Source organism: Streptomyces sp. T028, from assembly GCF_048159505.1.
Taxonomy (GTDB): Bacteria; Actinomycetota; Actinomycetes; order Streptomycetales; family Streptomycetaceae; genus Streptomyces.
Genome location: NZ_JBLRVZ010000022.1, coordinates 2,501 through 60,171, shown reverse-complemented (window position 1 = coordinate 60,171; position 57,671 = coordinate 2,501). Strand labels below are relative to the sequence as shown.

Below are 57,671 nucleotides of genomic sequence, written 5' to 3'. Positions count from 1 at the left end.
TTCGCGACCCCGTCCTTCGCGGGCTTCGCCAACGAGCTGATGCCGCTGCAGATCGGCTCCCCGGACGTGGCCTTCCCCCGGCTGAACATGTTCTCGTACTGGCTGTTCCTGTTCGGCGGACTGATCGTGCTCGGCTCGCTGCTCACCCCGGACGGGGCGGCCGCCTTCGGCTGGTTCGCCTACGCACCGCTCAACAGCGGCCGGTTCTCCCCCGGCGTCGGCCCCGACCTGTGGATCATGGGACTGGCGCTGGCCGGCTTCGGCACGATCCTCGGCGCGGTCAACTTCATCACGACGATCATCTGCATGCGCGCCCCCGGCATGACGATGTTCCGGATGCCGGTCTTCACCTGGAACACGCTCTTCACGTCGGTCCTGATCCTGATGGCGTTCCCCGTGCTCGCGGCGGCCCTGCTGGTGCTGGAGGCGGACCGGCGGTTCGGCTCACAGGTGTTCGAGGCGGCCAACGGCGGGGCGCTGCTGTGGCAGCACCTGTTCTGGTTCTTCGGGCATCCCGAGGTCTACATCATCGCGCTGCCGTTCTTCGGGATCATCACCGAGATCATCCCGGTCTTCAGCCGCAAGCCGATCTTCGGCTACCTCACCCTGGTCGGCGCGACCATGACGATCACCGGTCTGTCGATCGTCGTCTGGGCGCACCACATGTTCGTCACCGGCGCGGTGCTGCTGCCGTACTTCTCCTTCATGAGCTTCCTGATCGCCGTCCCGACAGGCGTGAAGTTCTTCAACTGGACCGGGACCATGCTCAGGGGCTCGCTGTCCTTCGAGACACCGATGCTGTGGGCGACGGGCTTCCTCGTGACGTTCCTGTTCGGCGGGCTCACCGGGGTGATCCTGGCCTCGCCGCCGATGGACTTCCAGGTCAGCGACTCGTACTTCGTCGTCGCGCACTTCCACTACGTCGTCTTCGGCACGGTGGCGTTCGCGGTGTTCGCCGGGTTCTCCTTCTGGTGGCCGAAGTTCACCGGGAAGATGCTGGACGAGCGGCTCGGGAAGATGCACTTCTGGACGCTGTTCGTCGGTTTCCACGTGACGTTCCTGGTGCAGCACTGGCTGGGCGCGGAGGGCATGCCCCGCCGGTACGCCGACTATCTCGCCGCCGACGGCTTCACCGCCCTCAACACCATCTCGACGATCGGCGCGTTCCTGCTCGGCGCGTCCACGCTGCCGTTCCTCTACAACGTCTGGAAGACCACCAAGTACGGCACGAAGGTCGAGGTCGACGACCCCTGGGGCTACGGCCGCTCCCTGGAGTGGGCGACCTCCTGCCCGCCGCCGCGGCACAACTTCACGACGCTGCCGAAGGTCCGCTCGGAGTCCCCGGCGTTCGATCTGCACCACCCGGAGTACGCGGCCCTGGAGACGGCGGATCAGGGGGTGTAGGGGAGCTGGGGGACGTCGAAGCAGGTGTGGTTCATGTCCCCCTGGGTGAGCCAGCCCTGCCCGTCCCGCCAGCGGGCGACCGACAGACAGGTCCGCCGGGTCCTCGGCGGTTCGGTGAGCCGTTCGAAGCGGACGGGGATCAGCAGGCCGTCTGCGTCGAAGCCCTCGCTGCGGTCCAGGAAGTCGTCCAGGCACGCGCGCGTGATCCCGCTCGCGGCGCAGGACCGCGCCGCCTGCGTGAACCACATGGCCGCGGCCCAGCCCTCCAGCTGCCACTGGGAGTGCGTCCGCAGGCCCTTCGTCGCCTCCCGGAACTCCCGTACGGCCGGGTCGGAGGTGTCGTCGAAGTTCCGGCCGGCCCCGGTCACCCACAGGGCGTTGCGGCAGGCCGGGGAGTCCTTGTAGTCCTCGGGGACGGCGGACGTCCAGTTCTGCACGTTGGTGACCTTGGCGGTGACCCGGGCCCCGACCTCGTCCATCGCCTCGCACAACCGTGCGTTGCCGTGGGTGTCGAGGGCGTCGAAGACCAGGTCGGCGCCCTCCGCCTTGAGGTCGGCCGCGGCGGCGCGGAAGTTCGGCAGCGCGAAGTCGACCTGCTCGCTCACCACCTTGTAGCCCTCGGCCCTCAGCCCCCGCTCGACGAGCTGGGCGTAGGACGCGGACGCCGGCTGGTTGTAGGAGACGACGGCGGCGGTACGGGCGCCGTGCTCGCGCCGGAAGTAGCGGTAGACCTCGGTGCCGCCGTACAGCCTGCCGTCCCAGCCGGGGGTGCCGTCGCGGGGCGCGAGGCTGCCGTAGATGCCGTAGAGGTGCGGCCAGGTGTCGTAGGCGGGACCGATGGGCTGGCCGCCGATGTCGGGCACGCGCGCGTGGGAGACACGGGAGGCGCCCGCGTAGTCGAGGGAGGTGGTGGCGACGAGGGCGACGACCTTGTCCTCGTCGAGGAGCCTGTGCACGCAGGTGTTGTTCCCGACGCCGCTGCCGCCGTCGTCGCACAGCCGTACCTCGACGCGGCGGCCGTCGATGCCGCCGCGCGCGTTGAGCCGGTCGAAGTAGGCCACCGCCCCGTCGCGCGGCCCGGTGAAGGCGGCGCCGCCGACGGGGCTGGTCGTGCTGGTGATCACGCCGACGCGAAGGGGGGCGGCCCGCGGGGTCGTGGTGGTGTGCTCGAAGTCGCTCTCCGGGAGCCGGCTGCCGCAGGCCGTGCTCAGCAGGAACAGCAGGAGCACCAGCGAGACGGCAGCGGTCTCAGCAGCCCGGTACCGCCGACGCCGACGCATCGCCGCTCAGCTCGACCAGCGCGCAGAGGGTCGTGACGGAGACCTTCCAGGTGCCGTCCTGGAGGACGGCCTTCCCGGTGGCGTTGGGCAGGGCTGTCGCGCCGTTGAGCGTGAGGGTGTACGTCACGGTCGCCTCGGTCGGGGAGGTGAACTCGACCTTCTGGACCTCGGCCGCCACCTGTCCGCCGCGCTGGTCGCCGCCGAAGGCCTGGAGTATCGGGCCCATCATCCGGCCGTTCTCGAGCAGGGCCTGCTTGTCCTCGGTGGAGGTGGCCGGGTCGAAGAACTTCTGCCAGTTCTGCCGGACCTGCTGCTCGGCCGCCGCCGTGTCGGAGGGCGCGGTGGCCGGCCTGGTGACCGTCGCGGTGGCCGTCGCGGTCGGGCTGCCGCCCCCGCCCCCGTCGTTGTCGTTGTCGCCGCACGCCGCGAGGACCGGGGCCAGCACGAGGACGACCGCCGCCGCCAGTGCCGTACCCCTCGATCGTCTCGATCGTCCGAGGTCGCTCCCGAGAACCATCTGGCTCACCACCGGGTGTCGGTCCGGGCGTGCGCGCCCGGTCCTTTCAGGGTCAGCTTGCAGAAGGCATAGTGCAAGCCATCGGCGGACTGCGGCGGGAGCGTGGGATGCGGACAGGACGACTGCGGACCGTGCCCTCCGTCCTGTGGGCCGGCTGGGTCGCCCTGTCCGCCGGTGCGGTGCTGTGCGTGGCGGGCTGGTACGGCGTCTCCGGCGAGCGCTTCACCGCACGGCAGCTGCCCTACCTCGCGTCCTGCACGGTCCCGGGCGCCGCGCTGATCGTCGCCGGGGCGGTGCTGCTGGCGTCCGGGCGGGAGCGGTCCGCCACCGCGCGCGTGGAGGAGCTGTACGGCCTTCTGGTCGCCGCCGGCGAGGAGCCCGAGGCACCGGAGCCGGCGGCCTCCACCCCCGTCGCGGTCAGCGGTGAGCTGCGGATGGTGCCCGGGGGCACGCTGTGGCACCGGGCGGACTGTCCGCTGGTCGCCGGGAAACCGGAGGCGGTGCCGGTCGACGGCGGGCTGCTCGCGCGCGGCGACCTCGACCCGTGTCCGATCTGCGAGCCGGACGCGGCGGACTCCTGATGTCGTCCCTGACCTACGACCTCACGCTCGCCGGTCTCGCGGTCGGCAGCGCGGCCGCCCTCACGGGCGTCGGCCTGATCGTCACCTACCGGGCGACCGGCGTGCTCAACTTCGCGCACGGGGCGATCGCGATGGTCTGCGCGTACGCGCTGCGGAGTTGCGTGGTGGAGTGGGGGTGGCCGCTGTGGCTCGGGGCCGTGGTGACCCTGCTGTTCCTCGCGCCCGCGATCGGGGTGGTGCTGGAACGGTTCGTCTTCCGTCCGCTCGCGGTCCTGGGCGGGGATCCGGCGCGGACGCTGGTGGCGTCGATCGGCGTGTTCGTGCTGCTGGTGGGCGGGGCGGCGCTGGTGTGGGGGCAGGGGGCGCGCGACGACACGCCGGAGCTGGTGCCGGAGGATCCGTGGGGGCAGCTGGCGGTGGTGCTGGTCCTGGCGGCCGGGGTCGGCGCGGTGATCCGCTGGACGCGCTTCGGGCGCGAGCTGCGGGCGGTGGTCGACGACCGGGAGCTGGCCGTGCTCGGCGGGGTCGACGCGGACCGGGTGGCGGCGGCGGGCTGGGCGTTCGGCTCCTTCACGGCCGGGGTGACGGGCGTGCTGCTGGCGCCGTACGTGCGGCTCGACCCGTACGGTCTGCCACTCCTCGTGATGGAGGTGCTCGCGGTCGCGGTGGCGGCCCGGATGCGCGGTCTGCCGGTGGCGGTGGTCGTGGCGCTGGGCATCGGGATCGCGCAGAGCCAGCTGACCCGGCTGCATCCGTCGGGCTGGGCGGCCCCGCTGGTGCAGGCGGTCGGCGCGAACCTGTTCGTGGTCGCCCTGCTGGTCGCCGCGCTCGTGCTGCCCGGCGTGGGCGCGCGCGACGCGCCGCCGGCCCCGGTGGGGGCACGCGTGCGTACCCCGCCGGGGGCGTGGGTGGTGGCCGCGGTGCTGTTCCTGCTGCCGCTCGGCTTCGCGGGGTCCGACCTGCACACCGCGGTCCAGGTGCCCGCCCTCGGGGTGATCCTGCTGTCGCTGGTGGTGGTGACCGGCCGCGGCGGCCAGATCTCCCTCGGGCAGGCCGCGTACGCCGGTCTGGGCGCCCTGTTCACGGCGCTGCTGGCCGCGGGCCGCTTCCCCGGACTCCCCCGCCTTCCCGAGCCGGCGGCGCTGCCCGTGGCGGTGCTGCTGGTGGCGCCGCTGGGCCTGCTGACGGGGTGGCCGGCCATCCGTCGCCACGGCCTCGCCCTGGCCATCGCCACCTTCGCGGTCGGCGTCGGCGTGAGCCGTTTCGTCTTCGCCCAGCCGTACGCCACGGCGGACCTGTCCCTCGGCCGCCCCGGGGGCTTCGACGGGGACCGCGCCTACTACGTCCTGGAACTGGCCCTGCTCGCCCTGGCCCTGCTGGCGACCCGGGCACTGCGCCGGGGCCGTACCGGGCGGGCCCTGGCGGCGATGCGGGACCACGAGCCGGGCGCCTCGGCGGCGGGCGTGCGCGTGCCGTCCCTGAAACTCCTGGCCTTCGTCACGGGGGCGGCGCTGGCCGCGCTCGGCGGCGCGCTGCTCGGCATGGGCCTGCGCGCCTTCGACGCCACGGCCTACGACCCCGTACGGAGCCTGCTCTGGTTCGCGGCCGTGGTGGTCCTGGGCGCCGACAACACCCTGGGCGCCCTGACGGCGGCGGCCCTGCTCGTGGGCCTGGACGCGGGTGCCCGGGGCGGGGTGGCGGCGGCCCTGGTCGGCGTCCTGGCGGCCCTGATTGGACGCTTCCCGGACGGGCCGGTCGAGGCCCTGCGGGCGGCATGGGCGCGGACAGAGGCCGGACGGAAGGCGGTGCTGACGCCGTTGGGGGTACGGGTACGGCGACGGCTGGTACCGCACCCCGCCCCGCCCCCCGTCACGCAGGGCGGCGCCCCGCAACCCGCCCCCACACCGGCCCCACCGGGCGGCGCCCCGCACCCCTCACCCGCACCTGCCGCGCGAGGCACCGTCCCGCCCCGGACCCACGGCACCGCCCGCACGGCGATCCCGCCGGACCGCACCCCGCCCCGGCCCTCCGGGGCCGCCCCCGCAGCGGCCCCGCCGGACCGGCCCCCGCGCCGCGCGCCCCGAGCGGTCCGTGTGGCGGCCCCGGCCCTCCTCACCGCCCGCGGTCTGCGGGCCCGTTACGGCGGGTTCACCGCTCTCGACGGGGTCGGGCTGGACGTGTTCGGCGGGCGGGTCACCGCCGTCGTCGGGCCCAACGGTGCCGGGAAGAGCACGCTGTTCCACTGTCTCGCCGGCACCCTGCGTCCGGTCCACGGGCGGGTGCGGTTCGGCGGGCGGGACATCACGCGGCTGCCCGCACACGCCCGGACCCGGCTCGGTGTCGCGCGGACCTTCCAGCAGCTGGCCGTGTTCCCGTCGCTGACGGTGGCGGAGAACGTGCGGGTGGGCGCCGAGCAGGGGCGGCTCGGTGGGCCGGAGGCGGTGGAGCGGGCGATGGCGCTGTTCGGGCTGGACGGGCCGGTCCGTGCGCGGCCCGCCGCCGGGCTGCCCACCGGCACCCTGCGCCGGGTCGAGCTGGCCCGGGCGTACGCGGGAAGCCCGCGCGTGCTGCTGCTGGACGAGCCCGCCGCCGGGCTCGACACGGCCGAGGTGAGCGCGCTGTCCAGGGTCCTGCGTGCCCTGGCCGCCGAGGGCACCGCCCTGCTGGTCGTCGAGCACGACCTCGACCTGGTCGCCGGTCTCGCGGACACCGTGCACGTCATGGCGGCGGGCCGGATCGTCGCCTCGGGCCCGCCCGACCGTGTCCTCGACGCGCTGGAGGGAGCGGCCTGGTGATCTCGCTGCGGCACGCGCGCGTGCGCTACGGCCCTTTGGAGGCCCTGCACGGCGTCACCCTCACGGCCCCCGCCCCGGGCCTCACCGTCCTGCTGGGCCGCAACGGCTCCGGCCGTACGACGGTGCTGCGGGCGCTGGCCGGGACCGTACCGCTGTCGGGCGGCGCGGTGGTGTGGGACGGGGCGGACGTGACCCGGATGCCCGCGTTCGAGCGGGCGCGGCGCGGGCTCTGCCTGGTGCCGGAACGGCGGGCGGTGTTCGGCTCGCTGACGGTCCGGGAGAACCTGGAGCTGACGGGGTCCGACCCCGGCCTCTACCCGCAGCTGGAGCCGTTGCTCGGGCGCAGGGCCGGGACCCTGTCCGGGGGTGAGCAGCGGATGGTGGCCCTGTGCCGGGCCCTGTCGGACCACGCGCGCGTGGTCCTCGTCGACGAGCCGACCCAGGGGATGTCCCCGGCGGTCGCGGCCCGGACGTACGCCCTGCTGGCCTCGCTCGACGCGTGTGTGGTGCTCGCCGAGCAGCGGCTCCCGCCCGCGCTGCGCGGCCACCGGGCCTTCGTGTACGAACTGCGGCGCGGGACCGTGGTGTTCGGCGGGGAGGCGGGCGAATGGGCGCGGCGTGTCCCCTGAGCGGGCCCGGACCTTGGGCGAGTCCGAGCCCGGATCCTGAACGAACCCGGTCGCCACGCACCGCGGCCCCACCCGGCGGATGAACCGGGTGGGGCCGCGGGGTACAGCGGGGTGCCCGGCTCAGAACGCGAGGCGCTGGCCCGGCAGGATCAGGTCGGGGTCGCCGCCGATGACGCCCTTGTTGGCGGCGTAGAGGCGCTGCCAGGTGGTGTTGTGCGCGGCGGCGATGGTGCTGAGGGTGTCACCGACGCGGACGGTGTAGTCGCCGCGGCTGCTGCCGCGCGAGGTGCCGGTCGGCGTGCGCTCGGGCGCCTTGGACGAACTGCTCTGCGACGAGCCGGACTTCGTCGTGTTCGCCGACTTGCTCGAATTCGACTTGCTGGAACCCGACTTGCTGGAACTCGACTTGGTGGAGGAGGACCCGGAGGTCGACGGAGCGCTGCCGGTGGCTCCGGCGCGGGCCGAGCAGACCGGCCAGGCACCCCAGCCCTGGGACTTCTGGACCTTGGTGGCGACGGCTATCTGCTGCTCCCGGCTGGCCCGGTCGGCGGTGGCCGCGTAGGCCGAACCGCCGTAGGCGCGCCAGGTGGAGGCGGAGAACTGCAGTCCGCCGTAGTAGCCGTTGCCGGTGTTGATGTGCCAGTTGCCTCCGCTCTCGCACTGGGCGATGCGGTCCCACACCCCGCTGTCCGCCGCCGCGGCGTTGCCGCTCGCGGCCAGCAGTCCCAGGGGGGCGAGCAGAGCCGCCCCGGCGAGGACCGCCGTCTTGCGCGTCTTGCGGGTGTAGTGATCGGCACACTCGGACATGAAGTTCCCTCTCTGCAAACCCGGGCTTCCCCCCGGGCGGGGCGCTTCCCACGTGTCGACGCGGGTGTCGCGCTCCGCCCCCGTCCACCGGCGGTGTCACTGCGCCGGTCCTGCTCTGCGCGGCTGGTGGACGTACCCGAGCGGTGCTCGCTGCACACGGCGGAGCAATCTAGGGAGCCTGACGAGCCGTTATCAACCAAATGCCTGTTGTCGCAGGCCAGTTGAGGGTTACCGTAGGTAGCGGCCAATTTCGGCCACCCACTACATACCGCCATTTCACGATTTACCGGACAGCTGTTGAGGCGTGCTGTGAGTCAGTTCACGAAGCCAACCCTCGTAACCTTCCCGTTACTTGACAGAGGGTGCCAGATTCCGCACGCAACGTGACCGACTGTGTTCGGCGATGGTAACGACTCAGTCGTCCAGCGTGACCCCCACCACAGCTCCCCCGTTGTCACCTCATGAGCCGGGGACCCACCCGGCCCGCCAACGCACCGCCTTCCGAGGGAGTCACCCGTGCCGCGCATGCTCGACGTCAGCAACGAGGTACGCGCCGAGATCGGCGACGAAGAAGCCAACCGGCTGCTCGCCGGAGACAACGCCCCGGGCAGTTACGACTGCACGTCCTGCCGCACCCCGGGCGACTCCGCGCACGAGCGCACCAGCACCGTCCTGTTCGTCGGGGACGAGACCGCCGTCCTCGCCTTCGCCCACGCCACCTGTCTGCCCTCGCAGGTCGTCCAGGTCACCGAGGAACAGCTCCAGGGCGCCGTCCGCTCCATCAGCGGCGACACCGTCGACCTGGACCCGCAGAAGGCCGTCCCCGAGCAGGCCGTCCTCGGCGTGACCAGCGGACTCGTGCTGCTCGCCGGGGAATTGCACCCCGCGCTGGTCGTCGAGCCCACCGCGCCCATCGTGCGCCCCGGCACCGTCGGCGCCGGCGACGACTTCCTGCCGCTCCTCATCGAGCAGGGCTTCATGCCACTGTCCGAGCTGTCCGAGGTGCCGCCGGTGCAGCACGGCTGGTCCGTGCTGCTGGCGATGGGTCAGCTGCACGCCGTACTGCAGCCCTCGGCGAACGGCGGGCAGCCGGTCGCCTGGTGGCAGGCGCATCAGCCGCTGCAGGTGACGGAGGGGTGGCGGGCCGCCGCCAACAAGCACCAGCAGGTGCTGATGTTCGCGGCGCCGGTGGGGTCGATCGGGCGGCAGCCCCGGGAGGATCTGCTGCGGGACGCGCTGGACAAGGCCGCGGCGAACGGGAAGCTGGTGGGGGCGGCGATGCCGCTTGCCGGGACCTGAGCGCCCACCGAGAAGGGGGTGCGGATGTACGGCGGCCGCGGCACCGTCGTGGCTCGTCGCGCCCACGCGGCGGAGCCGCAAATGAGTACAGCCCCGCGCCCCTTTCGGGGCGCTCCTCAACCGCATCTCTTGAAGTGCGCCGTCGTTTTCACTTACGTGCACAGCTATGACGTTCCCCGCCGCCTGGCCTATCCGTCGGTCCCCTCCGCGCGACCGGCCCCGGACCCTCAGGGCGGCCCATCGGCCACGCCGATCTACGACGCGCTCTACGCCGAGTACGTCAAGACGTTCCGCTCGCTGCCCGGTGACCGCAGCGGTGAGGACGATCTGGGGTTCACCGCCTTCGGGAACATCCCGACGACCACGGGCGCGCCGACGGCGTACCGGCCCGGTTCGTTCAGCCACTCCTACAGCGCCTACAGCGCGGGCGTGCAGAGCGCCCGGCAGCAGTCGCAGTGGCAGCGGGTCGGGCAGATCGGCCAGCAGCAGCCGGAGCGGCAGCCGACGTCCACCGCGATGGTGCCCGTCCCGGCGGCGCTTCCGCCGGGTTCCCGACAGGGCTTCTGAGCCGAGGGGAGCTCGTGACGACGTCAGGAACTCCCCTCGCTCACGCTTACTTCTTCTTGCCGCGCTTCTCGCGCACCCGCACCGAGATATGGATCGGGGTGCCCTCGAAGCCGAACTCCTCGCGCAGCCGGCGCTCGATGAAGCGGCGGTAGCCCGCCTCGATGAAGCCGGAGGCGAAGAGGACGAACCGCGGCGGCTTGGTGCCCGCCTGGGTGCCGAAGAGGATGCGCGGCTGCTTGCCGCCCCGGATCGGGTGCGGGTGGGCGGCGACCAGCTCGCCGAGGAAGGCGTTGAGGCGGCCCGTGGGGACCCGGGTCTCCCAGCCGGCCAGGGCGGTCTCGATCGCCGGGACCAGCTTCTCCATGTGCCGGCCGGTGCGCGCCGAGACGTTGACCCGGGGCGCCCAGGCGACCTGGCCGAACTCGGTCTCGATCTCCCGCTCCAGGTAGTAGCGGCGCTCCTCGTCGAGGGTGTCCCACTTGTTGTAGGCGATGACCATCGCACGGCCGGCCTCGACGGCCATCGTCACGATGCGCTGGTCCTGCACCGAGATGGACTCGGCGGCGTCGATCAGGATGACCGCCACCTCGGCCTTCTCGACCGCGGCCGCGGTGCGCAGCGAGGCGTAGTAGTCGGCGCCCTGCTGGAGGTGGACGCGCTTGCGGATACCGGCGGTGTCGACGAACTTCCAGGTCACGCCGCCGAGTTCGATGAGCTCGTCGACGGGGTCACGGGTGGTGCCGGCCAGTTCGTTGACGACGACGCGCTCCTCGCCCGCCACCTTGTTCAGCAGGGACGACTTGCCGACGTTCGGGCGGCCGATGAGGGCGATCCGGCGGGGACCGCCGATCCCGGCGCCGCCGAAGCTCTGCTCGGGGGCGTCCGGCAGCACGTCCAGGACGGCGTCCAGCATGTCGCCGGTGCCACGGCCGTGGAGTGCGGAGACGGGGTGCGGCTCGCCGAGGCCGAGGGACCAGAGGTACGCGGCATCCGCCTCGCCGCTCGGTCCGTCGACCTTGTTGGCGCAGAGCACGACCGGCTTCCCGGCCTTGCGCAGCAGCCGTACGACGGCCTCGTCGGTGTCGGTGGCGCCGACCTTGGCGTCCACCACGAAGACGACCGCGTCGGCGGCCTCGATGGCGTACTCGGCCTGCGCGGCCACGGAGGCGTCGATGCCGAGGACGTCCTGCTCCCAGCCCCCGGTGTCGACGACCTTGAAGCGGCGGCCCGCCCACTCGGCCTCGTACGTGACGCGGTCACGGGTGACGCCGGGCTTGTCCTCGACGACCGCCTCACGGCGGCCGATGATCCGGTTCACGAGGGTCGACTTGCCGACGTTCGGACGGCCGACGACCGCGAGCACCGGGAGGGGGCCGTGTCCGGCCTCCTCGATGGCGCCCTCGACGTCCTCGAGGTCGAAGCCCTCTTCCGCGGCGAGCTCCATGAACTCCGCGTACTCGGCGTCGCCGAGCGCCCCGTGATCGTGCTCGAAACCGTCCGAGCCGCCGGGCTGGATGTGGTCGTTCATGAAGTGCGTACCTCGTCGTTCCATCGTGGTGGTCGGTGGATCACCCCGGTGGTTCCGGTGGTTCCGGTGGTTCCGGTTGATCCACTACTCAGTGTTGCCCAGCGCCCGGTCGGGCGCCCTGCGTTTATTCGCCCGTGGGCGGGCGGCCGGTGAGCCGCCTCGCGTGGTCCAGGTGGGCGGCCAGGTGCTTCTGGATGCGCTCGGTCGCCTCGTCCAGCGCCTTCCGCGTACGCCGTCCGCTGCCGTCGCCCGCCTCGAACGGGTCGCCGAAGACGACGTCGACGCGGGAGCGCAGCGGGGGCAGCCCCTTTATCAACCGCCCGCGCCGCTCGGAACTTCCCAGCACCGCGACGGGCACGATCGGCGCCCCGCTGCGTACGGCGAAGTAGGCGAGCCCGGCGCGCAGGGAGGCGAAGTCGCCCTCGCCGCGGGTGCCCTCGGGGAAGATACCGAGGACGCCGCCGTTCTCCAGGACGCCGAGGGCGCGGGCGATCGCGGTGCGGTCGGTGCTCGCACGGTCGACCGCGATCTGGCCGGTGCGGACCATGAACGTGCCGACCGGGCCGACGAACGCCTCCTTCTTCACCAGGAAGTGCGACGCCCGGGGCGCCACGCCGATGACCATCGGGCCGTCGAGGTTGTGGGAGTGGTTGGGCGCGAAGATCACCGGACCGCTGGCGGGCACCTTCCAGGCACCCAGCACCCGCGGCCGCCACAGGCCGTACATCAGGCCGACGCCGATGCGCCGCCCGATCTCGGCACCCTTCTCGGAGGGCAGCTCCAGCTCGCTCACCGTCCGGCCCGCTTCTCCTCGACGAGGGTGACGACGCACTCGATGACCTGGGCGAGGGTCAGCTCGGTGGTGTCCACCTCGACGGCGTCGTCCGCCTTGGCGAGCGGGGAGGTCTTGCGGGAGGAGTCGGCCGCGTCCCGCTTGATCAGCGCCTCGCGGGTGGCGGCGACGTCGGAGCCCTTCAGCTCGCCGCTGCGGCGGGCGGCGCGCGCCTCCGGGGAGGCGGTGAGGAAGATCTTCAGGTCGGCGTCGGGCAGCACGGTCGTACCGATGTCCCGGCCCTCGACGACGATGCCCTTCTCCGCGCCGGTGGCCAGCGACCGCTGCAGCTCGGTGATCCGGGCCCGCACCTCGGGCACCGCGCTGACCGCGCTGACCCGGGAGGTGACCTCCTGGGTGCGGATCGGGCCGGCGACGTCGACGCCGTCGACAGTGATCGTCGGGTTCGCCGGGTCGGTACCGGAGAGGATCTCCGCCTTGCCCGCTACGGCGGCGATCGCCGTGGGGTCCTCGATGTCGATCCCGTTCGTCACCATCCACCAGGTGATCGCCCGGTACTGGGCGCCGGTGTCCAGGTAGCTCAGCCCGAGCTGGGCGGCCACGGCCTTGGACGTGCTCGACTTGCCCGTGCCCGAGGGGCCGTCGATGGCGACAATCACGGGCTGGGCGGCGCCGTTTTCCACGGGGGGACACCTTCCTGGTGCGAGGCGGTGGGTGTACGGGGCGCGACTGTGCCCCGCACAAGGTTACCGGCCACGCGTCACCCTTCTGGCCGAGGTCTTCCGGCCGAGGTCCTCGGAACCTGGTGCGTACCGTCTACTGCCGGATCGCCCAGCCCCGTTCCCGCAGCGCCGCCGAGAGAACCGTCGCCGACTTCGGTTCGACCATCAGCTGCACCAGCCCCGCCTGCTGCCCGGTCGCGTGTTCGATGCGTACGTCCTCGACGTTGACGCCCGCCTGCCCGGCGTCCGCGAAGATGCGCGCCAGCTGTCCCGGCTGGTCGTCGATGAGCACGGCGACGACCTCGTACGCGCGCGGGGCCGTACCGTGCTTGCCGGGGACGCGGACCTGTCCGGCGTTGCCGCGGCGCAGGACGTCCTCGATGCCGTCGACGCCCTCGCGGTGCTTGGCCGCGTCGGAGGACTGCAGCGCGCGCAGGGCCCGCACGGTCTCGTCCAGGTCGGCGGCGACGTCGGTGAGCAGGTCGGCGACGGGCCCCGGGTTCGCGGAGAGGATGTCGATCCACATCCGGGGGTCGGAGGCGGCGATGCGGGTGACGTCCCGGATGCCCTGCCCGCACAGCCGTACGGCGGCTTCCTCCGCGTTCTGCAGCCGGGCGGCGACCATGCTGGAGACCAGGTGGGGCATGTGGGAGACGAGCGCGACGGCGCGGTCGTGCGCGTCGGCGTCCATCACCACCGGGACGGCCCGGCAGTGCGAGACGAGTTCCAGGGCGAGGTTGAGGACCTCGGTGTCGGTGTCCCGGGTGGGGGTCAGCACCCAGGGCCGGCCCTCGAAGAGATCGCCGGTCGCGGCCAGCGGGCCGGACTTCTCCCGGCCGGACATGGGGTGCGTGCCGATGTACTTCGACATCACCGACGGGTCCAGGCCGAGCGCCTCCAGTTCCCGGCGCGGCCCGCCCTTGACGCTGGCCACGTCCAGGTAGCCGCGGGCCACGCCCCGGCGCATGGCGTCGGCGAGCACGGTGGCCACATGGGCGGGCGGGGCGGCGACCAGGGCGAGGTCGACGGGCCCGTCCGGCGCCTCGTCGGTGCCGGCGCCGAGCGCGGCGGCCGTACGGGCCTGTCCGGGGTCGTGGTCCTCCAGATGGACGACGACGCCCCGCTGGGCGAGGGCGAGCGCGGCGGAGGTGCCGATGAGCCCGGTGCCGATGACGAGCGCGGTCCTCACTGGGCGATGTCCTTGCGCAGGGCGGCGGCGGCGCCGAGGTAGACATGGCTGATCTCGGCGCGCGGCCGGTCGGACTCGACGTGCGCGAGCAGGCGTACGACACGGGGCATGGCGCCCGCGATGTCGAGTTCCTGGGCGCAGATCAGCGGGACGTCGACGATGCCCAGCTTGCGGGCGGCGGCGGCCGGGAAGTCGCTGTGCAGGTCGGGCGTGGCCGTGAACCAGATGCTGATCAGGTCGTCCGCGCTGAGGGAGTTCCGCTCCAGGACTGCGGTGAGCAGGGCCCCGACCTGCTCGTCCATGTGCCCGGCCTCGTCGCGTTCCAGTTGGACGGCTCCCCGGACCGCTCGTACCGCCACGGCGCTGCTCCTCGCTGATATCGCTGATGTACGGCTCTTGTGACATCCAGCCTAGTCAGCCCACGCCGACGCGAGTGCGCCCCGCCCGCCCCCTGAGACGCGGCGCGTCCGGTTGCGGGGCGCCGCCGGTACGGGCTTGGCTGGCCCCTGTACGTGCTTCCGCATCCTCGGAGTGACGACATGACCCTCTCCCCGACACGACGCACGGTGCTCATCGTGACGGGCGGCGCCGCGGCCGCCCTCGCCACGGGCTGCGGCAACGACGACGACGGCGGCGGTTCGTCGTCGGACGCGGCGGACTCGACGAAGTCCACCGCCGCCGGTGGCGCGCTGGCCAAGACCACCGACATCCCCGAAGGCGGCGGCAGGATCTTCACGGCCGAGAAGGTCGTCGTCACCCAGCCCGCGAAGGGCGACTTCAAGGCCTTCTCGGCGATCTGCACCCATCAGGGCTGCACGGTCAGCACTGTCGCCGACGGCACGATCAACTGCGCCTGTCACAAGAGCGAGTTCCGTATCGCCGACGGCTCGGTGGCCTCCGGTCCGGCGACGAAGCCGCTGCCACAGAAGCAGATCACGGTGCAGGGCGACAGCATCACGCTGACCTGATCACAGCCGACCTGATCACAGCTGTTCTGATCACAGGTCCCACAGCGCGCCGAGCGTCACCAGCTCCCCCTGGTACTCGATCCGGTCCGCCCAGGGCGTGGGCCAGGCGTCCGTGCCCGCGTACGCCCCCGCGAAGGCGCCCGTCAGACAGGCGATGGAGTCGGAGTCGCCGGAGGAGCAGGCGGCCCGGCGCAGCGCGGTCACCGGCTCGTCCGGGAAGAGCAGGAAGCACAGCAGCCCCGTGGCCATGGCCTCCTCGGCGATCCAGCCCGCCCCCGTGGCCAGGCACGGGTCGCTCTCGGGTGCCGGGTCGCGCAGCGCCTCGGCGAGGCGGTCCAGGACGTCCAGGCACTCGTCCCAGCCGCGCGCGATGAAGTGCTCGGCGGACGGGTCCTGGCCGCGGGTCCACAGGTCGCCGAGCCAGCGGTGGTGGTAGCGGGTGCGGTTGGCGACGGCGTACGACCGCAGCTGCCCGACCAGGCCGGCCGGCGGGACGCCCTGCGCGAGGAGCCGCACGGCGTGGGCGGTGAGGTCGGAGGCGGCGAGCGCGGTGGGGTGTCCGTGGGTGAGCGCGGACTGGAACTGGGCGGCCCCGGCGCGCTGTTCCTCGCTGAGGCCGGGGGCCAGACCGACCGGGGCGACGCGCATGTTGGCGCCGCAGCCCTTGGAGCCGATCTGGCTGGCGTCCTGCCACAGCCGCCGCTCGTCCCTCAGCAGAGCGCAGGCGGTCAGGCAGGTCCGGCCGGGGGCGCGGTTGTTCTCGGGCGACTGGTACCAGTCCACGAACTCCTCGCGCAGGGGCCGCTCCAGCCGGGTGGGCACGAGCAGCCCGCGGTCCATCGCGGTGCGCAGGGCGCGGGCGACGGCGAGGGTCATCTGGGTGTCGTCGGAGACGAACGGGCGCCGTGGCAGCTCCATCTCCCGCCAGGGCCCGCACTTGGCGAGGATCGAGGGGACGTCGTCGAACTCGGTGGGGAAGCCGAGCGCGTCGCCGAGGGCGAGGCCCAGCAGGGCGCCGGTGGCGGCGCGCTTCCTCACGGTGGTCATGGTCATGTGGAACGTCCTTCCCGGGGCGGTCGCAGCAGGGGCGGGTGGAGCGCGGTGGCGGTGCCCGCGCGGTAGAGGGCGGCCGGTTTGCCGCGGCCGCCGGTCAGCCGCGCGGCTCCGGGCACCGGTTCGACGAACCCCGGTGTGGCCAGCACCTTGCGGCGGAAGTTGGGACGGTCGAGCCCCGTCCCCCAGACCGTCTCGTAGACCTGCTGGAGCTCCCCGAGGGTGAACTCGGGCGGGCAGAAGGAGGTCGCGAGGCAGGTGTACTCGAGCTTGGCGCCGACGCGGTCGTGCGCGTCGGCCAGGATCCGGTCGTGGTCGAAGGCGAGCGGACCGGCCTTGTCGTACGGCAGCCAGCGGGCCTGGGCCGCGTCGCCGCCGCCGTGCGGTTCGGGCGCGTCGGGCAGCAGTGCGGCGAACGCGACGGACACGACCCGCATCCGGGGGTCGCGGCCGGGCTCGCTGTAGGTGCGCAGCTGCTCCAGGTGCAGCCCGGACGCCGAGGTCACGTCGTCCAGGCCGGTCTCCTCGGCCAGTTCGCGCCGGGCGGCCGTCTCGGCGGACTCGTCCGGCAGCACGAACCCCCCGGGCAGCGCCCACGTCCCGGCGTACGGCTCCTGCCCGCGCTCGACGAGCAGGACGTGCAGCGCGCCTTCGCGGAGCGTGAGGACGGCGAGGTCGACGGTGACGGCGAAGGGTTCGTGCGCGTACTTGTCGTAGCCCTGCACTCTTACCGCCCCCTTTGCGGTCAGCCTTTATGGTCACTATGACTAATAGTCATGCCGACTATAAAGAATGAGTCGCTGGACCACAAGCCCTCAGTGCCGCTCTGACCGCCTTTTGCACAAACGGAAGCGGCCGGCACCGGAGAACCCGGTACCGGCCGCCACACAGCCGTGCAGAGCGCCTGCAAAGCGCCTGCAGAACGCCTCTAGAGGTCGACCTCGTTCATCAGCATGCCGACCTCCGTGTTGGACAGCCGACGCAGCCAGCCCGACTTCTGGTCGCCCAGGGTGATCGGCCCGAAGGACGTGCGCACCAGCTTCTCGACCGGGAAGCCAGCCTCGGCCAGCATGCGGCGCACGATGTGCTTGCGGCCCTCGTGCAGGGTGACCTCGACGAGGTAGTTCTTGCCGGTCTGCTCGACGACCCGGAAGTGGTCCGCGCGCGCGTACCCGTCCTCCAGCTGGATGCCGTCCTTGAGCTTCTTGCCCAGGTCGCGCGGGATCGGGCCGACGATGGCGGCGAGGTAGGTCTTCTTCACGCCGTACTTCGGGTGCGTCAGCCGGTGCGCCAGCTCACCGTGGTTGGTGAGCAGGATGACGCCCTCGGTCTCGGTGTCGAGCCGGCCGACGTGGAAGAGCCGCGTCTCCCGGTTGGTGACGTAGTCCCCGAGGCACTGGCGCCCCTCCGGGTCCTCCATCGTCGAGACGACACCGGCGGGCTTGTTCAGCGAGAAGAACTGGTACGACTGCGTCGCGACCGTCAGGCCGTCGACCTTGACCTCGTCCTTCTCCGGGTCGACGCGCTTGCCCTGCTCGAGCACGATCTCGCCGTTGACCTCGACCCGCGCCTGCTCGATCAGCTCCTCGCAGGCCCGCCGCGAGCCGTAGCCGGCGCGCGCGAGGACCTTCTGCAGCCGCTCGCCCTCCTGCTCGGCGCCCGGGAAGGTCTTGGGCAGCTTGATGTCCTTCTTGCCGGCGTACCGCTCGCGGTTGCGCTCCTCGGCCCGCGCCTCGTACTCGCGGGAGCTGCCCGGGGCCGTACGCCCGCGCTGGGGCTGGGGCTTCCTCGGGCCGCCCTTGGCGCCGCCGCGCGCGGAGCCGCCGCGCCCGGACTTCGGGCCGTCCGGGGAGGCGGAGGGGCCGACGTCGTAGCGGCGCTCCTCGGGACGGGGCTTGCGGGGGCGCCCCTGGCCGCCCTGGCCACCCTGCTTCTGGTCCCTGCTGTTGCCGGCTCCGCGGTAGTTACCGCGCCCGCCGCTTTTGCCGCTACCGCTGCCGCTGCTTCGCATCAAAGTTCCGTCGTCGTCGTGTCAGTCGTCTTCGTCGTGGGCCCGTCGTCCGTGTCCGGGGCGTCCGGGTCGAACGACGGCACGGCTTCCTGGGTCTCGGCCTCGATCGCCTCCGCCTCCGGGAGGAAGGGCGCGAGCTCCGGGAGCTCGTCCAGACCGCGCAGGCCCATCCGCTCCAGGAAGTAGTTCGTCGTCGCATACAGGATCGCACCTGTTTCGGGTTCCGTGCCCGCCTCCTCGACCAGACCGCGCTGCAACAGGGTGCGCATCACACCGTCGCAGTTGACTCCGCGCACCGCGGAGACCCGGCTGCGGCTGACCGGCTGGCGGTAGGCGACCACGGCGAGCGTCTCCAGCGCGGCCTGGGTGAGCCGGGCCTGCTGCCCGTCCAGCACGAACCGCTCCACCGCCGGCGCGTACTCCGCGCGCGTGTAGAACCGCCAGCCGCCCGCGACGAACCGCAGCTCGAAGCCGCGCCCCTGCACGGTGTATTCGTCGGCCAGTTCGCGCAGCGCGTCGGCGACCTGCCGCCGGGGCCGCTCCACGATCTTCGCGAGGTGCTCCTCGGTGGCGGGCTCGTCCACGACCATCAGAACGGCCTCCAGGGCGCCCTTGAGATCGAGCGCGGCGACGGTGCTCTCGGTCACGGCTTCTTCTCCTTCTCGGGCTCCTCGGGTGTCTCCGGCGGCCGGTCGAACTCGTCGGTGACCATCGGCTGGGCGTCCCCGTCCCCGGCGGTCCAGCGCACGAGCAGTTCACCGAGCGCGGTCTCCTGGTCGAGCGCGACCGCCTTCTCCCGGTACAGCTCCAGCAGCGCCAGGAACCGGGCCACGACGGTCAGGGTGTCGTCGGTGTCCTCGACGAGCGTCCGGAAGCTGGCCTCGCCCAGCTCCCGCAGCCGGGCGACGACGATCCCGGCCTGCTCCTGCACGCTCACCAGCGGCGCGTGGATGTGGTCGACGTACACCTGCGGCTTCGCTTTGGGCTGCATCGCCTTCACCGCGAGCCTGGCGAATCCTTCCGCCCCGATGCTGATGACCACCTCGGGCAGCAGCTCGGCGTGGTGCGGTTCGAGGCCGACGGTACGGGGGTAGCGGCGGGCCTCGACATCGAGCCGGTACGTGAAGACGTCGGCGACCTGTTTGTACGCGCGGTACTGGAGCAGCCGCGCGAAGAGCAGGTCCCGGGCCTCCAGCAGCGCGAGGTCGGCCTCGTCCTCCACCTCGGCGGCGGGCAGCAGCCGGGCGGCCTTCAGATCGAGCAGGGTGGCGGCGACGACGAGGAACTCGGTGGTCTGATCGAGATCCCAGTCCGGCCCCATGGCCCGGATGTGCGCCATGAACTCGTCGGTCACCTTCGACAGCGCGACCTCGGTGACGTCCAGCTTGTGCTTCGAGATCAACTGAAGCAACAGATCGAACGGCCCCTCGAAGTTCGCCAGCCGCACCTTGAAGACACCATCGGGGACTTCGGAAGCCTCGGGGGCCTCGGGGGCCTCGGGGGCCGCGCCCTCCGGTTGTACAACGGGCGGTCCCATTTCAGGTTCGCCGGCGTTGTGGGCAGGCGTTCCGCTGGGCGGAACGGGTGGGCACAACGCCCCACCGGCCTCAGCCGGAGACTCGACCTCGGCCCCGGGCCCCCGGCCCAGCACACGCCGACGACCACCGGCTCTGCCGGGCGCGGAAGCATCGTCGGAGGAGGTCATAGCCCCCGCAGGCTACCCCTACCGCCCCCGCAACCGTCGTACGAGGATGCTGGCGTCTCCCCGGGCCTCCAGATCGGCCAGCACCACGGCGACAGCCTCCCGCACGATCCGCCCCCGGTCCACGGCCAGCCCGTGCTCGCCGCGCAGCACCAGCCGGGCGTGCTCCAGGTCCATGAGTTCCTCGGCGGACACGTACACCGTGATCTTCTCGTCGTGCCGCTCGCGCCCGCTGGGCCGCCGCGCGGCCTGCCGCCCCCGCTTGCGCGACTGAGCCTCGCCGGCGGAGGCAGAACCTTCCTGCGCCGGTGCCGCGGGCCGCCGCGCGGGACGCTCCCCGGCGACGGTCTGGTCGGCGTCGGCCGCCACATGCTCCGCGCCCTCGCCGTCCCCGCCCTGCGCGGGCACGGCCTGCGGCGCGTCCTCGCCCGCGGCGACCCCGTCGCTCTCGCCGGCCGGGGCGGGCACCCGGGCCTCGCCACCGGCCTGGCGTCGGGGTGCGGACGGCTGAAGCGCCATTCCCCCTGTCGTACGGAAGAGTTCGTCGGCCCCCGGCAGACTCACTCGGCGTGACACCGGGCGAGCACCTCCCTGGCGAGCTGGCGGTAGGCGGCGGCACCGACGGAGTTGGAGGCGTACGTGGTGATCGGCTCACCGGCGACCGTGGTCTCCGGGAAGCGGACCGTGCGCCCGATGACCGTGTGGTAGACGTGGTCGTCGAAGGCCTCGACCACCCGGGCCAGGACCTCACGGCTGTGGACCGTGCGCGAGTCGTACATCGTGGCGAGGATGCCGTCGAGCTCCAGCTCCGGGTTGAGCCGCTCCTGGACCTTCTCGATGGTCTCGGTCAGCAGCGCCACACCACGCAGCGCGAAGAACTCGCACTCCAGCGGCACGATCACCTTGTGCGCGGCCGTCAGCGCGTTCACGGTCAGCAGACCGAGCGAGGGCTGGCAGTCGATGACGATGTAGTCGTAGTCGTCCATCAGCGGCTTGAGCGCCCGCTGGAGGGTCGACTCGCGCGCGACCTCGGAGACCAGCTGGACCTCGGCGGCCGACAGGTCGATGTTGGAGGGCAGCAGGTCCATGTTGGGGACCGCGGTCTTCAGGAGCACCTCGTCGGCCGCCATGCCCCGCTCCATGAGCAGGTTGTAGACCGTGAGGTCGAGCTCCATCGGGTTGACGCCGAGACCCACCGACAGCGCGCCCTGCGGGTCGAAGTCGACGAGCAGCACCCGGCGTCCGTACTCCGCGAGCGCGGCGCCCAGGTTGATGGTCGACGTCGTCTTGCCGACGCCGCCCTTCTGGTTGCACATCGCGATGATCGTCGCGGGACCGTGGTTGGTCAGCGGTCCCGGGATCGGGAAGTACGGCAGCGGGCGGCCCGTCGGGCCGACGCGCTCGCGGCGCTGGCGGGCAGCGTCGGGCGCGAGCGTGGCCGCGTACTCCGGGTCCGGCTCGTATTCGGCGTCGGGGTCGTAGAAGTGCCCGTCGGGCAGTTCGTCGTAGTCGGCGAAGTGGTTGTGGGGCGCGCCACTTCCGTCGCCGGCCATGGCGTTCACGTGATGACCGTCCATGCTCTGGTGTGCTGACAGAGCCGTGAGGGGGCTGGTCTGGCTCTGGTGGGCTGCGAAGGTTCGGACAGCGACGGAGCCGACAGCCTCGAGCCCCGTGGGGCCCGGGCCCCGCGTAGGCATTCCTGGTTGACCACCCCCGGGAGCAAATGTCGACTCATTCACAAGTCGTCTTACCTCCTTGGTGACCAGGAAACTTCTAGACAAGGTCAGCGTGGCACCATGCCGACGGTTGGCGACTCTATGGCGTGTCGGGCGTCCGCAGCAACACAATCCGCCGGACCCGGCCCGATGTGTCGGCAATGAAACATCCCTCTGTCAAGGGCGTACGGCCGTCGCACGGCAGGTTCAACCGGTGTGCGAATCGGTCGAAGGGTTACGTTCGAGGCGAGTTGACCGAGTGCCGCAAAGTGACCATACACACATCCGGCCGGACCTTGTGGGGCAAGGTCCGGCCGTGTCTTCGTCGTTGACGCGCCTTGTTGACGTATCGCCTTTGCGAAAAGGTGACTTAATCGCGGTGCCGGCCGAGGGGGTCCGGCACGCGGGCTCAGCCGAGGAGCTGGTCGAGCTCCGTGTGCTCCAGGCCGTGCGCCTCCGCCACCTCGCGGTAAACGACCTTCCCGTCATGGGTGTTGAGACCCCGGGCGAGCGCGGCGTCGCGGCGCAGCGCCTCCACCCAGCCCCGGTCGGCGAGTTCGACGATGTAGGGCAGCGTGGCGTTGGTGAGCGCGTAGGTGGAGGTGTTGGGGACGGCGCCGGGCATGTTGGCGACGCAGTAGAAGACCGAGTCGTGGACCGGGAAGGTCGGCTCGGCGTGGGTGGTGGGCCGGGAGTCCTCGAAGCAGCCTCCCTGGTCGATCGCGATGTCGACAAGGACACTTCCGGGCTTCATGCGGGACACCAGCTCGTTGGTGACCAGCTTCGGGGCCTTGGCGCCCGGGATGAGGACGGCGCCGATGACGAGGTCGGCCTCGAGGCAGGCCTTCTCCAGCTCGAAGGTGTTGGAGACGACGGTCTGGATCTTCGTGCCGAAGACCTTGTCGGCTTCCTTGAGCTTGTTGATGTCCTTGTCGAGCAGGGTGACGTGGAAGCCCATGCCGATGGCGATCTGGGCCGCGTTCCAGCCGGAGACCCCGCCGCCGATGACGACGGCCTTGCCGGCCGGCACGCCGGGGACACCGCCGGGCAGCACACCGCGGCCGCCGCCGGCCCGCATCAGGTGGTAGGCGCCGACCTGCGGGGCGAGGCGGCCGGCGACCTCGGACATGGGCGCGAGCAGCGGCAGCGCGCGGTTCGGGAGCTCGACGGTCTCGTAGGCGATCGCGGTCGTCCCGGACTCCAGAAGGGCGTCCGTGCACTCCTTGGACGCGGCCAGGTGGAGGTAGGTGAAGAGGGTCTGGTCCTTGCGGAGGCGGTGGTACTCCTCGGCGATCGGCTCCTTGACCTTCAGCAGCAGGTCGGCGGTGGCCCACACCTCGTCGGCCGTCTCCAGGATCCGGGCGCCCGCGGCCACGTACTCCTCGTCGGTGATCGACGAGCCGACGCCGGCGTTGCGCTCGATGACCACCTGGTGGCCGTGGCGCACCAGCTCGTGCACACCGGCGGGGGTGATGGCCACCCGGAACTCGTTGTTCTTGACCTCGCGGGGGATGCCGACCTTCACGTCGATCACGGTCCTTGGCTCAGAGGGGGGTGGGCATAGAGATACATACCCGGATGCAAGGGGTACACCGGGATACACCGCAGGAGAAGGTGCGGCAGAGCCAGTCTAATGAAGGTGTTCCCGCTGTCTAGCCTTTCAATGCATCAATCTTCAGCAGATGCACTACGGATTTCGCAGGCGTTAGGGCTGTGTTCCAGCCGATCGCGGATCCGGCCCCCCGGTCTGGGCCCCCTCGTGGTCGTCCTCATGGTCGTTCCCATGGGCGTCCCGGGGGTCCTCCTCCAGCAGCCGGCCGGCCTCGCCTCGGTGCAGCCGCGCGGCCGTCGGATCGCCCAGGTGGTCCAGGGTGTCGGCGAGCCGCAGCCGCACCGCCGCCTGCAGCCGGGTGTCCTCGGCGCGCCGCGCCCACTCCAGCGCCTCCTCGCAGGTGCGCAGCGATTCCTCGGGCCGCCCCGCGTACTCCTGGACCCGTGCCAGCTCGCTCAACGCCCGCGCGTGGGCGGCCACGTCGCCGTTCTTGCGGTGTCCGGCCGCCGCGGCCCGCCAGGCCCGCTGTGCCTCGCCGTAGCGGCCCGCGTAGGTGTGCGCGGTGGCGATACGGCCGTACAGCCGGGCGGCGTCCGCGCGCTCGTCGCGGGCCAGGCGCTGGGCGAGGGCCCGGCCGAACCAGTCGGCGGCCCGCTCGTAGTCCCCGAGCTCCAGATGCGCGCCTCCTACGGATTCCATCGCGCGGCCGGTCGCATACGGGTCGTGCGCCGCCCGTCCGGCGTCCAGTGCCGCCCGGTAGCGCACCAGGGCCTCGGCCGTGCGCCCGGTCCTGGCGTCGACGTCGGCCAGGTTCAGCAGGGCGGCGGCCTTCTCCCGGGGCAGGTCGCGGCGCTCGGCCACGTCGAGGACGAGCTGGTGGATGCCGTACAGGTCGGACGCGGCCGCCTGGGTGCCGAAGTGCGCGACCATCGTCCTCACCAGCTGGGACATCAGCCTGCGGGCCAGGGTGTCCAGCTCACCGTCCGCGACGGCCGCGCGGGCGGCGGCGAGCAGGGCGGGGCGGCGAGCGGTCAGCCACTCGGCGGCGGCGGCCCGGGTGGGGAAGCGCAGGGCCCGGGGCGTGCCCTGGAGCTTCTCGCGTGCCTGGGGGTTGTCCGGCTCGGTGACGGCCCGGCAGGACTGCAGCAGCCGTACCGTCCGCTCGAACATCCGGGCACGGGCCAGCTGGAGCTCGGCGGGGCGTTCATGGGCCTCGGCGGCGGCGCGCAGCAGGGGGTGCAGGGCGCCGGGGACCTCGTACTCGGGCAGTGGGGAGTCCACGGCCCGCAGCAGGCCGAGGGCGGTGAGGTCGTCCAGGGCGGTCTGCGCGGCGCTCATCGAGCAGCCGGCGAGGGCGGAGGCGGTGTGCGGGTCGACGAGCCCGGCCGGGGCCAAGGACAGCAGGCGCAGGGTGCGGGCGGCGGGGGCGGACAGGGTGGCGTGGACGAGGCCGAAGATCCGGCTGAGCGGGGTCCGCGCGGAGTCCTCGGCGATCTCCGCGTGCAGCTGTTTGGCGAGGTCGGAGACGGCAGCCTGGGGGCGGGCGGCGAGCCAGCCACCGGCCAGGACCAGCGCGGCGGGCTGGCCCTGGCAGATCTCGACCAGGCCCTCGGCGGCGCGCGGGTCGACGGTGATGCGGACCGAGCCGGTGTAGCGGGTGAGGAGGTCGAGGGCGGACTTGGTGTCCAGGCCGCCGAGGGTGCAGGGGCGGACGTCCGCGATGCCGGTGAGGGGGCCCGCGGAGACGGCGACGAGCAGGCATTCCGGGGTGTCCGGCAGCAGCGCGTCGACCTGGTCCGCGCCGGCCGCGTCGTCCAGCAGGATCAGCGCGCGCCGGTCCGCGAGGGCCTCGCGCAGGGTGGCCGCGAGCTCGTCCTCGTCGGCGCCTGCCGGGGTCGGCAGGTCCAGGGCGGTGAGCAGATCGCGGGCGGCGTGCTCGACGGGGACGGGGGTGCCGTCGGGTTCGGCGAGCCGGGTGCGCAGGACGCCGTCGCGGTAGCGGCGGGCGACCTGCCGTACGAGTTCCTCGGCGAGCGCGGTGCGGCCGGAGCCGGGCCGGCCCGCGATGAGGAGCACGCGCGCGCGGGGGGCCTTCTTCCCGGTCAGGGTGTCCAGCCCGGTGCGTTCGATGTCGGCGCGCAGTTCCTTCAACTCCCGGGTCCGGCCCAGGAATTGACCCCGTGTCGCAGCGTGTCCGGACAGCTGTACGCCGCCTGTGTCCACTGCCTGATCCGTCACGGGCCACACTCCCGTCCCACGCGCACGCCTGCCCGCCGGAACTCCGGATCGGGCGATTCCAGAGCCTAGTTCACGCTCTGCGACGTTCCGGGCGCAGGACGGCGGGGCACGGCCACGAGGTCCCCCGATCGGATCAGGCGATCGTCATACCGCAGCGTCCTCGAGGTGGCTCAGGCCTCGAACGGGCGCGCCGGCCACGGCGCCTCCGCGGGACGGAGCGCGTCGAGGCCGTCCCCGCCGCGTGCGGCCACGAACGACAGCACGCCCACGACGAGGCAGTTGTTGTGCACATCGCCGGCGAGAACGGCGCGGACGAGCTCGTCGACCGGCACACGCGCGTGCTCCATGTCGGCCTCCTCGTCCTCCACCTCGAAGCGCTGTCCGTCCGCCTCGGACAGCCCCCGGGCGAGGAAGATCCGTACGGACTCGTCGCAGCCGCCGGGAGTCGTGTACACGTCCGTCAGCACCCGCCAGTCCTCGGCCTTGACGTGCGCCTCCTCGTACAGCTCGCGCTGCGCGGCGTGCAGCGGGTTCTCGCCGGGCACGTCGAGCAGGCCGGCCGGGATCTCCCAGAGCTTGTGCCGTACGGGGTGGCGGTACTGCTTGATGAGCAGCACCCGGTCCTCGTCGTCGAGGGCGAGGACGGCGACGGAACCGGGGTGGACCTGGTAGTCGCGGCGCACCACACCGCCGTCGGGCATGACCACCTCATCCGTGCGGACGGAGGTCTTGTTGCCCACGAACGGGGTCTCCGTGGAGCGGATCTCCCACGCCTCGGGGGTGTCCTTGATCGTCATTGCCCTCTGCCGTCCTTCCACCTGCACGAACGAAAACCGGGGTGCCCACCTTTGAAGGTATGCACCCCGGCCACCGTACAAGCTGGTGTGTTACTTGGAATTCTCCCGCTCGCCCTCGGCCGGCAGCCGCTCGCCCTCGGCCCGCTGCCGCTCGACCGAGGCCTTCACCAGGCCCGCGAACAGCGGGTGCGGGCGCGTCGGCCGCGAGCGCAGCTCGGGGTGCGCCTGGGTGGCGACCAGGTAGGGGTGCACGTCGCGCGGGTACTCGACGTACTCGACGAGCTTGCCGTCCGGCGAGGTGCCGGAGAACAGGATGCCCGCCTTCTTCTCCAGCTCGGCGCGGTAGGCGTTGTTCACCTCGTAGCGGTGCCGGTGCCGCTCCTCGACGTACTCCTTGCCGTCGTAGACCTCACGGACGATGGAGCCCTCCGCCAGCTTGGCCGGGTACATGCCCAGGCGCATCGTTCCGCCCATGTCGCCCTCGCCCGCCACGATGTCGAGCTGCTCGGCCATGGTGGAGATCACCGGGTGCGCGGTGGCCGCGTCGAACTCGGTGGAGTTCGCGTCGCCGATGTCGGCGAGGTTGCGGGCCGCCTCGATCACGATGCACTGCAGGCCCAGGCACAGGCCCAGCAGCGGGATCCTGTTCTCGCGGGCGTAGCGGATCGCGCCGACCTTGCCGAGCACACCGCGGTCGCCGAAGCCGCCCGGGATGCAGATGCCGTCGACGTCGGCGAGCTGGGCCTTGGCGCCGGCCGGGGTCTTGCAGTCGTCGGAGGTGACCCACTTGATCTTCACGCGGGCCTTGTTGGCGAAGCCGCCCGCGCGCAGCGCCTCGGTGACCGAGAGGTAGGCGTCGGGCAGGTCGATGTACTTGCCGACCAGCGCGAGGGTGATCTCGTGGTCGGGGTTGTGGACGCGGTCGAGCAGGTCGTCCCAGGTCGTCCAGTCCACATCACGGAACGGCAGGTCCAGCTTGCGGACGACATAGGCGTCCAGGCCCTCGCCGTGCACGGTCTTCGGGATGTCGTAGATGGACCGCGCGTCCGGGCAGGCCACGACCGCCGCCTCGTCGACGTCGCACATCAGCGAGATCTTGCGCTTGATGGCGGTCGGCACCTCGCGGTCGCAGCGCAGCACGATCGCGTCGGGCTGGATACCGATGTTCCGCAGGGCGGCCACGGAGTGCTGGGTGGGCTTGGTCTTCAGCTCGCCGGAGGGCCCGATGTAGGGCAGGAGCGAGATATGCACCACGAAGACGTTGTCCCGGCCGACCTCGTGCCGCACCTGGCGGACGGTCTCCAGGAACGGCAGCGACTCGATGTCGCCGACCGTGCCGCCGACCTCGGTGATCACCACGTCGACCTCGTCCGTCGCCATCCGGCGGATGCGGTGCTTGATCTCGTTGGTGATGTGCGGGATGACCTGCACGGTGTCGCCCAGGTACTCGCCGCGCCGCTCCTTGGCGATCACCGTCGAGTACACCTGGCCGGTGGTGACGTTCGCCGAGCCGTCGAGGTCGCGGTCGAGGAAGCGCTCGTAGTGGCCGATGTCCAGGTCGGTCTCGGCGCCGTCGTTGGTGACGAACACCTCACCGTGCTGGAAGGGGTTCATCGTGCCCGGGTCGACGTTCAGATACGGGTCGAGCTTCTGCATCACGACACGCAGACCGCGCGCCTTGAGCAGCATGCCCAGGCTGGAGGCGGTCAGACCCTTGCCGAGAGAGGAGGCGACACCCCCGGTGACGAAGATGTGCTTGGTCGTCGTAGCTGTGCCATTTCGAAAAGCAGCCGGTGGCATGGCCAAGAGGGGGCTCCCGTGGTCGCGGTCTGGGGTCGCTGCGGTTCGGGGGTTTCGAGCCCACCGGTCCACGGGCTACCAGGGTATCAGCGCCTCGACGGGATGGCTTCCGGCCACGCTCCGCACACGCGCCGACACCGGACGCGCCATGCGCGCGAGCCGGGCAGACTACTTCTTACGGGCTTCACACCGGTGGCTCACCCGTTCGGCGGACGCACGTTGCCCGGAGCGACACACAGATCATCTACGTGCGTCGTATCCTGCTCGGACACTCGCTGCCGAGCCCGGCCGGCAAGACGGCACACCCCAGCCCGTATCCACCGGAACAACGAGAGCTCGTCAGTTCGTTGAGCAAGAATTGGCGTTTTGCCCATACGGCGATGCGTTTGCTTTGCTTCATCGCTCAACGACGCATTACAACACCCCCTTGACCGTACTAGCGACAGCCCCCCGTTCGCGTGGGGGTGACGTGGCCGTTCGACTGGAGTTGCACGTGGCCGGGCGCATCGAAGACTACGCACTCATCGGAGACATGCAGACCGCTGCCCTGGTCTGCCGTGACGGGACAGTGGACTGGCTGTGCCTGCCCCGCTTCGACTCGCACGCGATCTTCGCAGGTCTGCTCGGCACAGAGGAACACGGCTTCTGGCGCCTTGGCCCGGCCCACCCCTCCGACGCTCAGCCGCCCGCGGCCGCCCGGCGCACCTACCGCGGCGACTCGCTGATCCTGGAGTCCGAGTGGGACACTCCGCGCGGCACGGTCCGGATCACCGACTTCATGCCTCCGCGCGACGGCGCGCCCCAGCTGATCCGCATCGTCGAGGGCGTCACGGGCCGCGTCCCGATGCGCTCCACCCTGCGCATGCGCTTCTCCTACGGCCGTGTCGTCCCCTGGGTGCACAAGCACGACGGCCGCACGGTCGCCGTCGCGGGCCCGGACTCGGTGTGGTTCGACACCACCGCCGAGACCTACGGAAAGTCGCTGACCACGTACGCGGACTTCACGGTCGCCCCCGGTGACCGCATCGCCTTCACGGTCTCCTGGCAGCCCTCGCACAAGGAGCCGCCGCCGCTGCCGGAGCCGGAGCAGTCGCTGGAGGCGACGGAGGAGTTCTGGCGCGAGTGGGTGGAGCACTGCACCTACCACGGCCCGTACCGCGAGGCGGTGATCCGTTCCCTGATCACCCTCAAGGCCCTCACCTACGCCCCCACCGGCGGCATCGTGGCGGCCCCGACCACCTCCCTGCCCGAGGACATCGGCGGCGTCCGCAACTGGGACTACCGCTACACCTGGCTGCGCGACGCGGCGATCACCCTCTCCTCGCTGCTGCGCACCGGCTACCGCGAGGAGGCCCGCGCCTGGCGCGAGTGGCTGCTCCGCGCGGTCGCCGGCGACCCGGAGAACCTGCAGATCATGTACGGCATCGCGGGCGAGCGCGAGCTGGGCGAGGCCGAGCTGGACTGGCTGCCCGGCTACGAGAACTCCGCCCCGGTCCGGGTCGGCAACGGCGCGGCGCACCAGCTGCAGCTGGACGTCTACGGCGAGGTCACCGAGGCCCTGCACCTCGGCCACATGACGGGCCTCGCCCGCAACGACTACGCCTCGCTGCTCCAGCTCAAGCTGATCCGCTACCTGGAGAAGCACTGGGACACGCCCGACGAGGGCATCTGGGAGGTGCGCGGCCCGCGCCGCCACTTCGTGCACTCCAAGGTCATGGCCTGGGTCGCCGTCGACCGCACCATCAAGCTCATCGAGTCCGGCGACGCCGACGGCCCGCTGGAGCGGTGGCGCGAGCTGCGCGACGACATCCACCGGGACGTGTGCGAGAAGGGCTACGACAAGGAACGCAACACGTTCACCCAGTCCTACGGCTCCAGGGAGCTGGACGCGTCGCTGCTCCTGATCCCCCAGATGGGCTTCCTGCCGCCCGACGACAAGCGGGTCATCGGCACCATCGAGGCGATCCAGCGCGAGCTGTCCACCCCGGACGGCTTCATCCTGCGCTACCCGACCCAGGGCGACGACGAGGGCGTCGACGGCCTGCCCGGCGACGAGGGCGCGTTCCTCGCCTGCTCGTTCTGGATGGCGGACGACCTGGCGATGATCGGCCGTGTGGACGAGGCCCGCAAGCTCTTCGAGAAGCTGCTCTCCCTGCGCAACGACCTCGGCCTCCTCGCCGAGGAATGGGACCCCCGCCTCAAGCGCCAGGTCGGCAACTTCCCCCAGGCCTTCAGCCACGTGCCACTGATCGACACGGCCCTGCGCCTGACGGCTTCGGGGGCTTACGGAGGCTGAAGCGCTGTGGGATCCCGTTCCCCGTGTCGGATTCCGCGCGGGGATGTCGTAGCCGTGTCGGATACGACAGGTGAGCGGGATTCATGCCTCTAACTCAAGCAGTTCCACTCTTCGTGTACCAGGCCGTCCCGGTCGTCATCAACGCAGACGACCGGGGCATGCCAGCAGCGTTCGGCGGCCGATCAAGCCGCCTTGGAGAACGCAAGGCTGGGGGTCCGGTGAGCGCAACAGATCTGGCTACGTCGGTACAGGTGAGTGTCCGGCAGACCGACGAGTGTGTGGTGGAGGACTTGGAGTGGGCGTCCGCGCCCCTCGATCTCCTGCGGCACGCACAGCCGTGGCGGACTTTCCGCTGGTACAAGGGCCAACAGCACTACTCGGGGACGTACTGGGCGGCGACGGTACGCGACCACGTGATCTACGAGTCGCGGCTGGAGCTGGCCCGGCTGCTGTTCGCGGACTTCGCGCCGGACGTCCGGCATGTCGTCGCTCAACCGTTCCTACTCAAGGCCGTGGCTGAGGGCAGGATGCGGCGGCACATCCCGGACTATCTGCTGCTGACCGATGACGGGCCGGTGGTCGTGGACGTCAAGCCGCGGCATCGGCTGGAACGGCCGAAGGTCGCGTTCACGTTCGCGTGGACGCGTGCGGTGGTCGCCTCCCGCGGGTGGCGTTACGAGGTCTGGAGTGAACCGGATCCTCATGAGCTGGAGAACGTGCGCTTTCTCGCCGGCTACCGCAGGGACTGGCTGTTCGATCCGGGCCTCTTGGACGGTCTGAGGGCCTGTGAGCTGGAGGGACGCTCGCTGGGCGAGGCTTTCCGGCTGCTGCCCGACTGCCCCCGGCCGCTGGTGAAGTCGGCGGTGCTGCACCTGCTGTGGTCTGGGCACGTGACGACCGAGCTGGACCGGCCGCTCAGCTCTGGGCACGTGCTGAGGAGGGCCGCATGAGCGGGGCGGGAACGCGGCTCGGGGTCGGCACACGTTTTCGGCTCGACGGCGAGACGGCCGAGGTCGTGGAGTTCGCGAGCCTGGCCACGGGCATGGAGGTCATCCTCAAGGACGCCCGTGACCGGCTGGTGCGGATGTCGGTTCGGGAACTGCTGACCTCGGACCGGGCTGAGGTGATCGCCGAGGACCGGGGGCCGGCCGCCGACGATGGGGACCTGGTCTCCGTGGTTCTGGCCCGGCTGACCAAGGAGGAACGCAAGGACGTGCTGGAACGGGCCGAGCACGTCCGGGAGACGCTGACGGGTTACCGCTCGGGTTCCGAGGAATTGGCGAGGCCCGGTGAACCGCGGCCTGAGTACGCTCCCGGCCTTTCGCTGGGGAAGCGGTATGCGGCCAAGGCGTCCGAGCTGGGTGTGACCGTGCGGTCGGTGGAGCGCTGGGCACGCGCGTTCCTTGAGAGCGGTGAGGTGGGGCTCGTCCCGAAGAAGGCTCAGGCGGAGGGCGGTCTTTCTCATGCCGATCCGCGCTGGGTGGAAGTGGCTGAAGAGGTTCTGGGCGAGTACGAGGAGGAGTCCCGGCCCTCGATCAAGCTCGTGCTGGAGCGGGTGGAGGCCCGGCTGGAGGAGCGTTTCGGACCCAAGGTGGTGCCGCTGCCGAAGCGGACGGCGGGCTATCGGTGGATGCACGAGCTTGATCGGCGTCATCCGACGTTCCGGCTGAGTACGAAACGCAACCGTGAGATCGCGGCTCGTCCCGCTGGTGTCTACGGGAAGCTGCGGCCCACCCGGCCGGGCGAGTACGTGCTGATGGACACCACGCGGCTGGATGTCTTCGCCTTCGACCCGGTGACGCTGAAGTGGGTGCAGGCGGAGCTGACAGTCGCGATGGACTGGTACACCCGCTGCATCACCGGCATCCGCGTCACGCCGGTGTCGACGAAGGCCGTCGACGCGGCGGCCGTCCTGTTCCAGACCTACCGGCCCCGGCCCGTGCCTGAGAACTGGCCGAAGGAAGCGGCCTGGCCCGATCACGGGATCCCCCGCGGTGTCCTGGTGGATGCCGAGGCGGTCCATGGCCCCGTCACGGGGGCCGTCGGCCCGGCACTGGCGGCGGAGACGGTCATCGTCGACCACGGCAAGATTTATCTCTCTGCCCACCTGACCAGCGTCTGCCGCCGGATGGGCATGTCGATCCAGCCAGCCCGGCTACGGACGGGCCGGGACAAGGGCCCGCTGGAGAGATTTTTCAGGACCGCGCGGGAAGACGTGCTGCAACTGCTGCCAGGCTACAAGGGACCCGACATCCATTCGCGGGGACTCAACCCCGAAAAAGATGCCTTCTTCTTCCTCCACGAGCTTGAGGCGATCATCCGTGAGTGGGTGGCCTGTGTGTATCACCGCAGGCCACACAGCGGTCTCGTCGATCCGCACCTACCGAGTGTGGACCTGTCGCCGGCGGCGATGTTCGAGCACGGGCTCGCGCGGGCCGGCTACATCGAAGTGCCACGTGATCCGGATCTCGCCTACGAGTTCCTGGACGTCACGATGCGGACCGTCCAGCACTACGGCGTTGAGATCAAGGGACGCCGCTACGACGGCCCGGGTCTCGACGGCCTGCGGGACATGGCCGGATCGGACATCTCGCTGTCCCAGCGGCGGCTTGAGTTCTTCGCCGACCCCGATGACGTCACCCGCGTCTACTTCCGCGACGCGGAGCGAAAGTGGCACACACTGCGCTGGGAACACGCGCCAAGTCTCCAGATGCCGCTGAGCGAGGAAGCTTTGCAGTTCGCCCGGCGCCTGGCCGCGAAGCAGTACACCTACCCCAACGACCGGCTCGCCGTCGCACTGCTGCTGGAGCGGTGGAATCTCGGGCTCGGCAATTCCCTGGTCGAGCGGCGCATGGCCCTGCGGCTCTCCCGCGAACAGGCCGCCGTGGACCTGCCCAAGGACGAAGTCTCCGAAGCCGACGTCCTGCCGTCGGTCGCCCGCGTGCTGTCCCTTCCCGAACAGTCCTCGGCGCCAGCCATCGAGACGGGCGAGGCCGAGCAGGGGGACGACGACGCGGACGGCCTGGAGGAGTTGGACGAAGAACTCGACTTCTACGCCACGGCTTTGAAGGACGTCGATGACGATGAATAAGACAGCCCGGGCTCTGGCCGAGGAAGCCGATCTGCGCTCCCGGCTGGACCACCTCACGCTGTCCCGCAAGGAAGGCTTCGGCCGCTTCGCCAACGCCCCGCGCCGGGTCCGCCCTGAGCTGCTGTCCCGCCGGCAGCTGAAGAAGCTGTGTGAGGAGGCGCTCGCCGAATACAACCGCACCCGCCGCAGGTGGCACGCGAATCTCGGCCCGCTGGACACCCCGCAGATGAAGGCACTGCACGAAGACCTGTGGGACATCTTCGACAGCAACGACCAGGAGGGTGACAAGGTCAAGGGCGGGATCGCCCTCGACGCCTTCCCCGGTCTGGGCAAGACCACCGCCGTGCTCGCCTTCGCCCGCAAGCTCCACCGCCGCATCATCAAAGAAGAAGGCGAATACACCGACGACGGTCACGAGCGCTGGCCGGTATGCCGCGTCGGCTTGACGAGCAACACCGGAATGCGCGATTTCAACCGGGCCATTCTGGAATACTTCAGCCACCCCGGCCGTCACCGCGGCACGACAGCAGAATTCGGATACCGGGCACTCGATTCCGTTCTGTCCGCGGAGACAAAACTACTGATCGTGGACGATTTGCACTTCCTGAAGTGGCGGAACAAGAGCGGTATCGAGGTCAGCAACCACTTCAAATACATCGCCAACGAGTTCCCGGTGACCCTGCTGATGGTGGGCGTCGGCCTGGAAAACCGGGGCCTGTTCAGCGAGGGAGCAAGCCACGAAGACGCGGTCCTCGCACAGACCGGACGCCGCACAACCCGCCTGGGCATGGAACCGTTCGACATCAAGACCGAGAAGGGACGCTGCGGCTGGCGCGACACCCTCCTCGCGATCGAGGAACGCGTCATCCTCGCGAACAAGTACCCCGGCATGATCGCGGACGACCTGTCCGACTATCTCTTCGCCCGCAGCACCGGACACATCGGCTCGCTCATGACGCTCGTCAACCGCGGCTGCCAGAGAGCCGTACGCACCGGCGCCGAGCGCCTAGACACGAAGCTGCTGGACCAGGTGAAAAACGACGCCGCTTCCGAACGGGCCCGACAGGAGTACCACGACGCCCTCGACGCCGGCCGGCTCGTCAGCCGCCCTGGGCAGAACCGGAAGCAGACGTCTTGAGCGAACTCCGCACCCTGGCGATCCGCGTTATCCCGCAGCCCGGCGAGAGCCTGGACAGCTGGCTGGAGGCCCTCGCCCGCCGCTCCTGGACTTCCCTGTCCGCCCTCGTGGACGCACTGAGCCTGCCCATGGCCGAACGGACCCACTACCTCCTCGTCGGACTGAGCACCCCACAGCTGCAGAGCCTGGAGAAGCAGCTTGTGCTGCCTGCTGGCCTGCTCGACCAGGCCGTCGTGCCAGCAGACATCTTCGGCCACCGTGCACCACACTGGCGGTTCTGTCCGCAGTGCTTGGGCGAGATGCAAGGTCGCTGGCCCACACGCTGGTGGCTGCCTTGGTCCTTCGCCTGCACGAAGCATCACGCGCTCCTGCACAATGTTTGCCCGAGCTGCTGCAAAGAGCCTCGTGAGTTCCTGCCCAGGCCGGTGCACCTACACCCCCCAGAACACTGCATGCGCCGAACCGGCCGACGAAGCATTTGTGGCACCAACCTGACCGCCGCACCTCTCTTGGACTTCGACCCACAACATCCTCTGCTCCAGGCCCAACACAAACTCGACTCCCTCTCCATTGATAGACATATGAGCGCCGAGTCAGTCTTTGCAGCGGTGGACACTCCCTTCTCCACACTTGTGCAGTCGCTATCACTCTCAGACCTTCAAAGCATGAGCGAAATCTCCCAGAGATCTTGGGAAAGGTCACACAAAGAGGCCACCAGCCCGACGTCGCCGTTTGGCAGCTGGCGCATCCGCGAACGAGGACGCCGACTCCTCACCCCCGATTTCCTGCACCGCGAGTACACGACAAAGAAAAAGACTCTCCGCGGAATCGCCGAAGAGTATGACTTGTCAGCGAAGCAAGTGATCTTGCGTGCACGAGAGCTCGATATGGAGATCTATCACGGAAACCGGCCGCAGCCGATCGATGACGACTGGCTGCGACAGCAGTATCTCCTCAGGGTCCGCACCGCTGAAGATATCGCCCAAGATGTCGGGGTTAGCGCCAACGCCATTCTCAACCGGCTCGAAAAGCTCGGCATCCCTCGCCGCCCTATGGGCGTTCACAGTCGGCCCGCCCTGACGGCGAAACTCGACGAATCAGTGCCGCTCGATATTAGGTCAGCAGTAGAGGGAACCTTGCATGGCTGGCTTCGACTGCGTCGTTTTCAGATCTGCATGGCTTTCCCTACCGCCACAACTGCGGCTACATACCTTGGGGTTACGCAGTCCGTTCTCGCTCTACAGCTCGACCAACTGGAACGCGACATCGGAGCTCGGCTCTTCCACCGACCTGGCCGCCACAGACCCCAGCGACCAACCAACCGCGGGACGATGCTCTTGCAACATCTCAAGGGCAGTCACGTCCAGGAACTCATGCGTCACAGCCTCGGTTCCACCATAGAACCCATGCCAGGGCGAGATGTCCTGACTTCTGCAGCCAGAACCGTTGACGGCGCACACGCAGCACTGACCACTCTGCACCCGGACACGCCAATTCGGCATCTGAGCATCCCTATGCCCCTGCAGCCGCTCCTGCACCACCTACTGGCTGCCGGCGAGCAGGAAACTTACGCAGCCCGGATCCACACCGCCACCGGAATTCCATTCAATACCGTCTACAAGCAGCTCAAGCGCCTGGAAGCAGCCGGCTGGCTCACAAGCCGCCTCGAATCCCGGGCCGAACGGCCAGGCTCCGCACGCCGACGCACCTACTACTCGCTGACCGCGGCGGCGCACCGAGCCTCAGCCCGCCTTCCGCTCGGCGACTCCCGTGACTCTGAGGAAAACGACAGGGCCACGGGACGAAGCCACCGACACAACAGTGGAAATGGCTCATGAAACCCCAGCTCAGGCGACCTAACGACGCACCAGGCATCGGAAACCTACAAGCGCCCCAAAGGGGCGCGGGGAACTGCGCGATCAGCCACAACGGCGCCGCAGACGGGCGACGACGCATCGCGGCCCTCCCAGCGGAGCGCCTACGCTGGGAAGGTCATACTGCCCCTGCGCGAAAGGGGGCGCCCCATGGCCTCCCCCTCGAAAGCCGGCGCAGCCCTCACCGCGCTGCGCGAGGAACTGTCGGGCGACGTGTTCGCCCCGGACGACCCGGGCTACGACGAGGCCCGCACGGTCTTCAACGCGATGATCGACCGACGCCCGGCGGTGATCGCCCAGTGCGTGGACGAGGCGGACGTCGTACGGACGGTCCGCTTCGCCCGTGACCTGGATCTGAAGATCGCGGTGCGCGGCGGCGGGCACAGTGTGTCGGGCCAGGCGCTGGGCGACGGAGCCGTGGTGGTGGATCTGCGGCACATGCGGTCCGTCACCGTCGACCCCGCGGCCGAGGCGGTACGGGTCGCGGGTGGCGCCACCATGAGCGACCTGGACCGTGCCTGCGAGCCCTTCGCCCTCGCCACGACCGGCGGCCGGGTCTCCACCACCGGTGTCGGCGGCTTCGTCCTGGGCGGCGGCAGCGGCTGGCTGGACCGCCGCTGCGGCCTCGCGGTCGACAACCTGCTCGGCGTCAAACTCGTCACCGCCGACGCCGAGCAGGTCCACGCCAGCGCCGACGAACACCCCGACCTGTTCTGGGCCCTGCACGGCGGCGGAGGAAACTTCGGCGTCGCCACCGCGCTCACCCTGAAGCTGTACGAGCTGCCCGAGTTCTCCATCGCGATGCTGCTGTACCTCCCGGAGTACGGCCCCGAGGCCGTGCGCACCTACCGCGACCTGATCGAGCCGGCTCCCGACGAGGCGAGCGGCGCGGTTCTGTTCCTCACCGGCCCGCCCGAGGATTTCGTACCACCCCACCTGGTGGGCCACAAGGTGTGCGCGGTGCTGCTGACGTACGCCGGCGCCGAGGAGGACATGCGCAAGCTGGCCCAGCCGCTGCTCGCGCTGCCGCACGAGACGGAGATCGTCGGGGCGATGCCGTACGCGGACGTCCAGTGCATGATCGACGATCCGCCCGGGATGCGTAACTACTGGTCGGCGGAGTATCTGACGGGTGCTCCGGACGACTTCGTGGACGCCTACTGCGCTCTCGCGGAATCCGTGCCCGTGCCGACGGGCACCCAGCATCTGCTGTGGCCGCAGGGCGGCGCGATCGCCGGCGGGCCACACGAGTACCCGGTGCCGTACCGGGACGCGGCCTGGGTCGTGCATCCCTTCGGGGTCTGGGAGGACCCGGCGGACGACGAGCGCTGTGTGCGGTGGGTGCGCGACGTACGCGCCGGTGTCCGCCCGTGGAGCACGGGTGACGTCTACCTCAACTTCATCGGCGACGAGGGCACCGACCGGGTTGTCGCCGGCCTCGGCGCGGAGAACGCGCGGCGGCTCGGGGACGTCAAGCGGCACTACGACCCCGACAACGTCTTCCGCTTCAATCACAACATCAAGCCCACCTGACCGGCCGCTCGGCTGTCTGCCGGGGCGTCCTCGCAGGTAGCGTCCGCTGCATGGACAGCCGTACGGACCATCGACCCGACAGCCAGGACGCCGGCATCACCGTGCGGCGGGCGCTGGAGCTGCCCGGCCTGCGCAGTGGACTGCCCGAGGTCCTCGCGGGCGCCGACCGGCTGGGGCGGACCGTGCGCTGGGTGCACGCGGGCGAGGTCCCGCACATCGCCTCCCTGCTCAAGGGCGGCGAGCTGCTGCTGACGACGGGCTACGGCCTCGGTACCCGGCCGGCCGAGCAGCGGGCGTTCGTGCGGACCCTCGCCGAGCGGGGCATCGCGGCCCTGGTGATCGAGCTGGGCCCGCGCTTCACCCGGCTGCCCGCGACCCTCGTGGAGACGGCGCGGGTGAACGGCCTGCCGCTAGTGCAGCTGCACCGCGAGGTGCCGTTCGTGACGGTCACGGAGGAGATCCACACCGAGATCGTCAACGGCCACTACGCGCTGCTCCAGCGCGCGGAGGAAGTGCACCGCCGCTGCACCGAGGCGCTGCTGGGCGGTGGCGGGATCCCGCAGGTGCTGGGCATCCTGGCCGACTTCGGCGGCAACCCGGTGTTCCTGGAGACGACGGACGGCCAGCTGCTCTACGCCGCCGGGGAAGGACCGGAGGGGGCGGATCCGCTCCAGGTGTGGGAGGGGCTGCGCGGCCCGCGCAAGGAAGTGCCGCCGCCCGCCGGTTCGGTACTGGTGGACGTGCCCGGGGGCGGGCCGGGGGCGGGTTCGGTCCGCGCCCGGCTCGTACTGCTGCCCGTGCGCGGCCCGCTCGCTCCGGTGCACCGGATGGCCGCCGAGCGGGCCGCGGGGATCCTGGCCGTGGTGCTGATGCAGGCGCGCCAGGAGGAGGAGCTGGCGGCGCGTGGCCGGGGCGACTTCCTGACCGATCTCGCCGAGGGCCGGATCACGGCGGAGGACGCTCCGGCACAGGCCCGCGTGCTCGGCTTCAAGCCCGGTGCGGGCCCGCTGCTGCCGGTCGTCATGCGGGTGGGCGAAGCTCCCCCACTCTCGGCTTCGCTCGAGCGGGGGGACCCCCACGCCCCCGGCGGCGGCTGGGCGGTGCTGGCCCGCGCGGTCGCGGAGGAGCTGGCGTCGGTGGGCGTGCCGGTGCTCCTCGGCGTACGGCCGGTGGAGGGCCGCGTGCCGCTCCTGGTGGGCCTGCGGTCGGAGCCGGAGCGGTCGGCCGTCGCGGACCGGGTCGCGGCGGCGCTGCGGGCCGGGGTGGAGCGGGCCGGGATGCAGCGGCCGGGCGCGCCGCCACCGATCGTGGTGGTCGGCGTCGCGGGCGGCTGGGCGGCGGCCTCGGCGGGCCTCCGGCACGCGGCGGAGGCGGCGACCGCCGCCCAGGGCCTGTCGGACCGCCCCTGGTACGACGCCCGCCGCCTCGACATCGACCTGCTGCTGTGGCGGCTGCGCGACCACCCGGACCTGGCGGCCTTCGTGGACCGCGCGATCGGCCCGGTCCGCGACCACGACCGCCGCTCCAAGCCGCCCCTGCTGCCCACCCTGGAGACCTATCTGGCCCACGCGGGCCGCAAGGCGGAGACGGCCCGCGAGCTGCACCTCAACCGCCAGACGCTCTACAACCGCCTCGCCCGCATCGGCGAGCTGCTCGGCACCGACCTGGACGACCCGCAGACGGTCCTGGCCCTCAGCCTGGCCCTGCGCGCCCGCCGGCATCTGCCGTAGGGCGTCAGATCATCGGCAGAGGCTGCGTCAGCTCGTCGTACACACTCAGCACCTGCGCGACGGTCTCGTCCTCGGTGGGCCAGGTGGCCGCCTGACGCCGGCCCAGGTCCCGCAGCCGCTCGCGCCGTTCCGCATCGCCGAGCAGGCGTACGACGGCCTCGGCGAAGGCCTGCGCATCGCCGGGCGGGACGAGTTCGGCCGCGTCGCCGACGAGTTCGCGGATCCCGCCGGCCTGGGCGGCGACGAGCGGCACGCGCGCGTGGAGGGCCTCTTGCGCCAGGACCGACCGGGCCTCCTCGCCTCCCGGCAGCAGCGCGAGATCGGCGGCGGCGAGCAGCGCGCCGACGTCGTCGCGCCGCCCGAGCAGCCGCACCGGCAGCTCCTCGTCCTCGATACGGCGCTGCAGCGCCGGCCGCATCGGGCCCTCCCCGGCGATGACCACCAGCGGCACGGGATCCAGCCGGCACCACGCGTGCGTGGCGTCCAGCAGCAGGTCGTAGCCCCGGTGCCGGTCCAATGATCCGACGGCCATCAGCAACGGACGGCCGATCGCGCCGAGTTCGGCCCGCACCTTGGGACGCGGCTGCTCGGCGTCCTCGGGCTCCTCGACCCGACCGGCCGCGCCGGGTCCGGGCAGCGCCACACCGGCGAGCCGGGCGTCCTTGGCGCCGGTCCGGCGCGCCCGGTCGACGAGGTCGGAGGTGGTGCCCAGCACGACGGCAGCCGCCCTCGCCACCCGCCGCTCCAGCAGCCGCAGCAGATGGGCGCGGGCGCCGTCGGCACGCGCCCGGCTGTGCCAGGTGACGACGAGCGGGGTGCGGCGCCCGCCGAGCGCGAGGACGGCGCGGAACGAGGCGTGCAGCCCGTGCGCGTGGACCACGTCGGCGTCCGTGCAGGCCGCCCGCAGCGCCGCCACCGACCCCGGGTCGCTGCTGCGCGGTACGTGCACGTGTTCGGCGCCGGCGCCCGTGAAGTCGTAGAGGCGCTCGGCCTCGGACGGGGCGCACACCGTCACCCGCACGCCCCGCGCGACAAGCCCCGCGGCCAGGGAGCGCACGTGCGCGCTGCTGCCGGCGTTGCCGCCGCCCAGCACCTGCACGGTGCGCAGCGGCGACTGGCCGTGCGGTGCGTGGCTGCTCACGTGGCCGGGGCTCCTGGGTTCGGCGTCGGACGGTCACGAAGGAACGTACTGGGGACCGGCGGAGGGATGGACCGCTCGGCTTCCTCCTCGTACCAGCCCAAGGATGCCAGCACGCACGGGTGTTCCGTGCCGCCCGACCGCCGGACCCCCGGCGACACGGCCGTACATGTCACCCACAAGAGCGAATGAACCCAGGGATCCGTTCGATTACAGCCGGGGTCCCCGGGTCACGTCTCCTCGCTCACGCGTCCGCGATCACGCGTCCGTGCGTGCCGTCGCCAGCAGCTCCTCGGCGTGCGCCCGGGCCGTCTCCGAGTCCTCCTGGCCGGCCAGCATCCGGGACAGCTCCCGGATCCGCTCCTCGCCCTCCAGGACCTTCACGCCGGACCGGGTGACCGACCCGTCGTTGGTCTTCTCGACCAGCAGCTGCCGGTCGGCGAAGGCCGCGACCTGCGGAAGATGGGTGACGACCACGACCTGCGCGCTCTTCGCGAGCTTCGCGAGCCGCCGCCCGATCTCCACGGCCGCCTTGCCGCCGACACCCGCGTCGACCTCGTCGAAGAGGTACGTCGGCACGGGGTCCGTCCCCGCGAACACGACCTCCACGGCGAGCATCACGCGCGACAGCTCACCGCCGGACGCGCCCTTGGCGATGGGCCGCGGCGGGGCGCCCGGATGCGGGGCGAGCAGCAGCTCGACCTCGTCGGCACCGGACGGCCCGTAGGCGACCGCCCGCCCGCCGACCTCGACACCCTCCGGATCCTCGGTCTGCCGGATCGCGAACGACACGCGCGCGTGAGGCATCGCCAGAGAAGCCAACTCTGCGGTCACCGCGGCCGCAAACCTCTCGGCCGCCTCGGTCCGCGCGTCCGTCAGCGCCTGCGCGAGCCCGCCCAGTTCGGCCCGCAGCGCGTCCCGCTCGGCGGTCAGCTCGTCGATCCGCTCGTCGTCGCCGTCCAGTTCGGTCAGCCGCGCCGCGCTCTGCTCGGCCCACGCCAGTACCGCGGTCACGTCCGGCCCGTACTTGCGCGTCAGCGCGGTGAGCGCGGCCCGCCGCTCCTCGACCGCCGCCAGCCGCAGCGGATCGGCGTCGAGGTCGTCGGCGTACCCCGCGAGCTCCCCGGCCACGTCACCGAGCAGGATCCCGATCTCCCCGATCCGGTCCGCGAGCGCGGCGAGCCTCGGGTCGTAGGACCGCACGGCCTCCACAGCCCGCTGAGCGCCCGCCACCAAGGTCGCGGCGTCGATGCCCTCGGGATCCTCGGGATTGCCCGCGAGAGCGGCGTGCGCGGCCGTGGCGGCCGAGGACAGCGCCTCGGCGTGCCCCAGCCGCTCGGCCTCCTCCGCGAGTTCCACGTCCTCCCCGGCGCGCGGCTCGACGCCGGACACCTCGTCAAGGCCGTAGCGCAGCATGTCGGCCTCCTGGGCCCGCTCACGCGCGCGTGTGACGATCTCGTCCAGCTCGACGGCCACGGCCCGCAGCCGCCGGTAGGCCTCGGTGTACTTGGCGAGCGGCACGGCGACGGAGTCCCCGGCGTATCGGTCGAGCGCCTGGCGCTGCCGGGACAGCTTCAGCAGCCCCTGCTGGTCGGTCTGCCCGTGCACGGCCACCAGTTCGTCGGCCAGCTCGGCCAGCACGCCCACGGGCACACTGCGCCCGCCGACGTGCGCCCGCGACCGCCCCTCGGCGGAAACGGTACGGCTGATGAGCAGCGCGCCGTCGTCGAGCTCGGCGCCGGCCTCCTCGGCCCGTACGACCACCGGGGCGCCCGAGGGCACGGCGATGCGCCCCTCGACGACCGCCCGCTCGGCGCCGATCCGCACGAGCGCGGGATCGGCGCGCCCGCCCAGCAGCAGCCCGAGGCTGGTGACCACCATGGTCTTGCCCGCACCCGTCTCACCGGTGACGGCGGTGAACCCGGGCGACAGCTCGACGACCGCGTCGTCGATGACTCCGAGCGACCGTATCCGCATCTCCTCCAACACGGAGAAGACCATACGAGGTCCACCCCGAAGAGTGCGAGGCACCCTGGTCACCCGGGCGAGTGGAGGTGCTTTTCAGGGACGCGAACCCGCGGCCGCCGACGAGCCCCCGCCACCCCTCACAGACCGCTAAGGCCGAGCCCCCCGCCACCCGGAAACGGGCAGCGCGAACTTCGCCACCAGCCGATCCGTGAACGAAGCATGATGCAGCCGAGCCAACCGCACCGGCACAGCCCCCCGCCGCACCTCGACCCGAGCCCCCGGAGGCAGCTCGAAGGTCCGCCGCCCGTCACACCACAGGACCCCCGGCGGAATGTGCGGCAGCAGCTCCACGGCGAGCACGGAGTTCGGCGAGGTCACCAACGGCTTCGCGAACAGCGCGTGCGCGCTGATCGGCACCATCAACAGCGCCTCGACCTCGGGCCACACCACAGGCCCACCGGCGGAGAACGCATAGGCCGTGGACCCGGTGGGCGTGGACAGAACGATCCCGTCACACCCGAACCCGGTCACCGGGCGCCCATCGATCTCGAGGACGACCTCAAGCAGCTTCTCTGCGCCGGCCTTCTGCACCGCCGCCTCGTTCAGCGCCCAGTCCGTGTGCACGATGTCCCCGTTGCGATGCACGACGACATCGACGGTCATCCGCTCCTCGACCTCGTACGCCTTGCTGACGACCCGGTCGACGACCTTGTCGAGGTCGTCCCGCTCGGCCTCGGCGAGGAACCCGACACTGCCGAGGTTGACGCCGAGCATCGGCACCCCGGACGCCCGCGCGAACTCGGCGCCCCGCAGCAGCGTTCCGTCACCGCCGAGGACGATGAGCAGCTCGCAGCCCTCCAGGCAGTCCGGAGTGGCCTCGGCGACGAGTTCCACCTCGTCGGGCACGTGCAGGTCGGCGGCCTCGTACTCCAGGACGCGCACCCCGATGCCCTCGCGCAGCAGCCCCTTCACCACAAGTTCCGCACTGCGGATCGCGGCGGGCCGGCCCGTGTGGGCGAGGAGGAAAACAGTACGAGCTCGGTTCTCGGTCAACGCGGCCCCTCCGCAACTGCACGGTCAACGTCGGCCGGGTCCAGGGCAGGCGCCCCGGCCCGGAGCCACAGAAAGTACTCGACATTGCCCGACGGCCCGGGCAGCGGACTGGCGGTGACACCCTTCACCCCGAGCCCGAGGTCCCACGCCTTGCCGGCGACGCCGCGCACCGCCTCGGCCCGCAGCTGCGGGCTGCGCACGACGCCCCCGCTGCCGAGCCGTTCCTTCCCCACCTCGAACTGCGGCTTGACCATCATGACCAGATCCGCGTCCGGCTCGGTGCACCGCGCCAGGGCCGGCAGCACCAGCCCGAGCGGGATGAAGGACAAGTCCCCCACGACAAGATCCACTGGCTTCCCATCGATCGCTTCAAGCGTCAACTCGCGTACGTTCGTACGGTCCTTGACGGTGACGCGTTCATCGCTCCGCAGAGACCAGGCGAGTTGTCCGTATCCGACGTCGACGGCGACGACGTGCGCGGCACCGGCCCGCAGCAGCACATCCGTGAACCCCCCGGTGGACGCCCCGGCGTCCAGCGCCCGCCGTCCCTCGACGACAAGCCCCCGCGGCACGAAGGCCTTCAGCGCCCCGGCGAGCTTGTGCCCGCCCCGGGAGACGTAGTCGGGGTCGTCGTCGTCCAAGGCGACGACGATCGCCGCCGCCGTCTCCACCTGCGTGGCGGGCTTGGTCGCGACGGTCTTGCCGACGGTGACCCGCCCGGCGGCGATCAGCTGCCCGGCGTGCTCCCGCGAGCGCGCGAGCTTGCGGCGTACCAGCTCCGCGTCCAGACGGCGACGTGCGACTCCTGCCACGTTCGGTTCAGCTCCTACTGCTGTACGTCGATGGGGGCGCCGGAGGTCCCGGGCGGGCGTCGAGCGCGGTGAGCGCGTCGCGCAGCCCCCTGTGTACATCCTCGTACACCTCGAGGTGTCCGTCGGTGGCGAGGTGGTCGGCGTCGGCCAGCCGGTCCAGCTGGGCGTCGACCTCGGCGTTGCCGGTGGGCGTGCGGGGGACGGCCAGTGGGGCGGGCGCGGCGGGGTCGTACTCGGGTTCGACCACCGAGGCCGATGCCGCCTCGTTCACCGGGTCCGGTGCGGGCTCGCTCTCCGGCACTGTGTCGCTCATGCCCAGACGCTACCCCGAACCCCTGGGGTACCGTCGATGTCGATGGCCACGATCGAGGAGTGCCGCGCCGCACTCGAGAAGCTCTCGGACAACATGCAGCACGCCGAAGGGAACGTCCGCACAGCCGCGGAACTGGACCGTTCGGTCAGCTGCTGGATCAGCGACCTGGACGTCACGTTCGTGGGCCGTATGGCGGGCGGCCGGATCGTGGTCCAGGACACCATGCAGGGCCCTCCGCGGGAGAAGGCCCAGATCAGACTGAGCATGACCGGGGACGACCTGGTGGCCCTGGTGGGCGGCGGGCTGAACTTCGCGAAGGCCTGGGGCTCGGGCCGGGTGAAGCTGCACGCGGGCGTGCGCGACCTGTTCGTCCTCAGGAAGCTTCTGTAGCCACCACCCGTGCCCGTGCCGTGCGCGCCGCCGGCACCACCAGCGGCGTACCCGTCTCCGGGTCGTCGATGACCTGGCAGCGCAGCCCGAAGACCTCCTCGACCAGTGCGGCCGTGACGATGTCGTTCGGCGCGCCCTGCGCGATGACCTCGCCGCCCTTCAGCGCGATCAGATGGGTGGCGTACCGGGCCGCGTGGTTGAGGTCGTGCAGCACGGCGACGAGCGTGCGGCCCTGTTCTTCGTGCAGCTCGGCGCACAGGTCGAGGACGTCGATCTGGTGCTGGATGTCGAGGTAGGTCGTCGGCTCGTCGAGCAGCAGCAGCGGGGTCTGCTGGGCGAGGGCCATGGCGATCCACACCCGCTGGCGCTGGCCGCCGGACAGCTCGTCGACGTACCGGTCGGCGAGTCCGGCCACCCCGGTCTGCGTCATGGACTCCTGGACGACCCGCTCGTCCTCGGCCGACCACTGCCGCAGGATGCCCTGGTGCGGGTAGCGGCCGCGGCCGACGAGGTCGGCGACGGTGATGCCGTCCGGCGCGATGGACGACTGCGGCAGCAGGCCGAGCGTGCGCGCCACCTTCTTGGCCGGCATCGACTGGATGACCTGCCCGTCGAGCAGCACCCGGCCCTCCGACGGCTTCAGCATCCGCGACAGCGCCCGCAGCAGCGTGGACTTGCCGCACGCGTTGGGGCCGACGATCACCGTGAAGGAGTTGTCGGGGATCTCCACCGACAGCTGTTCGGCGATGACCCGCTGGTCGTAGGCGAGGGTGACGTTCTCGGCGGACAGGCGGTTCACGGTGCTCCTTGGATGGTTCTGGTTCATGTCCGGCCCGCCTTCATATCCGGCCCGCCTTGCGCTCGGTGACGAGGAGCCACAGCAGATAGACACCGCCGAGCACCCCGGTGACCACGCCCACAGGCAGCTGTCCGTCACCGAACAGCCGCTGCGAGGCCCAGTCGGCGGTGACCAGCAGGGCGGCGCCCATGCACAGCGACGCCATGAGGTTGGGGCCGGGCGAGCAGGTGAGGCGCCGGGCGAGCTGCGGCGCGGTGAGCGCCACGAAGCTGACGGGGCCCGCGGCGGCGGTGGCGGCGGCGGTGAGCAGCACGGCCGACACCATCAGCACCAGCCGTACGCGCTCCACCCGCACCCCGAGCGCGTTCGAGACGTCGTCGCCCATCTCCATCATCCGCAGCCCGCGCGCGTTGCCGAGGACGAGCGGTACGAGCACACAGACCAGGGCGAGCAGCGGCCAGACCTGCTTCCAGTCCCGCCCGTCCAGCGTCCCGGTCATCCAGACGACGGCCCGCGCCGCGTCGACGAAGTCGGCCTTGGTGATCAGATAGCCGTTGACCGCCGTCGCCACGGCCGACACGCCGATGCCGACGAGCACCAGCCGGTAGCCGTGCACGCCCCGCTTCCACGCCAGCAGATAGATCGCGGCCCCGGTCACCAGCCCGCCGACCAGCGCGCCGACGGTGACCTGGGTGGTGGTCCCGGAGAACAGTACGATCATCACGAGCGCTCCGGCCGTCGCCCCCTGTCCGAGGCCGAGGACGTCGGGGCTGCCCAGCGGATTGCGCGACACGGCCTGGAACAGCGCGCCGCCGAGCCCCAGCGAGGCTCCGACCAGCAGTCCGACCAGGACCCGGGGCAGCCGCAGCTCGTTGACGATGAGCTCCTGGCCGGGGGTCCCCTCGCCGAACAGCGTCGTGACGACGTCGCCGAACGAGATCGGGAAGTCGCCCGTGCCGATCAGCACGACACTCGCGGCGAACGCGGCGGCCAGCAACAGGACGACGACCACCAGGGCCCGTACGTCCAGCCGCACCGACAGCCCGCCCGGGGTGCGCAGCGCGCGGCGCCCGGTCCCCGCGGGCGCCTGAGGCGTCTTCTCGGTTGTCTCCGCGATCCTCACAGCTGGGCCGTCCTCCGCCGTCGTACGAGAAAGATGAAGACCGGCCCGCCGATGATCGCGGTGATGATGCCGACCTGGACCTCCGAGGGGCGGGCCACGACCCGGCCGATCACATCGGAGCCGAGCAGCAGCACCGGCGACAGGATCGCCGCGTACGGCATGATCCAGCGCAGGTCGGGGCCGGTGAAGGAGCGGACGATGTGCGGGACCATCAGCCCGACGAACACGATCGGCCCGCAGGCGGCGGTCGCGGCCCCGCACAGCACGGTCGCGGCGAGCATGGCCAGCGCCCGGGTGCGGTTGAGGTTCGCGCCGAGCGCCCTGGCGGTGTCGTCGCCCATCTCCACCGCGTTCAGCGGCCGGGCGAGGGCGAGCGCGAGGACCGTACCGGCGACCAGGAAGGGCAGCACCTGCCAGATCGTCTCGTCGGTCGCCGAGGACAGCGAACCGACCGTCCAGAACCGCATCCTGGCCAGCGCGGCCTCATCCATGATCATCACGGCCTGGAGGTAGCCGTACAGCGCGGCGCTGATCGCGGTGCCGGCGAGCGCGAGCCGTACGGGCGTGGCCCCCCGGCTGCCGCCCAGGAACCAGACCAGCGCACCGACCGCGGCCGCCCCGAGGAAGGCGAACCACACATACCCGGTCAGGCTCGTCACCCCGAGGAAGGTGATGGCGGTGACGACGGCGGCCGAGGCGCCCGCGTTGATCCCGAGCAGCCCGGGGTCGGCCAGCGGATTGCGCGTCAGGGCCTGGAGCACGGCTCCGGACAGCCCCAGCGCGGCACCGACCAGCAGCCCCAGCACGGTCCGCGACAGCCGCTCGTCGACGACGACGTCCGCGTACGTCCCCGAGTCCGCGAACAGCCCGTGCCACACCTGGTCGACGGACAGCTCCTTCGCCCCGACGGCGATGCTCGCCAACGCCACCACGGCGAGGACCGCCAGGGCGACGAGGAGTCCAACGGAACGGATCGCCCGGCGGGTTGGGGGCGCGGGGGCGGTCTCCGCGCGCTGTTCGGGAACACTGTCGACCAACACGCAGTTAGGTTAGCCTACCCTGCCAATTCGGTCGGTGCCCCGGAGCAGGCCGAAGCCCCCGGAGCGCCTCACAACCCCAGCCGCGCCAGCGCCTTCCCCCCGTCCAGCGCACAACTCCCCTCCCCCGCCGCCGTCCAGGCCGCCGCGCACAGCGCCCGCAACCCGTCCAACGCCTCACCGTCCCCCTCCAGCTCCAACCTCCCCCACTCTCGGCTTCGCTCGAGCGGGGGGACCCCCATCTCCCCCGCGGTCGCCGTCCACCCACCGCACCGGAAACCCTCCCCGGCCGGGGTGACCTCCGGCTGCCCGGTGAGCAGCCCCCGCAGATCGGCGTCCACGAACGTCGGCCGGTGCTGCGGCGGCGCGGCCAGCAGCAGCGCCCCGTCGGTGACCCCGGTGAGGACGAGCAGCGAGTCCACCTCGCCGTTGAACGCCCCCTCGATGTCGGTGTCCAGCCGGTCCCCGACGACCAACGGCCGCTCCGCGCCCGTCCGCAGGATCGTCTCCCGGTGCATCGGAGGCAGCGGCTTGCCCGCGACCTGCGGCTCGGCACCGGTCGCTATCCGCACCACCTCCACCGCCGCCCCGTTCCCCGGCGCGATCCCCCGTCCGCTCGGAATCGTCAGATCGGTGTTCGACGCGAACCACGGCACCCCGCGCGCCACGGCGTACGAAGCCTCCGCGAACCGCCCCCACGGCAGATCGGGACCGCCGTACCCCTGCACCACGGCCACCGGATCGTCGTCCGCGGACTCCACCGGTACGAGCCCCCGCTCCCGCAGCGCGGCCCGCAGCCCCTCTCCGCCGATCACCAGCACCCGCGCCCCCGCCGGCACCTGCTCACTGATCAGCCGCGCGACCGCCTGGGCCGAGGTGATGACGTCCCCGGCACCCGTCGGGATCCCCAGCTCGGTGAGATGCCCGGCCACCGTGTCCGGCGTCCGCAGCGCGTTGTTGGTGACGTACGCGAGACGCATCCCGCCCGCACGAGCGGTGGCCAGCGACTCGACGGCGTGCACGATCGCGCTTCCACCCGCGTACACCACCCCGTCCAGATCGAGCAGCGCCGTGTCGTACGCCTCGCTCAGGGCCTGCCCACTGCCCTCGGGCCTCGTCCTGACGCTCCGGCTCATTCCACATCGCTCCTCGCTCGATCCGCTTTCCCTCGATCATCCCGCACGCCACCGACACACGTACGATGCCGGGATGAACACTGCAGGTCACTCGGAAGCAACGGCGCCCCGAGGCCTGGAACTCACCCCGTTCCGAGGCCTGCGCTACGACCCCGACCGGGTCGGCAGCCTCGCCGCCGTCACCTCCCCGCCGTACGACGTCGTCGTCCGCCCCGACGGCCTGCACCACCTCCAGGACGCCGACCCCTACAACATCGTCCGGCTGATCCTCCCCCAGGCCACCACACCCAGCGCCCGCAACGAACAGGCCGCCGACGCCCTGCGCCGCTGGCTCGCCGAAGGCGTCCTGACCGCCGACCCCGAGCCCGCCCTGTACGTCTACGAGCAGCGGCACGCCGACGGCATGCTCCAGCGCGGCCTCATCGGCACCCTGCGCGTCTCCGACCCGGCGGAGGGGATCGTCCTCCCCCACGAGGACGTCATAGAACCCGTCGTGGCGGAGCGCGCGGCCCTGATGCGCGCCACCTACGCCAACCTCGAGCCCCTGCTCCTCACCTACCGCGGCAACGGCACGGCGGCCGAGATCGTGGACCGCGTCGCCGAGCGCCCCCCGCTCCTCACCACGACCACCGAGGACGGCTACCGCCACCGCCTCTGGGCGATCACCGACCACGCCGACCAGTCCCTCGTCCAGGCGGACCTCGCCCACCACCAGGCCCTGATCGCCGACGGCCACCACCGCTGGGCCACCTACCGCAGGCTCCGCGCCGCACACTCCTCCCCCAGCCCCTGGGACCACGGCCTGGTCCTCCTGGTCGACACGGCCCGCTACCCCCTGCGCGTCCGCGCCATCCACCGCTTCCTGCACGGCCTGCCGGTCGCCGAGGCCCTCACCGCCGTACAGGACCTGTTCCGGGTACGGCACCTGCGGGTCCCCCTCCCCGAGGCCCTGGAGGCACTGGCGGACGCGGCCTGCGCCGGAAACGCGTTCCTGCTGGCCGGCGACGGGGCCTTCCACCTCCTGGACCGTCCGGACCCGGCCCTCCTGGACCGCACGGTCCCCCAGGACCGCCCGCAGGCCTGGCGCACCCTGGACGCGACCGTCCTGCACGCCGCCCTCCTCGCCCACGTGTGGCACATCCCCGAGGACGACCCGACCCGGATCGCCTACATCCACGACACCGCCGCCACCGTCCGGAAGGCGGAACGCACCGGCACCACGGCGGTCCTCCTCCACCCCGTACGCGAGGAGGTCGTCCGCGACCTCGCACGCCAGGGCGTCACCATGCCCCGCAAGTCGACGTCGTTCGGCCCCAAACCGGCCTCCGGTCTGGTCCTGCGCGCACTGGACGTCTGAGGGCCCGGACGTCTGAGGGCCCGGACGTCCGAGGGCCCGGAAGAAGGTCTCGAGAAAAAGTCACGGGCGATGTCGAGAACCCGCGTCGGGCTCCGTCCCCGCTGTGAACGCGACCACAATGGGCCGCACAGCACCGAGGAGACACACCATGGCCAAGTACCTGCTGCTGAAGCACTACCGCGGCGCCCCGGACCCGGTGAACAACGTGCCGATGGACCGGTGGACGCCGGAGGAGATCTCGGCGCACATCCAGTACATGAACGACTTCGCGGCCCGGCTCGAGAAGACCGGCGAGTTCGTCGACGGCCAGGCGCTCGCCCCCGAGGGGCAGTGGGTCCGCTACGACGGTGAAGGGCGCCCGCCGGTCACCGACGGCCCGTTCGCCGAGACCAAGGACCTCATCGCCGGCTGGATGATCATCGACGTCGACAGCCACGAGCGCGCCGTCGAACTGGCCGGGGAACTGTCGGCCGCCCCCGGCGCCGGCGGGAAGCCGATCCACGAGTGGCTGGAGCTGCGCCCGTTCCTGACCGCGACGCCCACCATCACCGAGTGCCATTGATGAACGAGGCCCTGCTGAGGAGCCTCACGCCGAGCGTGCTGGCGATCCTCGTCCGCCGCGGAGCAGACTTCGCGGCGGCCGAGGACGCCGTACAGGACGCGCTGGTCGAGGCGGTCCGCGTCTGGCCCGCCGACCCGCCGCGGGACCCCAAGGGCTGGCTGGTCACCGTCGCCTGGCGCCGCTTCCTCGACGCGACCCGCGCGGACACCGCCCGCCGCCGACGCGAGGACCGCGTCGAGGAGGAGCCACCGCCCGGCCCCACGCCCTCGGCGGACGACACCCTCCAGCTCTACTTCCTCTGCGCACACCCCTCCCTCACCCCCTCCTCCGCCGTCGCGCTCACCCTGCGCGCCGTCGGAGGCCTCACCACCCGCCAGATCGCCCAGGCATACCTGGTCCCCGAGGCGACCATGGCCCAGCGCATCAGCCGCGCCAAGCGCACCGTCTCCGGCGTGCGCCTCGACCGGCCCGGCGATGTCGCCACCGTGCTGCGCGTCCTCTACCTGGTCTTCAACGAGGGCTACTCCGGCGACGTCGACCTCGCCGCCGAGGCCATCCGCCTCACCCGGCAGCTCGCGGCCGCGATCGACCACCCCGAGGTGTCCGGGCTGCTCGCCCTCATGCTGCTCCACCACGCCCGACGCGCCTCCCGCACCGCACCCGACGGCAGCCTGGTACCGCTCGCCGAACAGGACCGCAGCCGCTGGGACACCAGGTCGATCGCCGAGGGCGTCGAGATCCTTCAGACAGCCCTCGCCCGTGACCGGCTGGGCGAGTTCCAGGCCCAGGCCGCCATCGCGGCCCTGCACGCCGACGCGCCGACCGCCGAGGAGACGGACTGGGTGCAGATCGTCGAGTGGTACGACGAGCTCACCCGGCTGACCGACAGCCCGGTCGTCCGCCTCAACCGCGCGGTCGCCGTCGGCGAGGCCGACGGACCCCGGGCCGGCCTGGCGGCACTCGCGGCACTGGACGACACACTCCCCCGTCACACCGCCGTAGCGGCCTACCTGCACGAACGCGACGGCGACCTCACGACGGCGGCACGCCTGTACGCCGAGGCAGCCCACAAGGCCCCCAACCTCGCCGAACGCGACCACCTGACCCGACAGGCCGCCCGGCTCAACACCCGCCGGGGTAACTGACGAGGGGCAGGTCCCCAGCGGAACCTGCCCCTCGCTCACTCATGCGCCGAACTCAGTCCTTGTCCTCCGACTCGTCCTCGCCCGGCGCCTCCTGGGACTCACCCTCGGGAACGCCCTCCCCCTCGCCCTCGTCGAGGGCATCGACGAAATCGACCCCGTCCAGCTCGGCGAGCCGGTCGGAGGCGTCCGTGCTGCCGTCCCGGTCCGCCTCGACGGCCTTGGCGAACCACTCCCGCGCCTCGCCCTCACGTCCGGCGGCCAGCAGCGCGTCGGCATAGGCGTACCGCAGCCGCGCGGTCCACGGCTGTACGGAGTTGGAGGCGAGCTCGGGGCTCTGCAGCGTCACGATGGCCGCGTCCAGCTGCCCCATGTCACGCCGGGCACCGGCCGCGACGAGCCGCATCTCCACCTGTCCGGCCTTGTCGAGCTTGTGCACCTCGGGGGCACCGGCCATGTCCAGCGCCTTCTCCGGCCGCCCGAGCCCACGCTCGCAGTCGGCCATGACGGGCCACAGCTCCACCGAGCCGGTCATCCGCCGCGCCGCCCGGAACTCGGCGAGCGCCTCGCTGTACTTCTGGTTCGCGTACGCCGCGAACCCGGCCGCCTCCCGTACGGCGGCGACACGCGACGCGAGCCGCAGCGCCACCTTGCTGTACCCGTAGGCGCCCTCGGGGTCCTCGTCGATGAGCCGAGCGACCATCACCAGGTTCCTGGCGACGTCATCGGCGAGCGTCTTGGGCAGGCTCTGCAGCTCCTGCCGTACGTCCTTGTCGATCTCCTCGCCGGTGACGTCCTCCGGGATCGGCAGCCGCTTGATCGGCTCACGGTCGCGGTCCCGGTCCCGCTCGTCACGGAACCGACCACCAGCACGCCGGTCATCACCGCGCCGGTCGTCCCTACGGTCGTCACGACCCCGGAAACCGCCGGGCCGCCCACCCCGGTCGTCCCGCCGGAAGCCACCACGCCCGCCGCGGTCGTCCCTGCGGTCGTCGCGCCGGTCGTCCCGCCGGAACCCACCGCGGTCACCTCGGTCGTCCCGCCGGAAGCCACCCCGGTCGTCACCGCGCCGGTCGTCCCTACGGTCATCACGGCGATCGTCCCGCCGGTCGTCCCGACGGAACCCTCCCCTGTCACCGCGGTCGTCACGACGGTCATCGCGCCGGAACCCACGGTCGTCGCCCCGGTAGCCCCCGCGCTCGCCGCCCCGTTCGTCACGACGGTCATCGCGCCGGTCGTCCCTGCGGTATCCACCTCGGTTGTCGTCCCGCCGGAAGGAGGGACGGTCACCACGGTCGTCGCGCCGGTCGTCGCGCCGGTCCTCACGGCGGAAGCCACCGCGCTCGCCACGCTCGTCGCCGCGCCGGTCGTCCCTACGATCGTCGCGTCGCCCGTAGCCGCCACGGTCCCGGTCGCCGAACCCGCCACGGTGGTCATCGCGCCGGAAAGCCGGCCGGTCACCGCGGTCGTCTCGGCGGTCGTCACGCCGGAACCCGCGGTCCCGGTCGTCCCGACGCGGCCCGCGGTCGCGGTCGTCACGCTGGAAGTGGGGACGGGGGCCACGATCGCCCTCACGGCGGTCGTCACGCCGATCATCCCGACGCCCGTACCCGCCACCCCGGTTGTCATCACGCCGGAAGCCACCACGGTCGCCACGGTCACGGTCGTCACGACGGCCGTAACCACCACCGCGGTTGTCGTCGCGCCGGCCCTGACCACCGCGCTCACCACGGTCGTCACGACGGAAGCCCCCGCGATCGCCACGGTCACGGTCTCCGCGGTAGCCGCCACGATCGCCGCGATCCCCACCGTCCCGTCGCCGCTGGTCGCGCTCCGGTCGGTCGTCGGGAGAGTTGGTGGACATCGGTGACTCCTGTCTTCGGTACCGCAATCATTCTAAAAACGAAAGGACCCCTGGTCCCAGCTGAACGCTGGTGACCAGGGGTCCTTCCCAAAGATTGTTCGGCGGTGTCCTACTCTCCCACAGGGTCCCCCCTGCAGTACCATCGGCGCTGTAAGGCTTAGCTTCCGGGTTCGGAATGTAACCGGGCGTTTCCCTCACGCTATGACCACCGAAACCCTAATGGTTTCGAGCGAACAAGCACACTCTTCAATTGTGTGTTCAGCTCTAGCCGGCAACGGTCGTTGCCTCAGAACTAACACAGTGGACGCGAGCAACTGAGGACAAGCCCTCGGCCTATTAGTACCGGTCACCTCCACACATTACTGTGCTTCCAGATCCGGCCTATCAACCCAGTCGTCTACTGGGAGCCTTACCCCATCAAGTGGGTNGACCGGAAAAAACACGGTCGTTGCCTCAGAACTAACACAGTGGACGCGAGCAACTGAGGACAAGCCCTCGGCCTATTAGTACCGGTCACCTCCACACATTACTGTGCTTCCAGATCCGGCCTATCAACCCAGTCGTCTACTGGGAGCCTTACCCCATCAAGTGGGTGGGAGTCCTCATCTCGAAGCAGGCTTCCCGCTTAGATGCTTTCAGCGGTTATCCCTCCCGAACGTAGCCAACCAGCCATGCCCTTGGCAGAACAACTGGCACACCAGAGGTTCGTCCGTCCCGGTCCTCTCGTACTAGGGACAGCCCTTCTCAAGACTCCTACGCGCACAGCGGATAGGGACCGAACTGTCTCACGACGTTCTAAACCCAGCTCGCGTACCGCTTTAATGGGCGAACAGCCCAACCCTTGGGACCGACTCCAGCCCCAGGATGCGACGAGCCGACATCGAGGTGCCAAACCATCCCGTCGATATGGACTCTTGGGGAAGATCAGCCTGTTATCCCCGGGGTACCTTTTATCCGTTGAGCGACGGCGCTTCCACAAGCCACCGCCGGATCACTAGTCCCGACTTTCGTCCCTGCTCGACCCGTCGGTCTCACAGTCAAGCTCCCTTGTGCACTTACACTCAACACCTGATTGCCAACCAGGCTGAGGGAACCTTTGGGCGCCTCCGTTACCCTTTAGGAGGCAACCGCCCCAGTTAAACTACCCATCAGACACTGTCCCTGATCCGGATCACGGACCCAGGTTAGACATCCAGCACGACCAGAGTGGTATTTCAACGACGACTCCACCTGAACTGGCGTCCAAGCTTCACAGTCTCCCACCTATCCTACACAAGCCGAACCGAACACCAATATCAAACTGTAGTAAAGGTCCCGGGGTCTTTCCGTCCTGCTGCGCGAAACGAGCATCTTTACTCGTAGTGCAATTTCACCGGGCCTATGGTTGAGACAGTCGAGAAGTCGTTACGCCATTCGTGCAGGTCGGAACTTACCCGACAAGGAATTTCGCTACCTTAGGATGGTTATAGTTACCACCGCCGTTTACTGGCGCTTAAGTTCTCAGCTTCGCCCACCCGAAAGTGAGCTAACCGGTCCCCTTAACGTTCCAGCACCGGGCAGGCGTCAGTCCGTATACATCGCCTTACGGCTTCGCACGGACCTGTGTTTTTAGTAAACAGTCGCTTCTCGCTGGTCTCTGCGGCCACCCCCAGCTCAGGATGTAAAACCCATCACCGGGTGTGGCCCCCCTTCTCCCGAAGTTACGGGGGCATTTTGCCGAGTTCCTTAACCATAGTTCACCCGAACGCCTCGGTATTCTCTACCTGACCACCTGAGTCGGTTTAGGGTACGGGCCGCCATGAAACTCGCTAGAGGCTTTTCTCGACAGCATAGGATCATCCACTTCACCACAATCGGCTCGGCATCAGGTCTCAGACTTGGTGGTGTGCGGATTTGCCTGCACACCGTCCTACACCCTTACCCCGGGACAACCACCGCCCGGGATGGACTACCTTCCTGCGTCACCCCATCACTCACCTACTACAAGTCTGGTCCGTCGGCTCCACCACTCCCCTTCACCCGAAGGCTCCGGGGCGGCTTCACGGACTTAGCATCGCCTGGTTCGATGTTTGACGCTTCACAGCGGGTACCGGAATATCAACCGGTTATCCATCGACTACGCCTGTCGGCCTCGCCTTAGGTCCCGACTTACCCTGGGCAGATCAGCTTGACCCAGGAACCCTTAGTCAATCGGCGCACACGTTTCTCACGTGTGAATCGCTACTCATGCCTGCATTCTCACTCGTGAACCGTCCACAACTCGCTTCCACGGCTGCTTCACCCGGCACACGACGCTCCCCTACCCATCACGATCCCCGTTGGGGGTATATATCGCAATGACACGACTTCGGCGGTACGCTTGAGCCCCGCTACATTGTCGGCGCGGAATCACTAGACCAGTGAGCTATTACGCACTCTTTCAAGGGTGGCTGCTTCTAAGCCAACCTCCTGGTTGTCTCTGCGACTCCACATCCTTTCCCACTTAGCGTACGCTTAGGGGCCTTAGTCGATGCTCTGGGCTGTTTCCCTCTCGACCATGGAGCTTATCCCCCACAGTCTCACTGCCGCGCTCTCACTTACCGGCATTCGGAGTTTGGCTAAGGTCAGTAACCCGGTAGGGCCCATCGCCTATCCAGTGCTCTACCTCCGGCAAGAAACACACGACGCTGCACCTAAATGCATTTCGGGGAGAACCAGCTATCACGGAGTTTGATTGGCCTTTCACCCCTAACCACAGGTCATCCCCCAGGTTTTCAACCCTGGTGGGTTCGGTCCTCCACGAAGTCTTACCTCCGCTTCAACCTGCCCATGGCTAGATCACTCCGCTTCGGGTCTTGAGCGTGCTACTCAGTCGCCCTGTTCGGACTCGCTTTCGCTACGGCTACCCCACCCGGGTTAACCTCGCAACACACCGCAAACTCGCAGGCTCATTCTTCAAAAGGCACGCAGTCACGAGAACAAGGACAAGTCCTCATTCCGACGCTCCCACGGCTTGTAGGCACACGGTTTCAGGTACTATTTCACTCCCCTCCCGGGGTACTTTTCACCATTCCCTCACGGTACTATCCGCTATCGGTCACCAGGGAATATTTAGGCTTAGCGGGTGGTCCCGCCAGATTCACACGGGATTTCTCGGGCCCCGTGCTACTTGGGTGTTTCTCAAGCGAGCCGTACAGATTTCGGCTACGGGGGTCTTACCCTCTACGCCGGACCTTTCGCATGTCCTTCGCCTATCCATACGGTTTCTGACTCGCCGACCAGCCGGCAGACTGATCAAGAGAAATCCCACAACCCCGTATACGCAACCCCTGCCGGGTCTCACACGCATACGGTTTGGCCTCATCCGGTTTCGCTCGCCACTACTCCCG

The 57,671-nt window shown here is 70.7% G+C and carries 47 protein-coding genes and 2 rRNA genes (2 of these 49 running past the window's edge); 18 read left to right on the top strand and 31 right to left on the bottom strand.

Going from position 1 to position 57,671, the window contains the following annotated elements; translation table 11 throughout:
• On the top strand, positions 1-1,404 hold the 3' portion of the coding sequence (ctaD, locus tag ACLZN2_RS22110; RefSeq protein WP_416980675.1) for a cytochrome c oxidase subunit I. It extends 261 nt beyond the left edge of the window; only the last 1,404 of its 1,665 coding nucleotides appear in the window; its start codon lies off the left edge, out of view; it ends in the stop codon at positions 1,402-1,404.
• On the opposite strand, the gene ACLZN2_RS22105 is transcribed toward ctaD, so the two are convergent.
• Together ACLZN2_RS22105 and ACLZN2_RS22100 are read right to left on the bottom strand one after the other, a co-directional pair.
• Positions 1,392-2,684: an ABC transporter substrate-binding protein gene (locus ACLZN2_RS22105; RefSeq protein ID WP_416980673.1), complete on the bottom strand. Its 1,293-nt coding sequence runs from the start codon at positions 2,682-2,684 to the stop codon at positions 1,392-1,394. The genes ctaD and ACLZN2_RS22105 overlap by 13 nt on opposite strands.
• Positions 2,653-3,201, bottom strand: coding sequence for a hypothetical protein (locus tag ACLZN2_RS22100; RefSeq protein ID WP_416980671.1), 549 nt, complete (start codon positions 3,199-3,201; stop codon positions 2,653-2,655). The genes ACLZN2_RS22105 and ACLZN2_RS22100 overlap by 32 nt, the downstream gene beginning before the upstream one ends.
• Before the next feature lie 107 nt (positions 3,202-3,308).
• Between ACLZN2_RS22100 and ACLZN2_RS22095 the strand changes: the two genes are divergently transcribed.
• The 3 genes from ACLZN2_RS22095 to ACLZN2_RS22085 are packed head-to-tail and all read left to right on the top strand — an operon-like array spanning position 3,309 to position 7,206.
• Positions 3,309-3,782 (top strand): hypothetical protein, encoded by a 474-nt coding sequence (locus tag ACLZN2_RS22095; RefSeq protein ID WP_416980669.1) that lies wholly within the window; start codon positions 3,309-3,311, stop codon positions 3,780-3,782.
• The gene (locus ACLZN2_RS22090; protein WP_416980667.1) at positions 3,782-6,577 is read left to right on the top strand and encodes a branched-chain amino acid ABC transporter permease/ATP-binding protein; all 2,796 of its coding nucleotides are present in this window, start codon (positions 3,782-3,784) and stop codon (positions 6,575-6,577) included. The genes ACLZN2_RS22095 and ACLZN2_RS22090 overlap by 1 nt, the downstream gene beginning before the upstream one ends.
• Entirely contained in the window at positions 6,571-7,206 is a 636-nt protein-coding gene (locus tag ACLZN2_RS22085) for an ATP-binding cassette domain-containing protein (protein WP_416980771.1), read from the top strand. Before ACLZN2_RS22090 ends, ACLZN2_RS22085 begins: the two co-directional genes overlap by 7 nt.
• A 120-nt stretch (positions 7,207-7,326) precedes the next feature.
• Here the strand turns inward: ACLZN2_RS22085 and ACLZN2_RS22080 are convergent, their stop codons facing one another.
• The gene (locus tag ACLZN2_RS22080) at positions 7,327-8,013 is read right to left on the bottom strand and encodes a transglycosylase family protein (RefSeq protein ID WP_416980665.1); all 687 of its coding nucleotides are present in this window, start codon (positions 8,011-8,013) and stop codon (positions 7,327-7,329) included.
• Between the two features lie 516 nt (positions 8,014-8,529).
• Between ACLZN2_RS22080 and ACLZN2_RS22075 the strand changes: the two genes are divergently transcribed.
• Positions 8,530-9,312 (top strand): hypothetical protein, encoded by a 783-nt coding sequence (locus ACLZN2_RS22075; RefSeq protein WP_416980663.1) that lies wholly within the window; start codon positions 8,530-8,532, stop codon positions 9,310-9,312.
• A 156-nt stretch (positions 9,313-9,468) separates the two neighbouring features.
• Positions 9,469-9,879 carry a hypothetical protein gene (locus ACLZN2_RS22070; protein ID WP_416980661.1) on the top strand — a complete coding sequence of 137 codons (411 nt, stop codon included), beginning with the start codon at positions 9,469-9,471 and terminating at the stop codon, positions 9,877-9,879.
• Between the two features lie 46 nt (positions 9,880-9,925).
• On the opposite strand, the gene der is transcribed toward ACLZN2_RS22070, so the two are convergent.
• From der to aroH, 5 genes are all read right to left on the bottom strand, one after another.
• The gene (gene der, locus ACLZN2_RS22065; protein ID WP_416980659.1) at positions 9,926-11,407 is read right to left on the bottom strand and encodes a ribosome biogenesis GTPase Der; all 1,482 of its coding nucleotides are present in this window, start codon (positions 11,405-11,407) and stop codon (positions 9,926-9,928) included.
• A 124-nt stretch (positions 11,408-11,531) separates the two neighbouring features.
• Entirely contained in the window at positions 11,532-12,239 is a 708-nt protein-coding gene (locus ACLZN2_RS22060) for a lysophospholipid acyltransferase family protein (RefSeq protein WP_416980657.1), read from the bottom strand.
• Positions 12,197-12,883 (bottom strand): (d)CMP kinase, encoded by a 687-nt coding sequence (cmk, locus tag ACLZN2_RS22055; RefSeq protein ID WP_416980655.1) that lies wholly within the window; start codon positions 12,881-12,883, stop codon positions 12,197-12,199. Before cmk ends, ACLZN2_RS22060 begins: the two co-directional genes overlap by 43 nt.
• A 133-nt stretch (positions 12,884-13,016) precedes the next feature.
• The gene (locus ACLZN2_RS22050) at positions 13,017-14,111 is read right to left on the bottom strand and encodes a prephenate dehydrogenase (protein ID WP_416980653.1); all 1,095 of its coding nucleotides are present in this window, start codon (positions 14,109-14,111) and stop codon (positions 13,017-13,019) included.
• On the bottom strand, positions 14,108-14,470 hold the full coding sequence (aroH, locus tag ACLZN2_RS22045) for a chorismate mutase (protein WP_416980651.1): 363 nt from the start codon (positions 14,468-14,470) through the stop codon (positions 14,108-14,110). Before aroH ends, ACLZN2_RS22050 begins: the two co-directional genes overlap by 4 nt.
• A 180-nt stretch (positions 14,471-14,650) precedes the next feature.
• Between aroH and ACLZN2_RS22040 the strand changes: the two genes are divergently transcribed.
• Positions 14,651-15,079 carry a Rieske (2Fe-2S) protein gene (locus ACLZN2_RS22040; protein ID WP_416980649.1) on the top strand — a complete coding sequence of 143 codons (429 nt, stop codon included), beginning with the start codon at positions 14,651-14,653 and terminating at the stop codon, positions 15,077-15,079.
• A gap of 30 nt (positions 15,080-15,109) precedes the next feature.
• Here ACLZN2_RS22040 and ACLZN2_RS22035 read toward each other — a convergent pair whose 3' ends face one another.
• The 11 genes from ACLZN2_RS22035 to ACLZN2_RS21985 form a co-directional block, all read right to left on the bottom strand.
• A complete protein-coding gene (locus tag ACLZN2_RS22035) occupies positions 15,110-16,132 on the bottom strand; it encodes an ADP-ribosylglycohydrolase family protein (protein WP_416980648.1) in 1,023 nt (340 codons plus the stop codon).
• Positions 16,129-16,857 carry an NUDIX hydrolase gene (locus ACLZN2_RS22030; protein ID WP_416980646.1) on the bottom strand — a complete coding sequence of 243 codons (729 nt, stop codon included), beginning with the start codon at positions 16,855-16,857 and terminating at the stop codon, positions 16,129-16,131. Before ACLZN2_RS22030 ends, ACLZN2_RS22035 begins: the two co-directional genes overlap by 4 nt.
• A 203-nt stretch (positions 16,858-17,060) precedes the next feature.
• Positions 17,061-18,143, bottom strand: coding sequence for a pseudouridine synthase (locus ACLZN2_RS22025; RefSeq protein WP_416980644.1), 1,083 nt, complete (start codon positions 18,141-18,143; stop codon positions 17,061-17,063).
• Positions 18,143-18,790 carry an SMC-Scp complex subunit ScpB gene (scpB, locus tag ACLZN2_RS22020; RefSeq protein WP_359003288.1) on the bottom strand — a complete coding sequence of 216 codons (648 nt, stop codon included), beginning with the start codon at positions 18,788-18,790 and terminating at the stop codon, positions 18,143-18,145. The genes ACLZN2_RS22025 and scpB overlap by 1 nt, the downstream gene beginning before the upstream one ends.
• A complete protein-coding gene (locus ACLZN2_RS22015) occupies positions 18,787-19,848 on the bottom strand; it encodes a segregation and condensation protein A (protein WP_416980642.1) in 1,062 nt (353 codons plus the stop codon). The genes scpB and ACLZN2_RS22015 overlap by 4 nt, the downstream gene beginning before the upstream one ends.
• A gap of 18 nt (positions 19,849-19,866) precedes the next feature.
• Positions 19,867-20,421 (bottom strand): hypothetical protein, encoded by a 555-nt coding sequence (locus ACLZN2_RS22010; RefSeq protein WP_416980640.1) that lies wholly within the window; start codon positions 20,419-20,421, stop codon positions 19,867-19,869.
• Positions 20,406-21,542 carry a ParA family protein gene (locus ACLZN2_RS22005; RefSeq protein WP_416980638.1) on the bottom strand — a complete coding sequence of 379 codons (1,137 nt, stop codon included), beginning with the start codon at positions 21,540-21,542 and terminating at the stop codon, positions 20,406-20,408. The genes ACLZN2_RS22010 and ACLZN2_RS22005 overlap by 16 nt, the downstream gene beginning before the upstream one ends.
• Positions 21,543-21,969: 427 nt before the next feature.
• Positions 21,970-23,094 (bottom strand): alanine dehydrogenase, encoded by a 1,125-nt coding sequence (gene ald, locus ACLZN2_RS22000; protein ID WP_416980636.1) that lies wholly within the window; start codon positions 23,092-23,094, stop codon positions 21,970-21,972.
• Between the two features lie 171 nt (positions 23,095-23,265).
• The gene (locus tag ACLZN2_RS21995) at positions 23,266-25,350 is read right to left on the bottom strand and encodes a tetratricopeptide repeat protein (protein ID WP_416980634.1); all 2,085 of its coding nucleotides are present in this window, start codon (positions 25,348-25,350) and stop codon (positions 23,266-23,268) included.
• 170 nt (positions 25,351-25,520) lie between these two features.
• Positions 25,521-26,147 (bottom strand): NUDIX domain-containing protein, encoded by a 627-nt coding sequence (locus ACLZN2_RS21990; RefSeq protein ID WP_416980632.1) that lies wholly within the window; start codon positions 26,145-26,147, stop codon positions 25,521-25,523.
• A 90-nt stretch (positions 26,148-26,237) separates the two neighbouring features.
• Positions 26,238-27,947 (bottom strand): CTP synthase, encoded by a 1,710-nt coding sequence (locus tag ACLZN2_RS21985; protein WP_416980770.1) that lies wholly within the window; start codon positions 27,945-27,947, stop codon positions 26,238-26,240.
• A 493-nt stretch (positions 27,948-28,440) separates the two neighbouring features.
• Between ACLZN2_RS21985 and ACLZN2_RS21980 the strand changes: the two genes are divergently transcribed.
• The 7 genes from ACLZN2_RS21980 to ACLZN2_RS21950 all read left to right on the top strand — a co-directional run bounded on the left by ACLZN2_RS21980 (position 28,441) and on the right by ACLZN2_RS21950 (position 39,609).
• A complete protein-coding gene (locus ACLZN2_RS21980; RefSeq protein WP_416980769.1) occupies positions 28,441-30,243 on the top strand; it encodes a glycoside hydrolase family 15 protein in 1,803 nt (600 codons plus the stop codon).
• Positions 30,244-30,494: 251 nt separating this feature from the next.
• Positions 30,495-31,193, top strand: a complete 699-nt coding sequence (locus ACLZN2_RS21975; protein WP_416980630.1) for a TnsA-like heteromeric transposase endonuclease subunit — start codon at positions 30,495-30,497, stop codon at positions 31,191-31,193.
• A 173-nt stretch (positions 31,194-31,366) separates the two neighbouring features.
• Complete coding sequence (locus ACLZN2_RS21970; RefSeq protein WP_416980628.1) at positions 31,367-33,334, top strand: Mu transposase C-terminal domain-containing protein; 1,968 nt, start codon at positions 31,367-31,369, stop codon at positions 33,332-33,334.
• Entirely contained in the window at positions 33,321-34,472 is a 1,152-nt protein-coding gene (locus ACLZN2_RS21965) for an AAA family ATPase (RefSeq protein WP_416980626.1), read from the top strand. Before ACLZN2_RS21970 ends, ACLZN2_RS21965 begins: the two co-directional genes overlap by 14 nt.
• Positions 34,469-36,310 (top strand): TniQ family protein, encoded by a 1,842-nt coding sequence (locus ACLZN2_RS21960; RefSeq protein WP_416980624.1) that lies wholly within the window; start codon positions 34,469-34,471, stop codon positions 36,308-36,310. Before ACLZN2_RS21965 ends, ACLZN2_RS21960 begins: the two co-directional genes overlap by 4 nt.
• A gap of 186 nt (positions 36,311-36,496) precedes the next feature.
• On the top strand, positions 36,497-37,879 hold the full coding sequence (locus ACLZN2_RS21955) for an FAD-binding oxidoreductase (protein ID WP_416980622.1): 1,383 nt from the start codon (positions 36,497-36,499) through the stop codon (positions 37,877-37,879).
• A gap of 50 nt (positions 37,880-37,929) precedes the next feature.
• Positions 37,930-39,609, top strand: coding sequence for a PucR family transcriptional regulator (locus ACLZN2_RS21950; RefSeq protein ID WP_416980620.1), 1,680 nt, complete (start codon positions 37,930-37,932; stop codon positions 39,607-39,609).
• A 4-nt stretch (positions 39,610-39,613) separates the two neighbouring features.
• On the opposite strand, the gene ACLZN2_RS21945 is transcribed toward ACLZN2_RS21950, so the two are convergent.
• The 5 genes from ACLZN2_RS21945 to ACLZN2_RS21925 all read right to left on the bottom strand — a co-directional run bounded on the left by ACLZN2_RS21945 (position 39,614) and on the right by ACLZN2_RS21925 (position 44,893).
• Positions 39,614-40,750, bottom strand: a complete 1,137-nt coding sequence (locus ACLZN2_RS21945) for a glycosyltransferase family 4 protein (protein ID WP_416980618.1) — start codon at positions 40,748-40,750, stop codon at positions 39,614-39,616.
• Between the two features lie 255 nt (positions 40,751-41,005).
• Complete coding sequence (recN, locus tag ACLZN2_RS21940; RefSeq protein ID WP_416980616.1) at positions 41,006-42,748, bottom strand: DNA repair protein RecN; 1,743 nt, start codon at positions 42,746-42,748, stop codon at positions 41,006-41,008.
• A gap of 114 nt (positions 42,749-42,862) precedes the next feature.
• Positions 42,863-43,768, bottom strand: a complete 906-nt coding sequence (locus tag ACLZN2_RS21935; RefSeq protein WP_416980614.1) for an NAD kinase — start codon at positions 43,766-43,768, stop codon at positions 42,863-42,865.
• A complete protein-coding gene (locus ACLZN2_RS21930) occupies positions 43,765-44,580 on the bottom strand; it encodes a TlyA family RNA methyltransferase (protein WP_416980612.1) in 816 nt (271 codons plus the stop codon). The genes ACLZN2_RS21935 and ACLZN2_RS21930 overlap by 4 nt, the downstream gene beginning before the upstream one ends.
• Positions 44,581-44,587: 7 nt before the next feature.
• Positions 44,588-44,893, bottom strand: coding sequence for a hypothetical protein (locus tag ACLZN2_RS21925; protein ID WP_416980610.1), 306 nt, complete (start codon positions 44,891-44,893; stop codon positions 44,588-44,590).
• A gap of 42 nt (positions 44,894-44,935) precedes the next feature.
• On the opposite strand from ACLZN2_RS21925, the gene ACLZN2_RS21920 reads away from it, so the two are divergent.
• Positions 44,936-45,283: a sterol-binding protein gene (locus ACLZN2_RS21920; RefSeq protein WP_416980608.1), complete on the top strand. Its 348-nt coding sequence runs from the start codon at positions 44,936-44,938 to the stop codon at positions 45,281-45,283.
• Here the strand turns inward: ACLZN2_RS21920 and ACLZN2_RS21915 are convergent.
• From ACLZN2_RS21915 to ACLZN2_RS21900, 4 genes are all read right to left on the bottom strand, one after another.
• Positions 45,267-46,109, bottom strand: a complete 843-nt coding sequence (locus ACLZN2_RS21915) for an ABC transporter ATP-binding protein (RefSeq protein WP_416980606.1) — start codon at positions 46,107-46,109, stop codon at positions 45,267-45,269. The genes ACLZN2_RS21920 and ACLZN2_RS21915 overlap by 17 nt on opposite strands.
• Positions 46,110-46,122: 13 nt before the next feature.
• Positions 46,123-47,205, bottom strand: a complete 1,083-nt coding sequence (locus tag ACLZN2_RS21910; protein ID WP_416980604.1) for a FecCD family ABC transporter permease — start codon at positions 47,203-47,205, stop codon at positions 46,123-46,125.
• Entirely contained in the window at positions 47,202-48,245 is a 1,044-nt protein-coding gene (locus ACLZN2_RS21905) for a FecCD family ABC transporter permease (protein ID WP_416980602.1), read from the bottom strand. The genes ACLZN2_RS21910 and ACLZN2_RS21905 overlap by 4 nt, the downstream gene beginning before the upstream one ends.
• Before the next feature lie 68 nt (positions 48,246-48,313).
• A complete protein-coding gene (locus ACLZN2_RS21900; RefSeq protein WP_416980600.1) occupies positions 48,314-49,378 on the bottom strand; it encodes an HAD hydrolase-like protein in 1,065 nt (354 codons plus the stop codon).
• A gap of 73 nt (positions 49,379-49,451) precedes the next feature.
• On the opposite strand from ACLZN2_RS21900, the gene ACLZN2_RS21895 reads away from it, so the two are divergent.
• The 3 genes from ACLZN2_RS21895 (at position 49,452) to ACLZN2_RS21885 (ending at position 52,442) form a co-directional block, all read left to right on the top strand.
• Positions 49,452-50,735, top strand: coding sequence for a DUF1015 family protein (locus tag ACLZN2_RS21895; protein ID WP_416980598.1), 1,284 nt, complete (start codon positions 49,452-49,454; stop codon positions 50,733-50,735).
• Positions 50,736-50,883: 148 nt separating this feature from the next.
• Positions 50,884-51,297 carry a YciI family protein gene (locus tag ACLZN2_RS21890; protein ID WP_416980596.1) on the top strand — a complete coding sequence of 138 codons (414 nt, stop codon included), beginning with the start codon at positions 50,884-50,886 and terminating at the stop codon, positions 51,295-51,297.
• Positions 51,297-52,442: an RNA polymerase sigma factor gene (locus ACLZN2_RS21885; protein ID WP_416980768.1), complete on the top strand. Its 1,146-nt coding sequence runs from the start codon at positions 51,297-51,299 to the stop codon at positions 52,440-52,442. The genes ACLZN2_RS21890 and ACLZN2_RS21885 overlap by 1 nt, the downstream gene beginning before the upstream one ends.
• Positions 52,443-52,494: 52 nt before the next feature.
• Here the strand turns inward: ACLZN2_RS21885 and ACLZN2_RS21880 are convergent, their stop codons facing one another.
• The 3 genes from ACLZN2_RS21880 to ACLZN2_RS21870 form a co-directional block, all read right to left on the bottom strand.
• Positions 52,495-53,250 carry a hypothetical protein gene (locus tag ACLZN2_RS21880; protein ID WP_416980767.1) on the bottom strand — a complete coding sequence of 252 codons (756 nt, stop codon included), beginning with the start codon at positions 53,248-53,250 and terminating at the stop codon, positions 52,495-52,497.
• 1,149 nt (positions 53,251-54,399) lie between these two features.
• Positions 54,400-54,516 (bottom strand): 5S ribosomal RNA (gene rrf / locus ACLZN2_RS21875).
• A gap of 270 nt (positions 54,517-54,786) precedes the next feature.
• Positions 54,787-57,671 (bottom strand): 23S ribosomal RNA (locus ACLZN2_RS21870); it runs 239 nt beyond the window's last position.

Coding starts and splice junctions, on each gene's coding strand:
- ACLZN2_RS21895 (WP_416980598.1), top strand. CDS start 49,452: ATGAACACTGCAGGTCACTCGGAAGCAACGGCGCCCCGAGGCCTGGAA.
- ACLZN2_RS21955 (WP_416980622.1), top strand. CDS start 36,497: ATGGCCTCCCCCTCGAAAGCCGGCGCAGCCCTCACCGCGCTGCGCGAG.
- ACLZN2_RS21990 (WP_416980632.1), bottom strand. CDS start 26,147: ATGACGATCAAGGACACCCCCGAGGCGTGGGAGATCCGCTCCACGGAG.
- recN (WP_416980616.1), bottom strand. CDS start 42,748: ATGGTCTTCTCCGTGTTGGAGGAGATGCGGATACGGTCGCTCGGAGTC.
- ACLZN2_RS22100 (WP_416980671.1), bottom strand. CDS start 3,201: ATGGTTCTCGGGAGCGACCTCGGACGATCGAGACGATCGAGGGGTACG.
- ACLZN2_RS22105 (WP_416980673.1), bottom strand. CDS start 2,684: ATGCGTCGGCGTCGGCGGTACCGGGCTGCTGAGACCGCTGCCGTCTCG.
- ACLZN2_RS21915 (WP_416980606.1), bottom strand. CDS start 46,109: ATGAACCAGAACCATCCAAGGAGCACCGTGAACCGCCTGTCCGCCGAG.
- ACLZN2_RS22015 (WP_416980642.1), bottom strand. CDS start 19,848: ATGACCTCCTCCGACGATGCTTCCGCGCCCGGCAGAGCCGGTGGTCGT.
- ACLZN2_RS21885 (WP_416980768.1), top strand. CDS start 51,297: ATGAACGAGGCCCTGCTGAGGAGCCTCACGCCGAGCGTGCTGGCGATC.
- ACLZN2_RS22005 (WP_416980638.1), bottom strand. CDS start 21,542: ATGCCTACGCGGGGCCCGGGCCCCACGGGGCTCGAGGCTGTCGGCTCC.
- ACLZN2_RS22095 (WP_416980669.1), top strand. CDS start 3,309: ATGCGGACAGGACGACTGCGGACCGTGCCCTCCGTCCTGTGGGCCGGC.
- der (WP_416980659.1), bottom strand. CDS start 11,407: ATGAACGACCACATCCAGCCCGGCGGCTCGGACGGTTTCGAGCACGAT.
- ACLZN2_RS22090 (WP_416980667.1), top strand. CDS start 3,782: ATGTCGTCCCTGACCTACGACCTCACGCTCGCCGGTCTCGCGGTCGGC.
- ACLZN2_RS21890 (WP_416980596.1), top strand. CDS start 50,884: ATGGCCAAGTACCTGCTGCTGAAGCACTACCGCGGCGCCCCGGACCCG.
- ACLZN2_RS21925 (WP_416980610.1), bottom strand. CDS start 44,893: ATGAGCGACACAGTGCCGGAGAGCGAGCCCGCACCGGACCCGGTGAAC.
- ACLZN2_RS22025 (WP_416980644.1), bottom strand. CDS start 18,143: ATGCGAAGCAGCGGCAGCGGTAGCGGCAAAAGCGGCGGGCGCGGTAAC.
- ACLZN2_RS21965 (WP_416980626.1), top strand. CDS start 33,321: ATGACGATGAATAAGACAGCCCGGGCTCTGGCCGAGGAAGCCGATCTG.
- ACLZN2_RS21950 (WP_416980620.1), top strand. CDS start 37,930: ATGGACAGCCGTACGGACCATCGACCCGACAGCCAGGACGCCGGCATC.
- ACLZN2_RS21900 (WP_416980600.1), bottom strand. CDS start 49,378: ATGAGCCGGAGCGTCAGGACGAGGCCCGAGGGCAGTGGGCAGGCCCTG.
- ACLZN2_RS22035 (WP_416980648.1), bottom strand. CDS start 16,132: ATGACCATGACCACCGTGAGGAAGCGCGCCGCCACCGGCGCCCTGCTG.
- ACLZN2_RS21920 (WP_416980608.1), top strand. CDS start 44,936: ATGGCCACGATCGAGGAGTGCCGCGCCGCACTCGAGAAGCTCTCGGAC.
- ACLZN2_RS22040 (WP_416980649.1), top strand. CDS start 14,651: ATGACCCTCTCCCCGACACGACGCACGGTGCTCATCGTGACGGGCGGC.
- ACLZN2_RS22080 (WP_416980665.1), bottom strand. CDS start 8,013: ATGTCCGAGTGTGCCGATCACTACACCCGCAAGACGCGCAAGACGGCG.
- ACLZN2_RS21985 (WP_416980770.1), bottom strand. CDS start 27,947: ATGCCACCGGCTGCTTTTCGAAATGGCACAGCTACGACGACCAAGCAC.